This is a genomic window from Pseudomonas sp. MTM4 (assembly GCF_019355055.1).
Taxonomy (GTDB): domain Bacteria; phylum Pseudomonadota; class Gammaproteobacteria; order Pseudomonadales; family Pseudomonadaceae; genus Stutzerimonas.
The window spans coordinates 3,911,295-3,967,176 of the sequence record NZ_CP048411.1 but is presented as its reverse complement, the minus strand read 5'-3'; the positions used below and the strand labels follow the sequence as shown (position 1 = coordinate 3,967,176).

General features: G+C 59.8%; 60 protein-coding genes, 1 other RNA gene and 2 pseudogenes (2 of these 63 only partly in view). 24 read left to right on the top strand and 39 right to left on the bottom strand.

The window, feature by feature from the left end:
• The 13 genes from murC to rsmI form a co-directional block, all read right to left on the bottom strand.
• Positions 1-1,069, bottom strand: the 5' portion of a protein-coding gene (gene murC, locus GYM54_RS18270; RefSeq protein WP_131649955.1) for a UDP-N-acetylmuramate--L-alanine ligase. 386 nt of this gene lie to the left of the window's left edge; only the first 1,069 of its 1,455 coding nucleotides appear in the window; its start codon is at positions 1,067-1,069; the stop codon falls past the left edge of the window.
• Positions 1,062-2,132, bottom strand: a complete 1,071-nt coding sequence (gene murG, locus GYM54_RS18265; protein WP_197445801.1) for an undecaprenyldiphospho-muramoylpentapeptide beta-N-acetylglucosaminyltransferase — start codon at positions 2,130-2,132, stop codon at positions 1,062-1,064. The genes murC and murG overlap by 8 nt, the downstream gene beginning before the upstream one ends.
• On the bottom strand, positions 2,122-3,354 hold the full coding sequence (gene ftsW, locus GYM54_RS18260; protein WP_131649953.1) for a putative lipid II flippase FtsW: 1,233 nt from the start codon (positions 3,352-3,354) through the stop codon (positions 2,122-2,124). Before ftsW ends, murG begins: the two co-directional genes overlap by 11 nt.
• Positions 3,354-4,697 (bottom strand): UDP-N-acetylmuramoyl-L-alanine--D-glutamate ligase, encoded by a 1,344-nt coding sequence (gene murD / locus GYM54_RS18255; protein ID WP_131649952.1) that lies wholly within the window; start codon positions 4,695-4,697, stop codon positions 3,354-3,356. Before murD ends, ftsW begins: the two co-directional genes overlap by 1 nt.
• Before the next feature lie 6 nt (positions 4,698-4,703).
• Positions 4,704-5,786 carry a phospho-N-acetylmuramoyl-pentapeptide-transferase gene (mraY, locus tag GYM54_RS18250; protein WP_181100147.1) on the bottom strand — a complete coding sequence of 361 codons (1,083 nt, stop codon included), beginning with the start codon at positions 5,784-5,786 and terminating at the stop codon, positions 4,704-4,706.
• Entirely contained in the window at positions 5,786-7,162 is a 1,377-nt protein-coding gene (gene murF / locus GYM54_RS18245; RefSeq protein ID WP_197445800.1) for a UDP-N-acetylmuramoyl-tripeptide--D-alanyl-D-alanine ligase, read from the bottom strand. Before murF ends, mraY begins: the two co-directional genes overlap by 1 nt.
• Positions 7,155-8,618 carry a UDP-N-acetylmuramoyl-L-alanyl-D-glutamate--2,6-diaminopimelate ligase gene (locus tag GYM54_RS18240; protein WP_197445799.1) on the bottom strand — a complete coding sequence of 488 codons (1,464 nt, stop codon included), beginning with the start codon at positions 8,616-8,618 and terminating at the stop codon, positions 7,155-7,157. The genes murF and GYM54_RS18240 overlap by 8 nt, the downstream gene beginning before the upstream one ends.
• Entirely contained in the window at positions 8,618-10,345 is a 1,728-nt protein-coding gene (locus tag GYM54_RS18235) for a penicillin-binding protein 2 (RefSeq protein WP_181100141.1), read from the bottom strand. The genes GYM54_RS18240 and GYM54_RS18235 overlap by 1 nt, the downstream gene beginning before the upstream one ends.
• Entirely contained in the window at positions 10,342-10,611 is a 270-nt protein-coding gene (gene ftsL, locus GYM54_RS18230; protein ID WP_131650049.1) for a cell division protein FtsL, read from the bottom strand. The genes GYM54_RS18235 and ftsL overlap by 4 nt, the downstream gene beginning before the upstream one ends.
• Before the next feature lie 17 nt (positions 10,612-10,628).
• Positions 10,629-11,576 carry a 16S rRNA (cytosine(1402)-N(4))-methyltransferase RsmH gene (gene rsmH, locus GYM54_RS18225; protein ID WP_131649947.1) on the bottom strand — a complete coding sequence of 316 codons (948 nt, stop codon included), beginning with the start codon at positions 11,574-11,576 and terminating at the stop codon, positions 10,629-10,631.
• A complete protein-coding gene (gene mraZ, locus GYM54_RS18220) occupies positions 11,573-12,028 on the bottom strand; it encodes a division/cell wall cluster transcriptional repressor MraZ (protein ID WP_131649946.1) in 456 nt (151 codons plus the stop codon). Before mraZ ends, rsmH begins: the two co-directional genes overlap by 4 nt.
• Positions 12,029-12,322: 294 nt before the next feature.
• Positions 12,323-12,682: RNase P RNA component class A (rnpB, locus tag GYM54_RS18215), an RNA gene on the bottom strand.
• Between the two features lie 99 nt (positions 12,683-12,781).
• Entirely contained in the window at positions 12,782-13,654 is an 873-nt protein-coding gene (gene rsmI / locus GYM54_RS18210) for a 16S rRNA (cytidine(1402)-2'-O)-methyltransferase (protein ID WP_131649945.1), read from the bottom strand.
• A 121-nt stretch (positions 13,655-13,775) separates the two neighbouring features.
• Between rsmI and GYM54_RS18205 the strand changes: the two genes are divergently transcribed.
• From GYM54_RS18205 to GYM54_RS18190, 4 genes are all read left to right on the top strand, one after another.
• Complete coding sequence (locus tag GYM54_RS18205) at positions 13,776-15,536, top strand: penicillin-binding protein activator (protein ID WP_197445798.1); 1,761 nt, start codon at positions 13,776-13,778, stop codon at positions 15,534-15,536.
• A complete protein-coding gene (locus tag GYM54_RS18200) occupies positions 15,533-15,904 on the top strand; it encodes a YraN family protein (protein WP_131649944.1) in 372 nt (123 codons plus the stop codon). The genes GYM54_RS18205 and GYM54_RS18200 overlap by 4 nt, the downstream gene beginning before the upstream one ends.
• 98 nt (positions 15,905-16,002) lie before the next feature.
• Positions 16,003-16,596, top strand: a complete 594-nt coding sequence (locus tag GYM54_RS18195) for a phosphoheptose isomerase (protein WP_181100137.1) — start codon at positions 16,003-16,005, stop codon at positions 16,594-16,596.
• A complete protein-coding gene (locus GYM54_RS18190; RefSeq protein WP_131649942.1) occupies positions 16,593-17,171 on the top strand; it encodes a BON domain-containing protein in 579 nt (192 codons plus the stop codon). Before GYM54_RS18195 ends, GYM54_RS18190 begins: the two co-directional genes overlap by 4 nt.
• A 96-nt stretch (positions 17,172-17,267) precedes the next feature.
• Here GYM54_RS18190 and GYM54_RS18185 read toward each other — a convergent pair whose 3' ends face one another.
• From GYM54_RS18185 to rplM, 7 genes are all read right to left on the bottom strand, one after another.
• The gene (locus GYM54_RS18185; protein ID WP_131649941.1) at positions 17,268-17,681 is read right to left on the bottom strand and encodes a ClpXP protease specificity-enhancing factor; all 414 of its coding nucleotides are present in this window, start codon (positions 17,679-17,681) and stop codon (positions 17,268-17,270) included.
• A gap of 12 nt (positions 17,682-17,693) precedes the next feature.
• A complete protein-coding gene (locus tag GYM54_RS18180; RefSeq protein WP_181100135.1) occupies positions 17,694-18,311 on the bottom strand; it encodes a glutathione S-transferase N-terminal domain-containing protein in 618 nt (205 codons plus the stop codon).
• 89 nt (positions 18,312-18,400) lie between these two features.
• Positions 18,401-19,210 (bottom strand): cytochrome c1, encoded by an 810-nt coding sequence (locus tag GYM54_RS18175; RefSeq protein ID WP_131649939.1) that lies wholly within the window; start codon positions 19,208-19,210, stop codon positions 18,401-18,403.
• Positions 19,210-20,421, bottom strand: coding sequence for a cytochrome bc complex cytochrome b subunit (locus GYM54_RS18170; protein WP_131649938.1), 1,212 nt, complete (start codon positions 20,419-20,421; stop codon positions 19,210-19,212). The genes GYM54_RS18175 and GYM54_RS18170 overlap by 1 nt, the downstream gene beginning before the upstream one ends.
• The gene (gene petA / locus GYM54_RS18165) at positions 20,421-21,014 is read right to left on the bottom strand and encodes a ubiquinol-cytochrome c reductase iron-sulfur subunit (protein ID WP_131649937.1); all 594 of its coding nucleotides are present in this window, start codon (positions 21,012-21,014) and stop codon (positions 20,421-20,423) included. The genes GYM54_RS18170 and petA overlap by 1 nt, the downstream gene beginning before the upstream one ends.
• A 262-nt stretch (positions 21,015-21,276) precedes the next feature.
• The gene (rpsI, locus tag GYM54_RS18160; protein WP_131649936.1) at positions 21,277-21,669 is read right to left on the bottom strand and encodes a 30S ribosomal protein S9; all 393 of its coding nucleotides are present in this window, start codon (positions 21,667-21,669) and stop codon (positions 21,277-21,279) included.
• A 14-nt stretch (positions 21,670-21,683) separates the two neighbouring features.
• Entirely contained in the window at positions 21,684-22,112 is a 429-nt protein-coding gene (gene rplM, locus GYM54_RS18155; protein WP_019342644.1) for a 50S ribosomal protein L13, read from the bottom strand.
• Positions 22,113-22,506: 394 nt separating this feature from the next.
• Between rplM and GYM54_RS18150 the strand changes: the two genes are divergently transcribed.
• On the top strand, positions 22,507-23,544 hold the full coding sequence (locus GYM54_RS18150) for an NADP(H)-dependent aldo-keto reductase (protein ID WP_131649935.1): 1,038 nt from the start codon (positions 22,507-22,509) through the stop codon (positions 23,542-23,544).
• Between the two features lie 78 nt (positions 23,545-23,622).
• Complete coding sequence (locus GYM54_RS18145) at positions 23,623-24,315, top strand: energy-coupling factor ABC transporter permease (protein ID WP_131649934.1); 693 nt, start codon at positions 23,623-23,625, stop codon at positions 24,313-24,315.
• Between the two features lie 9 nt (positions 24,316-24,324).
• On the opposite strand, the gene yacG is transcribed toward GYM54_RS18145, so the two are convergent.
• From yacG to pilB, 5 genes are all read right to left on the bottom strand, one after another.
• On the bottom strand, positions 24,325-24,519 hold the full coding sequence (gene yacG, locus GYM54_RS18140) for a DNA gyrase inhibitor YacG (RefSeq protein WP_181100133.1): 195 nt from the start codon (positions 24,517-24,519) through the stop codon (positions 24,325-24,327).
• Positions 24,516-25,124 carry a dephospho-CoA kinase gene (gene coaE / locus GYM54_RS18135; RefSeq protein WP_181100131.1) on the bottom strand — a complete coding sequence of 203 codons (609 nt, stop codon included), beginning with the start codon at positions 25,122-25,124 and terminating at the stop codon, positions 24,516-24,518. Before coaE ends, yacG begins: the two co-directional genes overlap by 4 nt.
• A gap of 314 nt (positions 25,125-25,438) precedes the next feature.
• Positions 25,439-26,302: an A24 family peptidase gene (locus GYM54_RS18130; RefSeq protein ID WP_181100129.1), complete on the bottom strand. Its 864-nt coding sequence runs from the start codon at positions 26,300-26,302 to the stop codon at positions 25,439-25,441.
• A gap of 4 nt (positions 26,303-26,306) precedes the next feature.
• A complete protein-coding gene (locus tag GYM54_RS18125) occupies positions 26,307-27,530 on the bottom strand; it encodes a type II secretion system F family protein (RefSeq protein WP_181100126.1) in 1,224 nt (407 codons plus the stop codon).
• Positions 27,531-27,532: 2 nt separating this feature from the next.
• Positions 27,533-29,236 (bottom strand): type IV-A pilus assembly ATPase PilB, encoded by a 1,704-nt coding sequence (pilB, locus tag GYM54_RS18120; protein WP_181100124.1) that lies wholly within the window; start codon positions 29,234-29,236, stop codon positions 27,533-27,535.
• 511 nt (positions 29,237-29,747) lie between these two features.
• On the opposite strand from pilB, the gene GYM54_RS21890 reads away from it, so the two are divergent.
• The 9 genes and pseudogenes from GYM54_RS21890 to GYM54_RS18075 all read left to right on the top strand — a co-directional run bounded on the left by GYM54_RS21890 (position 29,748) and on the right by GYM54_RS18075 (position 35,630).
• On the top strand, positions 29,748-29,924 hold the full coding sequence (locus GYM54_RS21890) for a type IV pilin protein (protein WP_181100122.1): 177 nt from the start codon (positions 29,748-29,750) through the stop codon (positions 29,922-29,924).
• Positions 29,925-29,943: 19 nt separating this feature from the next.
• Positions 29,944-30,396: a hypothetical protein gene (locus GYM54_RS18110; protein WP_181100120.1), complete on the top strand. Its 453-nt coding sequence runs from the start codon at positions 29,944-29,946 to the stop codon at positions 30,394-30,396.
• Positions 30,397-30,454: 58 nt separating this feature from the next.
• Positions 30,455-31,255: a hypothetical protein gene (locus GYM54_RS18105; RefSeq protein ID WP_181100118.1), complete on the top strand. Its 801-nt coding sequence runs from the start codon at positions 30,455-30,457 to the stop codon at positions 31,253-31,255.
• Positions 31,252-32,085 carry a hypothetical protein gene (locus GYM54_RS18100; RefSeq protein ID WP_181100116.1) on the top strand — a complete coding sequence of 278 codons (834 nt, stop codon included), beginning with the start codon at positions 31,252-31,254 and terminating at the stop codon, positions 32,083-32,085. Before GYM54_RS18105 ends, GYM54_RS18100 begins: the two co-directional genes overlap by 4 nt.
• Positions 32,082-32,969: an ABC transporter ATP-binding protein gene (locus GYM54_RS18095; RefSeq protein ID WP_181100114.1), complete on the top strand. Its 888-nt coding sequence runs from the start codon at positions 32,082-32,084 to the stop codon at positions 32,967-32,969. The genes GYM54_RS18100 and GYM54_RS18095 overlap by 4 nt, the downstream gene beginning before the upstream one ends.
• 20 nt (positions 32,970-32,989) lie before the next feature.
• Positions 32,990-34,027, top strand: a complete 1,038-nt coding sequence (locus GYM54_RS18090) for an acyltransferase (protein WP_181100112.1) — start codon at positions 32,990-32,992, stop codon at positions 34,025-34,027.
• Between the two features lie 171 nt (positions 34,028-34,198).
• A pseudogene (locus tag GYM54_RS18085) lies at positions 34,199-34,593 on the top strand (nucleotidyltransferase domain-containing protein).
• Positions 34,583-35,006, top strand: a pseudogene (locus tag GYM54_RS18080) (DUF86 domain-containing protein). The pseudogenes GYM54_RS18085 and GYM54_RS18080 overlap by 11 nt, the downstream one beginning before the upstream one ends.
• A gap of 183 nt (positions 35,007-35,189) precedes the next feature.
• Positions 35,190-35,630 carry a YtoQ family protein gene (locus GYM54_RS18075; protein WP_181100110.1) on the top strand — a complete coding sequence of 147 codons (441 nt, stop codon included), beginning with the start codon at positions 35,190-35,192 and terminating at the stop codon, positions 35,628-35,630.
• Between the two features lie 324 nt (positions 35,631-35,954).
• Here GYM54_RS18075 and cysN read toward each other — a convergent pair whose 3' ends face one another.
• The 3 genes from cysN to GYM54_RS18060 form a co-directional block, all read right to left on the bottom strand.
• Positions 35,955-37,853 carry a sulfate adenylyltransferase subunit CysN gene (gene cysN / locus GYM54_RS18070; RefSeq protein WP_181100108.1) on the bottom strand — a complete coding sequence of 633 codons (1,899 nt, stop codon included), beginning with the start codon at positions 37,851-37,853 and terminating at the stop codon, positions 35,955-35,957.
• A gap of 12 nt (positions 37,854-37,865) precedes the next feature.
• Complete coding sequence (gene cysD, locus GYM54_RS18065) at positions 37,866-38,783, bottom strand: sulfate adenylyltransferase subunit CysD (protein WP_131649923.1); 918 nt, start codon at positions 38,781-38,783, stop codon at positions 37,866-37,868.
• A gap of 316 nt (positions 38,784-39,099) precedes the next feature.
• Positions 39,100-39,858, bottom strand: a complete 759-nt coding sequence (locus GYM54_RS18060) for a Nif3-like dinuclear metal center hexameric protein (RefSeq protein ID WP_181100106.1) — start codon at positions 39,856-39,858, stop codon at positions 39,100-39,102.
• A gap of 215 nt (positions 39,859-40,073) precedes the next feature.
• On the opposite strand from GYM54_RS18060, the gene algW reads away from it, so the two are divergent.
• Complete coding sequence (algW, locus tag GYM54_RS18055) at positions 40,074-41,231, top strand: Do family serine endopeptidase AlgW (protein WP_131649921.1); 1,158 nt, start codon at positions 40,074-40,076, stop codon at positions 41,229-41,231.
• A 168-nt stretch (positions 41,232-41,399) separates the two neighbouring features.
• On the opposite strand, the gene hisC is transcribed toward algW, so the two are convergent.
• The 11 genes from hisC to GYM54_RS18000 all read right to left on the bottom strand — a co-directional run bounded on the left by hisC (position 41,400) and on the right by GYM54_RS18000 (position 49,952).
• Entirely contained in the window at positions 41,400-42,443 is a 1,044-nt protein-coding gene (gene hisC / locus GYM54_RS18050) for a histidinol-phosphate transaminase (protein ID WP_181100096.1), read from the bottom strand.
• 90 nt (positions 42,444-42,533) lie between these two features.
• The gene (hisD, locus tag GYM54_RS18045) at positions 42,534-43,844 is read right to left on the bottom strand and encodes a histidinol dehydrogenase (protein WP_131649919.1); all 1,311 of its coding nucleotides are present in this window, start codon (positions 43,842-43,844) and stop codon (positions 42,534-42,536) included.
• Positions 43,845-43,975: 131 nt separating this feature from the next.
• Positions 43,976-44,605 carry an ATP phosphoribosyltransferase gene (gene hisG, locus GYM54_RS18040; protein ID WP_131649918.1) on the bottom strand — a complete coding sequence of 210 codons (630 nt, stop codon included), beginning with the start codon at positions 44,603-44,605 and terminating at the stop codon, positions 43,976-43,978.
• A gap of 119 nt (positions 44,606-44,724) precedes the next feature.
• Positions 44,725-45,990: a UDP-N-acetylglucosamine 1-carboxyvinyltransferase gene (gene murA, locus GYM54_RS18035; RefSeq protein WP_131649917.1), complete on the bottom strand. Its 1,266-nt coding sequence runs from the start codon at positions 45,988-45,990 to the stop codon at positions 44,725-44,727.
• 97 nt (positions 45,991-46,087) lie between these two features.
• Positions 46,088-46,327, bottom strand: a complete 240-nt coding sequence (locus GYM54_RS18030) for a BolA family protein (protein WP_131649916.1) — start codon at positions 46,325-46,327, stop codon at positions 46,088-46,090.
• 98 nt (positions 46,328-46,425) lie between these two features.
• Positions 46,426-46,908 (bottom strand): phosphate-starvation-inducible protein PsiE, encoded by a 483-nt coding sequence (locus tag GYM54_RS18025; RefSeq protein ID WP_131649915.1) that lies wholly within the window; start codon positions 46,906-46,908, stop codon positions 46,426-46,428.
• Positions 46,908-47,234, bottom strand: a complete 327-nt coding sequence (locus GYM54_RS18020; protein WP_181100094.1) for a lipid asymmetry maintenance protein MlaB — start codon at positions 47,232-47,234, stop codon at positions 46,908-46,910. The genes GYM54_RS18025 and GYM54_RS18020 overlap by 1 nt, the downstream gene beginning before the upstream one ends.
• Complete coding sequence (locus GYM54_RS18015; RefSeq protein WP_131649913.1) at positions 47,227-47,877, bottom strand: phospholipid-binding protein MlaC; 651 nt, start codon at positions 47,875-47,877, stop codon at positions 47,227-47,229. Before GYM54_RS18015 ends, GYM54_RS18020 begins: the two co-directional genes overlap by 8 nt.
• 11 nt (positions 47,878-47,888) lie before the next feature.
• Complete coding sequence (gene mlaD / locus GYM54_RS18010; protein ID WP_131649912.1) at positions 47,889-48,347, bottom strand: outer membrane lipid asymmetry maintenance protein MlaD; 459 nt, start codon at positions 48,345-48,347, stop codon at positions 47,889-47,891.
• A complete protein-coding gene (gene mlaE, locus GYM54_RS18005; RefSeq protein ID WP_131649911.1) occupies positions 48,347-49,144 on the bottom strand; it encodes a lipid asymmetry maintenance ABC transporter permease subunit MlaE in 798 nt (265 codons plus the stop codon). Before mlaE ends, mlaD begins: the two co-directional genes overlap by 1 nt.
• Positions 49,137-49,952, bottom strand: a complete 816-nt coding sequence (locus GYM54_RS18000) for an ABC transporter ATP-binding protein (RefSeq protein ID WP_131649910.1) — start codon at positions 49,950-49,952, stop codon at positions 49,137-49,139. The genes mlaE and GYM54_RS18000 overlap by 8 nt, the downstream gene beginning before the upstream one ends.
• 260 nt (positions 49,953-50,212) lie before the next feature.
• On the opposite strand from GYM54_RS18000, the gene GYM54_RS17995 reads away from it, so the two are divergent.
• The 8 genes from GYM54_RS17995 to ptsN all read left to right on the top strand — a co-directional run.
• Positions 50,213-51,187, top strand: coding sequence for a KpsF/GutQ family sugar-phosphate isomerase (locus tag GYM54_RS17995; RefSeq protein WP_181100092.1), 975 nt, complete (start codon positions 50,213-50,215; stop codon positions 51,185-51,187).
• The gene (locus GYM54_RS17990; RefSeq protein WP_181100090.1) at positions 51,188-51,709 is read left to right on the top strand and encodes an HAD family hydrolase; all 522 of its coding nucleotides are present in this window, start codon (positions 51,188-51,190) and stop codon (positions 51,707-51,709) included.
• A gap of 8 nt (positions 51,710-51,717) precedes the next feature.
• Positions 51,718-52,290, top strand: coding sequence for an LPS export ABC transporter periplasmic protein LptC (gene lptC / locus GYM54_RS17985; RefSeq protein ID WP_181100088.1), 573 nt, complete (start codon positions 51,718-51,720; stop codon positions 52,288-52,290).
• Complete coding sequence (gene lptA, locus GYM54_RS17980) at positions 52,277-52,825, top strand: lipopolysaccharide transport periplasmic protein LptA (protein ID WP_131649906.1); 549 nt, start codon at positions 52,277-52,279, stop codon at positions 52,823-52,825. The genes lptC and lptA overlap by 14 nt, the downstream gene beginning before the upstream one ends.
• The gene (gene lptB / locus GYM54_RS17975) at positions 52,825-53,550 is read left to right on the top strand and encodes an LPS export ABC transporter ATP-binding protein (protein WP_181100086.1); all 726 of its coding nucleotides are present in this window, start codon (positions 52,825-52,827) and stop codon (positions 53,548-53,550) included. Before lptA ends, lptB begins: the two co-directional genes overlap by 1 nt.
• 149 nt (positions 53,551-53,699) lie before the next feature.
• Positions 53,700-55,208 (top strand): RNA polymerase factor sigma-54, encoded by a 1,509-nt coding sequence (locus tag GYM54_RS17970; protein ID WP_219232595.1) that lies wholly within the window; start codon positions 53,700-53,702, stop codon positions 55,206-55,208.
• Positions 55,209-55,276: 68 nt separating this feature from the next.
• Complete coding sequence (hpf, locus tag GYM54_RS17965; RefSeq protein WP_131649903.1) at positions 55,277-55,585, top strand: ribosome hibernation-promoting factor, HPF/YfiA family; 309 nt, start codon at positions 55,277-55,279, stop codon at positions 55,583-55,585.
• 6 nt (positions 55,586-55,591) lie between these two features.
• Positions 55,592-55,882, top strand: partial view of a PTS IIA-like nitrogen regulatory protein PtsN gene (gene ptsN, locus GYM54_RS17960; protein ID WP_131649902.1) — the 5' portion only. It continues 174 nt past the right edge of the window; 291 of the gene's 465 nt are visible here — the first part of the coding sequence; its start codon is at positions 55,592-55,594; the stop codon falls past the right edge of the window.

Here is a 55,882-nt window from a genome sequence, read left to right as displayed (position 1 = left end):
TCACCGCGGCGACTTCACGTGGGTGATGACCGTAATCGTCGACCAGCATCACACTGCCGCCATCCACCGGCAGCTCGCCATAGACCTGGAAGCGTCGGCCGACACCTCCAAACTCCGACAAACCCTGGACGATGGCGCCATCATCGATGCCCTCGTCAGTCGCGATGGCGATCGTTGCCAGCGCATTGAGGACGTTGTGCTTGCCCGGCATGTTGACCGAAACATCGAGCGCATCGCAGCCATCGCGCAGCACCGTGAAGTAGGTACGCATGCCTTCCTGGCGGATGCTGACGGCCCGCACATCGGCATCTTCGCTGAGGCCATAGGTGGTGATCGGGCGGCCAATCTGGGGGATGATCTCGCGCACCACCGGATCATCTACGCAGAGCACCGCAAGCCCGTAGAACGGCAGGTTGTGCAGGAACTCCACGAAGGTGCGCTTGAGCTTGCCGAAGTCACCGCCATAGGTGCTCATGTGGTCGGCATCGATGTTGGTGACCACGGCGACCATCGGCTGCAGGTGCAGGAAGCTGGCGTCGCTCTCGTCGGCTTCGGCAATCAGATAGCGACTGCTACCCAGCTGCGCATTGGTTCCGGCCGCCGTCAGGCGCCCGCCGATGACGAAGGTCGGATCGAGTCCGCCCGCAGCAAACACCGATGCCAGCAGGCTGGTCGTGGTGGTCTTGCCGTGGGTGCCGGCAACCGCGATCCCGTGGCGATAGCGCATCAGCTCGGCAAGCATCTCGGCACGCGGCACCACCGGGATCCGCTGTTCAAGCGCAAATGCGACCTCGGGGTTGGAGGCATTCACCGCACTGGAAACCACCAGCACATCGGCCCCGGCCACATTGCCGGCCTGATGTCCGATATAGATCTGCGCACCGAAATTCTGCAGACGCTCGGTGCTAGCCGATTCTTTCAGATCCGAGCCGGAGACGTCGTAGCCGAGATTCAGCAGGACTTCTGCGATGCCGCACATGCCGACGCCGCCAATACCGACAAAATGAATCCTGCGGATGCGGCGCATGCGACGTACTTCGGCCTTAACCGCTGCGGGAGACTTAGCCATGCGCCACCTCCAGGCAGATATCAACGACGGTACGGGTGGCGTCCGGCCGAGCCAGGCGGCGTGCCGTGGCCCCCATGGTCTTGAGTTTTTCCGGCTGCATCATTACCTCGGTCAGCTGCGCGGCCAGCGCGGCAGCATCGGTCTTTGCTTGTAGGAGAAGAACGGCTGCGCCCTCCTTCGCCAGATATTCGGCGTTGCGGGTCTGGTGATCGTCGATCGCATGGGGCAAAGGCACCAGGAACGATGGCAACCCGGCCGCGGCCAGCTCACAGACGGTTAGCGCACCCGCGCGGCAGATCACCAGGTCGGCCCAGGCGTAGGCACGGGCCATGTCTTTAATGAAGGGAGCGACTTCGGCCTCGACACCCGCGGCGGTATAGCGCTCCCGGGTGATGTCGGCGTGCTGCTTGCCCGCCTGATGGAACACCTCGGGACGCAGTTCCTGCGCCAATTGGCCGAGGGCTTCGGGCAACAGTTTGTTCAATGGCTCGGCGCCCAGACTGCCACCCAGCACCAGCAGACGAGGACGACGCCCTAGCAGCGTTTGCCGGGGCGTTTCGAGAAACAGTTCATGGCGCACCGGATTACCGGTCGTGCGGCGCTTCGCGCTGTTGGCGAAGGTATTCGGAAAGGCCTCGCAGACCCGCTGCGCGAACGGCACCAGACCACGATTGGCGGTCCCAGCGACGGCATTCTGCTCATGGATCACCAACGGCACACCGGCCAGCTTCGCGGCCAAACCGCCTGGACCCGTCACATAGCCACCGAGCCCCAGCACGCAGACCGGCTTGAGCTCCCGCATGATCCGACGGGCTTGCCCGAGTGAACGCAGCAGCTGGAAAGGAGCCTTGAGTAACGACGCCACGCCTTTGCCCCGCAGCCCGCTCACTTGGATCAGATGCAGCGGCAGACCGGCGGCCGGCACCACTTCGTTCTCGATCCCGCGAGGCGTGCCCAGCCAATGCACGCTGTAGCCGCGGCTCTGGAATTCATGCGCACAGGCCAGCGCCGGGAAAACGTGCCCGCCGGTGCCGCCGGCCATGATCAGTACGTTAGCGGCCATGGGCGACCCCCTTGACCTTGGATTCCGGCACTTCGGCGAAGTCTTCTTCGCTGAACTCGGCGTCTTCGCTACCCAATACGGTGCGGCTCTCCCACTCGATACGCAGCAACAAAGCCATGCTGGCGCAGGTCACCACCAGCGAACTGCCGCCATAGCTCAGGAATGGCAAGGTCAGCCCCTTCGTCGGTAGAAGACCAACGTTCACACCGACGTTGATCAGAAACTGTCCGAGCCACAAAAACGCCACGCCCCAGGCGATGTAAGCGGCGAAGAACTGGCGTGCGCGCTCGGCTGCCAGCCCGATATACAGAGCGCGTACGCCGACGAAGGCGAACAGCAAAATCGTTAGCAACGCACCGACCATGCCGAGTTCTTCCGCCAGCACAGAAAACACGAAATCGGTATGCGCTTCAGGCAGGTAGAACTGCTTCTGCACGCTGTTACCCAGACCGACACCGAGCCATTCGCCCCGCCCGAACGCAATCAACGCCTGGGTCAATTGGTAGCCGGCACCATACTGATCAGCCCAGGGGTCGGTGAAGGTGATCAACCGCTGCAGGCGATACTCCTGAGTCTGCACCAGGATGAACACCGCGCCGACCGCCAGCAGCACCAGCAGGCTGAAGCGGATCAAGCCGACACCACCGAGGAACAGCATCGCCACCGCCGCGCCCATCATGACGACGGTCGCACCGAAGTCGGGCTCGAGCAGCAACAGCATCGCCATCGGCAGCAGCACCAAGAATGGCTTGAGAAAGCCCCAGAGGCTTTCGCGTACTTCTTGCTGACGGCGCACGAGATAACCGGCGAGATAGACCACGACGAAGAGCTTGGCCAACTCCGACGGCTGCACGTTGAAGGCGCCGAAGCCGATCCAGCGCATGGAGCCGTTGACCTCGCGACCGATGCCCGGAATCAGTACCAGGATCAGTAACGCAAACGCGGCTAACAGCAGCATCCAGTCCGACCGCTGCCATACGGACAAGGGCACCAACAACACGGCCGCCGCGGCCCCCAGACCGAGCAGCACGTACACCAGATGGCGAACCATGTGGTACAGCGAATTGCCGGCATTCACCGCAGCGACCTCCGAGGACGCTGAGGTAATCATCACGAGCCCCAGGCCCAGCAGCGCCAGACAACCCGCGAGCATCGGGAAATCGAGATCCAGGCCACGGCGGCTGAATAGCGGAGAGGGCGCACTGCGCAGGAACGCGAGCATCAGTTGAGCGCCCCCACCGCAGCGGCGAACTGACGTCCGCGATCTTCGAAATTGACGAACATGTCGAGGCTGGCGCAGGCCGGCGACAGCAATACCGCATCGCCAGACTGCGCCAGCTCGGCCGCCTGCTGCACGGCCTCCTGCAGGGTCTGGACACGGTGAATCGGCGCGGCACCATCGAGCGCAGCCGCGAGCAGCTCGGCATCACGCCCCAGCAGAACGACGTGGCGGCAGTGATGCGAAACCGGGCTACGCAGCCCCGAGAAATCGGCACCCTTGCCATCGCCGCCGGCAATCAACACCAGCTTGCCGTCGATATCGCTGCCCAGACCATCGATGGCGGCCAGCGCAGCGCCCACGTTGGTCGCCTTGGAGTCGTCGTAATAATGAACGCCCTTGCGCTCACCCACCCACTGGCAGCGATGGGCAAGACCGGCGAAGCGGCGCAACGTAGCGAGCATCGGTTCGAACGGCAGCCCCGCCGCATGCCCTAGGGCCAGAGCGGCCAGAGCGTTGGATTGGTTGTGCGCACCGCGAATCTTCAACTGATTAGCAGGCATCAGAGCATCGAACTGGAAGGCCAGATACTTTTCCCCGTTCTCCTCGAACAGCCCAAAGCCCTTGAAGTCAGGTTTGCCAAGGCCGAACGACCATGCCGGCACGTCATCACCGATCAACGGACGGCTCAGACGATCGTCACGATTGATCACGACTTGCCGTGCGCCGCGGAAAATCCGGTGCTTGGCCTGGTGATACGCCGGCAGCCCTTCGTAGCGATCCATGTGGTCTTCGCTAATGTTCAGGCAGGTCGCAACCTGTGCGTTCAGCTGATCGGTGGTTTCCAACTGGAAGCTGGAGAGTTCCAGCACATAGAGCTCGACGTCGTCGTCAAGCAAATCCAGTGCGGGGGTTCCGAGATTTCCGCCCACCGCGACCTTGCGACCGGCTGCGGCGGCCATCTCGCCGACCAACGTGGTTACGGTGCTTTTCGCATTGGAGCCGGTAATCGCGATGATCGGCGCCTTGGCTTCGCGAGCGAACAGCTCGATGTCGCCTGACAGCTTCACGCCTCTGGACGCGGCAACTTGAAGCGCCGGTGTGCTGAGCGGCAGGCCGGGGCTGACCAGCAGTTCGCTGGCGCGGCAGAGAAACTCGGCATCAAGCTCGCCACAACGGACTTCGACGTCCGGATACTGTGCTCGCAGAGTGGCCAGTTCCGGCGGATTCGCGCGCGTATCGGCCACGGCAAACGGCACGCCACGGCTCGCCAGATGGCGAACTAGGGACATGCCGCTCTTGCCGAGACCGACGACGATGCGGAACTGATCGGAAGCGATGAGCACTCTTTATTACCTCAGTTTCAGGGTGGCGAGACCGACCAGCACCAGAATCACCGTAATGATCCAGAAGCGCACGATGACCCGAGGCTCGGGCCAGCCCTTGAGTTCGAAATGGTGGTGAATCGGTGCCATGCGGAAGACCCGCTTGCCGGTCAGCTTGAACGAGGCGACCTGGATCATCACCGACAGGGTCTCCATCACGAACACGCCACCCATGATGAACAGCACGACTTCTTGGCGAACGATCACGGCGATGGTGCCCAGCGCCGCGCCGAGGGCCAGGGCACCGACGTCACCCATGAAGACTTGCGCTGGGTAGGTGTTGAACCAAAGAAAGCCGAGCCCGGCACCGATCAGCGCACCGCAGAACACGATCAGTTCGCCTGCGCCGGGGATGTAGGGAATCAAAAGGTACTGGGCAAAGTTCACGTTACCCGAGAGGTAGCAGAAGATGCCCAGCGCGCCGCCGACCATCACGGTCGGCATGATCGCCAGACCATCCAGGCCGTCGGTGAGGTTGACCGCGTTGCTCGAGCCGACGATGACGAAATAGGTCAGCACCACAAAGCCGATCCCGAGCGGAATCTCGATGTTTTTCAGCAGCGGCAGGATCAGCGTGGTTTCGACCGGCGTCTGCGCGGTCATATAAAGGAAGATCGCCGCGCCGAGTCCGAACACCGATTGCCAGAAGTACTTCCAACGGCTCGGCAGGCCCCGCGAGTTCTTCTCGATCACTTTGCGATAGTCGTCGACCCAACCCACCGCCCCGAACAACAACGTGACGGCCAGCACCACCCAGACGTAGCGGTTGGATAGGTCCGCCCAGAGCAGCGTACTGATGGCGATGGCGCTGAGAATCAAGGCGCCTCCCATGGTCGGGGTACCGGATTTAGACAGGTGCGTCTGCGGCCCATCAGTCCGTACGGACTGGCCGATCTGGCGCAGCTGCAGGGTGCGGATCAGCCAGGGCCCCATCCACAGCGAAAGCACCAGCGCGGTAAGCACGCCGAGGATTCCGCGCAGAGACAGGTACTGGAAGACCGCGAAGCCCGTGTGGAAGCGTTGCAGATACTCGGCGAGTAGCAGCAGCATCAATGTTTCTCCATGCCGGACGCAGAAAGCGCAGCGACGACCTTATCCATCGCGGCGCTCCGTGATCCCTTGATCAATATTGTTGTGGCGTTGCCCTGCTCCAGGCGCAACGCATCGATCAGGCTCTGCTGATCGGCGAAATGACGACCGCCGGCTCCGAAGGCATCGACCGCATGCTTCATCAGCGGTCCGACCGCGAACAGGGCATCCACTTTGCCGGCGGCGTAACTGCCCACCTCGCGATGGCCTTGTTCGGCCCAATCGCCTAACTCGCCCATGTCGCCCAGCGTCAGCACGGTACGCCCGGCGAAGCCGGCCAGCACGTCGGTGGCTGCGCAGATGGAGGCTGGGTTCGCGTTGTAGGTATCGTCGATCAGACGAACACCATTGCCGAGCATTTGCGCAACACCCCGCCCCTTGACCGGCTGCAGGCTTTCAAGGCCCTCGACGATATGTTCGCACGCGACACCCAGCGCGTGCGCGGCGGCCGCGGCGGCGAGCGCATTGGCCACGCTGTGTCGACCGAGCAGATTGAGCTGGACACGAGCGGACCCGGACGGGCCGTTCAAGACGAAGTTCGGGCAACCGCGTTGGTCATAAGCGATCGATGAGGGATGAAAGTCCGCCAGAGGGCTTTGTATTGCGAAGCTGAGCACCGATTTTCCGGCCACCCGCTGCTGCCACGTGGCATAGGCGCGGTCGTCGCGATTGAGCACAGCGATGCCATTCACGCCGAGCCCGTCGAGAATCTCGCCTTTGGCTACGACAATTTTCTCAGGCCCGCCAAACTCGCCGACATGGGCGGTTCCGGCATTGGTAATAAGACTGACATCCGGCTGCGTCAGGCTGACGGTGTAGGCAATTTCTCCGAGACGTGAAGCGCCCAGTTCGATCACCGCAGCCTTATGCTGAGGGGACAACTCCAACAGCGTGAGCGGAGCGCCAAGATCGTTGTTGAGATTGCCGCGCGTGGCCAGTACCGCATCGGCGCCAAAGGCGGCGCGCAGGATGCTGGCGAGCAGCTCCTTTACGCTGGTTTTGCCACTGGAGCCGGTAATTGCCGCGACCGGCCCGGTAAAGGCGGCACGGTTCAGCGCACCCAGCTGACCCAGCGCGATGCGGCTGTCGGCCACCACCAATTGCGGCAGCGAAACATCTTCCACGTGCCGCTCGACCAGGGCGGCAACGGCTCCCTTGGCAGCGACCTCGGTCAGATAGGCGTGACCGTCGAAGCGGGGACCGGTGAGCGCCACGAACAACTGTCCTGGCTCAATGGCACGACTGTCGGTGCTGACCGAACTGATCGCCACATCGGCATTCACCAGCCTGGCGGACAGCGACTCGACGAGATCACTCAGGCGAATGGCTTCAAGCATCGGAACCCCTCCAGGCAGCCAGGGCGATCGATGCCTGGTCGAGATCGGAGAACGGCAAGCGCTCTCCTTTGATCTCCTGATAATCTTCATGACCCTTGCCGGCCAGCAGCACTACGTCATCGACATGGCTATCGGCGATGCAGCGGGCGATGGCGTCGGCACGACCCGGAACGAAGGCGGCCCGCTCGGGCGCGCCGAAGCCGGCGCGAATCTCATCGAGAATCTGCAGCGGATCTTCATTTCGTGGATTGTCATCGGTCACCACGACGCTGTCCGCCAGGCGCTCAGCGACCTGCGCCATCAGTGCACGCTTGCCGCGGTCGCGATCGCCACCGCAGCCGAACAGGCACAACAACCTCCCACGAGTATGCGGACGCAGTGCGCTTAGAACCTTTTCCAGGGCGTCAGGCGTATGGGCGTAATCAACTACGACCAGCGGACGCTCACCACCACCCAGACGCTGCATACGCCCGGCAGGACCGTCGATCTCCGGCAGTACGGCGAGGATTTCATCCAGCGGATAGTTCATCCCCAGCAGCGCGCCGATCGCCGCGAGCACATTGCTGACGTTGAAACGGCCAAGCAAGGGGCTGCGCAGCGAGCGTTCACCCTGCGGGGTGATGAGGCGCGCATGTATTCCGTTGTCGTCCAGCCGCGCCTCTGGGCAGTAGAGGTATGCGGAGGCATCGTCCAGGCTGTAGGTGATCAGCCGCGATTCATTTTTTTCAGCAGCAAGAACGCGCCCGAACGCATCATCCAGATTGATCACGCGGCAGCTGAGCTCTGGCATCTTGAACAGCCGAGCCTTGACCTCACCGTAGGCTTCCATGGAGCCGTGGTAGTCCAGATGATCGCGCGAAAGATTGGTGAACACCGCCACATCGAACGCCAGCGCGGCAACCCGTCCCTGATCCAGTCCATGAGACGACACTTCCATCGCAACGGCCCGCGCGCCCTGCTTGCGAAGATTTGCCAGGTTGGCTTGCACACCAATGGCATCGGGCGTCGTGTGCTGGCCGAGTATCAGCTCGCCATGGAAACCGGTGCCCAAGGTGCCGATGATGCCGCAACGCTCGCCCAGGCGATCCAGGGCCTGAGCGACCAAATAAGTGACGCTGGTTTTGCCGTTGGTTCCGGTAACCCCGACTAGGTGCAGACTGCGGCTCGGCTCCCCGTAGAACCGTCCGGCTATCGCCGACAATTGCTCCGCCAGATGACGCACGGGAACCAGCACGGCACTTGCGGCGGTCATTTCCACCGCGCCTTCGGCTTCGTAGGCCACCGCCGCCGCGCCGCGGGAAACGGCATCGGCAATATGCACGCGACCGTCCTGCTGGTAACCAGGCACAGCCAGAAACAGGTCGCCCGGTCGCACCTTGCGGCTGTCGAGGGTCAGCTCACGAATCAAGGTGGCGCTGTCGGCCTGAGGCAGCAACTGATTCAACGGCATCGGCATCAGATCCGTCCTCCCTTGACCTTGGCCGCCTCGGCGGTTTGAACATCTGCGGGTGGCGGTAGGTTGTCTGGCGCAACGTTCATCAATCGCAACGCACGAGCCGCTACTTTGCCGAACACCGGTGCGGCGACCAGCCCGCCGTAATAACCGCCCTCGCTGGGCTCGTCGACCACGACCACGACCGCAATACGCGGATTGGAAACCGGTGCCACTCCGGCGAAGAATGAACGATAGGCGTCCTTGGTATAGCCGCCGGTTCCGGATACTTTTTTCGCCGTGCCGCTCTTGCCAGCCACGTGGTAACCCGGGACCTTGGCGCGGGTGCCACCGCCGCCCTCTTCCTCGACCACGGACTGCAACATCCGCAACACTGTGGTGGAAATCGTCTTGTCGATGACTTGCACGCCTTCCTGCGGCTGGTCCAGACGCAGCAACGACATGGGTACGTTGTTGCCTTCGTTACCGAGTACGGCGTAGGCATGAGCGAGCTGCGCCGCCGTCACCGACAAGCCGTAGCCGTACGCGAGCGAAGCAGTCTCCGCATCTCGCCATTTGCGGTGATTGGGAAGATTGCCGACGCGCTCGCCTGGAAAACCGAGACCGGTGGCCTGACCGAACCCTGCCTGCTGCATGATGGTGTGCACTGGCTCCGGACCGATATCTAACGCGATCTTGCTGATTCCGACGTTGCTGGACTTCATCAGAATGCCGGTCAGGTTGAGCATGCCCCCGCGGGAAACGTCGCGGATGGTGTATCGGCCGATACGCATCCAGCCCGGCAAGGTGTTGACTACCGACTCCGGCTGGTACTTACCTGTGCCGAGCGCTGCGGCAATACTGAAGGGCTTGACCGTCGAACCAGGCTCGAACACGTCGATCAACGCACGATTGCGCATTGCCGATGGCTGCAGATTGCGGCGATTGTTGGGGTTGTAGGTAGGCTGGTTGGCCATGGCGAGGACTTCGCCGGTTTGCACATCGACCATCACCAGACTGGCAGCTTTGGCACCGTGCTCCTGCACCACTTTGCGCAGCTCGCTATGAGCCAGATATTGCAAGCGTAGATCGATGGACAACGCCAGCGCCTTGCCGGGCTTGGCGTTCTTGACTACCTGCACATCCTTGATCAACCGGCCACGGCGGTCCTTGAGAACCTGACGCTTGCCGGGAACGCCGGCCAGCCACTCGTCATATGCCAGCTCCAGGCCTTCCCGGCCACGATCGTCAATATCCGTGAAGCCAACCACATGCGCGGCAACCTCGCCGGCGGGATAGAAGCGACGGAACTCCTCCTGGGCATACACGCCCGGAATGCCGAGATCCAGTACACGCTGGCCCTGTTCGGGTGTCAGCCCACGCACTAGGTAGATGAATTCGCGCTCGGCTTGCTCCTTGAGGCGCTGCTGAAGCGCGACCGGTTCTTGGCCTAGCGCTTGCGCCAGCTCTGGCCAACGCGTTTGCGCAGCCTGAAGCTCACGCGGATTACCCCAAAGCGTCGTGACCGGCGTGCTGACTGCCAAAGGTTCGCCGTGGCGATCTGTAATCAAGCCGCGATGCGCCGGGATAGGAATGTGCCGCACACTGCGAGCGTCACCTTGGTTCTGCAGAAAGCTCTGATCGATCACTTGCAGATCGACGATACGCCACGCAAGGGCACCGACCATCAGCGCCAGCAACGCCAGGACGATACGAAAGCGCCACGGATACAGCGCGCCTTGGAGCTTCATTGAGCCACCAGCCTGACATCAGCCGCTTCCGGGATGAGCATCTTCAACTGCTCGGTCGCCAGCGTCTCGATACGGCTATGCGCCGTCCAGGTGCTCTGTTCCAGAATCAAGCGACCCCACTCGGCCTGCGCCTTGTCGCGCACGCTGAGTTCGCCATACAGCTCGTTGAGAAGTTGGCGGTTCCAGTGCGCGCTATAGGCAACCGCGATCGCCGACAAGAGCACGGTAATGAACAGCACCAGCATCATCAGGCTGCCGTTGGGCATGGCGCGTCGTAGCGTATTCACCGCAGCTTCTCCGCAACGCGCATCACGGCACTGCGTGACCGGGGGTTGGCTTTGACCTCTTCGGCGGATGCGTACTGCGGCTTGCCCAACAGTTTCAGGCGTGGCACGAACTTCTCAGGAATGATCGGCAGGTCGCGGGGCAGGTTGTCGGCTTCGCCCTTGGCGTGGCGGCGCATGAATTGTTTGACGATGCGGTCTTCAAGCGAATGAAAGCTGATCACCACCAGCCGGCCACCGACATCGAGCGCCTCGAGAGCAGCCTCGAGCCCGACCTCCAGATCACCGAGCTCATTGTTGATAAAGATGCGCAGCCCCTGAAAGGCGCGAGTCGCCGGATTCTTGCCTTTTTCCCAGGCGGGGTTGGCAACGGTCAGCACCTGAGCGAGATCGGCCGTACGCTCGAACGGGCGCTCGGCTCGCCGTTGCACGACGGCGCGCGCCATGCGTTTGGCAAAACGTTCTTCGCCGTACTCCTTGAGTACCCGAGCGATATCTTCTTCGCTGGCCGTGGCGATCCAATCCGCAGCACTGACTCCGCGACTGGGATCCATGCGCATGTCGAGAGGGCCATCGTTGAGGAAACTGAAGCCGCGCTCCGGATCGTCCAGCTGTGGCGAGGACACCCCGAGGTCCAGCAGCACGCCGCTCAACGTACCGGTCCAGCCGCGCTGCGCGACTTCGGCCCCGAGCTCGGCGAAACTTCTCTGCACAACGACAAAGCGGCCATCCTCGGCCGCCAATGCTTGCCCCGTAGCGATTGCTAGCGGGTCTTTGTCGAATCCTAGCAAACAACCCTCAGGCCCAAGCTGCCGCAAAAGAAGGCGGCTATGGCCTCCGCGCCCAAAGGTGCCGTCCAGATAGCGGCCATCCGGGCGCACAGCGAGCGCCGCAACGGCCTCGTCGAGCAACACGGTGACATGGTTATAGCAGCTGGTCTGGGTCACAGGATTAGATCACGCAATGCTTCCGGCAACGCGCCGGGTTGTTTAATGGCCGCCAGATCCGCATCTGCTTGCGCGTTCCAGTCGTCCTCGTTCCATAGGCTGAACTTGTTGAGCTGACCGACCAGCATGGCCCGCTTGTCTAGGCCGGCGTATTCACGCAGGCGTGGCGGCACCAACACACGCCCGCTGCCGTCCATCTCCAGATCTACCGCGTTGCCAATGAGCAGACGCTGCAACCGCCGGCTCTCCTCATTCAGCGATGGCAATTCACGAAGCTTGGCTTCGATTTGCTCCCACTCGGGAAGTGGATAAATGCAGAGGCAGCGGTCTACGGCGTCGATGGTGATGATCAACTGGCCTTCACAACGCGAAACGAGCTCGTCGCGATACCGGCTGGGCATAGCTAGCCGCCCTTTGGCATCGAGACTGATGGCGTTTGCTCCGCGAAACACGGCTGCGCTTCCTCTGAATTTAGCTATCCGTATCCATAATTACCCACTTCACTCCACTTTTTACCACTCGTGCGCACTATAGAAATGCAGCAGCCCCACCGTCAAGGTGAGCCTGAGCGGAAAAAGCCTTACGGAACGGCAATTTAGCGAACGAGAGGGGAATGAACGGTCAAGCGACAAACTTGCAAGACGATCTTTTACAGGTAAACCAAAAGCCTGCCCCACAAAGTTAAAGTACTTTGTTAAGAGCAATAATATTTTGGACTAACAGAAGGGGTATTACGGGGGAAGAAGTCGGAGAGTCGATCTGTAAGCCGGGTTCTGTCGAGGACAGTCATTCCTCTACGACAGCCATCGCTGACTGCCTCTAGCAACCTACCCGGATCCAGCGCGGGCCACGCCAATGGATCCCTATTTGGTCTTGCTCCAAGTGGGGTTTACCTAGCCACGGACTGTTGCCAGCCGCGCGGTGCGCTCTTACCGCACCTTTTCACCCTTACCGGCGCCGAAGCGCTTAGGCGGTTATTTTCTGTGGCACTTTCCGTAGGCTCACGCCTCCCAGGCGTTACCTGGCACTTCGCCCTATGGAGCCCGGACTTTCCTCCCTCCCTTTTTGCCGGAACAAAAAGAGACAGCGACTGTCTGATCGACTCTCCGGGCGCTAGGGTACTGTGCACGTCCCCAGCCTGCAAGCTGAAGCCTGCAAGCTGACAAATCTCGCCGACCGAGACGCCTGCGAGCATGAAGGCGGTTCTATTCCGAACTCTTTTCTTGCAACGCAAGCTGGTAAAGCACGTTCTTTCTGGCACCGGTTATTTCGGCGGCCACGGCTGCCGCACGCTTCACAGGCAACTCCGCCAACAACAAACGCAGCACACGAAGCGCATTCGCATCGATCGCCCCTTCGCCTTGTGGCGCCTGCCAGCCGCCCACCACCAGCACGCATTCGCCACGTTGTTGATTGCTATCGGACGCCACCCAGACGCGCAATTCAGCCAACGGCAATCCTTTCAGCGTCTCGAATGTCTTGGTCAGCTCACGCCCCAAAACAGCAGGCCGCTCTGGACCGAACACTTCCTCCATGTCGGTCAGGGAATCGAGAATACGATGTGGCGCCTCATAGAAGATCAGCGTCCGCGGCTCCTCTCTCAGAAGCTCAAGACGAGTACGACGCGCGACCTGCTTTGCCGGCAGAAAACCTTCGAAGATGAAACGGTCGGATGGCAAACCCGCAGCGGAAAGCGCTGCAACAAGTGCACAAGCGCCGGGCAGCGGAACAACTCTTATACCGACCGCACGCGCCTGTCTGACGAGGTGATAGCCGGGATCGGAGATCAACGGCGTGCCGGCATCGGAAATCAGCGCCACATTTTCACCAGCCAGAAGCCGCTTGATGAAGCGACCACCTTCGTCCCGTTCGTTATGCTCATGACACGCTGCCAATGGAGTGGAGATACCGAAGTGCTGCAACAGACGAGCCGAGTGACGTGTGTCTTCTGCCGCGATCAGGGCCACCTCGTTCAGCACGCGTAACGCCCGAGCACTGATATCTTCAAGATTCCCGATAGGCGTGGCGACGACATAGAGCGTGCCTGCAGCGGAATTCACATCATCTGGCGCAGTCACAGGGCGTACCTCAGTCACGGAAAAACGCGCATTGTAGCCCGTTTAGCGGTCACGACATCGCAGCCCCTGCAACCCTTGGGTACAATCCGCCGACACTCGCAGCGCCTCCAGGAATGATCACATGATGGCTCGCTTTCGCCCGTTTCTCTTCTTATGCATTGCCGCCGTGCTTTCGGCCTGCGCCAGCTCGCCGTCCTCTACCCTGGGCGAGCTGCCGCGCACTCCGCAGGCGTCGACACAACAATTGCTGAAGGAAGCCGATGCCAGCGACCCGGCCGAAGCTGCACTGTTGCGTTTATCGGCTGCCGACCAGAGCATCCAGCAAGGCAACCAGGCGCAGGCTCGGCAGATACTCGAACAAATCGATATCGAGCAGTTGATGCCGGCTCAGCAGATGTTTGCCAAAACCCTGGAGGCGGAGCTGGCAATAGCGGACGGAGAGCCACAGCGCGCCCTTCAAGCCTTGCAACATCCCGCATTCCGACGCCTCGCGGAGCTGCCGGTAGATCAGCAGCTGCGCACCCAACTGGCGCGCGCGCAAGCATTTGAAGCCAACGATCAGCCCCTCGACGCGGCGCGCGAGCGCACTTTCATCGCACCACTCCTAAGCGGCGAAGCAGCGGAGCGGAATCATGAAGCGATCTGGTCGCTGGTATCGAGCCTGCCGGCAGACCAGCTGCAACCGACCGCAGACGTGGATCTTTCCGGCTGGTTAGCGCTTGCCGCGACGGTAAAACAGGCCGGAACCATAAGTCAGCAGCAGCGGGCGATCGACGCCTGGGTGCAGCAGAACCCCAACCATCCCGCCGCACGACGCCTGCCCGAGTCGCTGGTAAAACTCCGAGAGCTGGCAGACAAACCGCTGACCCACGTAGCGTTACTGCTCCCCATGGATGGCCCGCTGGCTAGCGTAGCGCGTGCACTGCGTGACGGTTTTCTCGCCGCGCATCTGGAAGCACAGCAAGATCTGAAAATCGAGCTGTTCGACAGCTCCCACCTATCTTCGCTCGATGACTTCTACCGACAGGCAGAGGCGTCGGGGGTCCAGCTGGTCATTGGCCCGCTGGACAAGAAGATGGTGCACCAGCTGGCCGACCGCGAGCAGCTGCCGATAACCACCCTTGCTCTCAATTACAGCGACGCGAACCAGAAGGCGCCGCCTCAGCTGTTTCAGTTCGGCCTCGCTGCAGAGGACGAAGCGCGCGAGGTTGCGCGCCGCGCCTGGGCCGATGGGCATCGCCGTGCAATAGCTTTGACGCCGCGGGGCGACTGGGGCAATCGCGTCTATGACGCGTTTCGCCAGGAGTGGCAGGAACAAGGTGGAACCGTAGTTGCTGCCGCGCCGCTGGCCGAACCCGTCGAACTGGCCAATCAAATTGCCGACCTGCTGCAGGTACGCAGCAGCGGCGCTGCATCACAGCCATCGCGCCGCCAGGATGTCGACTTCCTGTTCCTTGCAGCGACACCGCAGCAGGCGCAGCAGGTCAAGCCCACCCTGATATTCCAATATGCCGGAGATCTGCCCGTATACGCGACCTCTCATCTGCACGCCGCAACCGATAATCGCACCCAATACCTCGATCTCGAAGGTATCCGGTTCACCGAAACACCCTGGCTGCTGAATCCCCAGCTGCCCCTTCGCCAGGAAATCGAACGCAAATGGCCACAAGCGCGGGGAAGCCTGGGCAGGCTATACGCCATGGGTGCCGACGCCTATCTGCTCGCACCGCGCCTGAACCAACTGCTAGCGTTGCCGGAAACACAGCTCGACGGCCTGTCCGGCACGCTCAGCATCACCCCCGAGCAGCGAATCGAGCGACGCCTACCGTGGGCCGAATTCCACGATGGTGAAGTCCAACCGCTCGCGGACACTCCCTATTGAGCGCAACCAGCAAACAGATCAGCGGACAGCTCGCCGAAGAATTCGCACAGCGCCACCTGCAACTTCACGGACTGCGCCTGCTTTGTCGAAACTGGACATGCCGCAGCGGCGAGCTTGATCTGGTCATGCTCGATGGCGATACAGTAGTATTCGTCGAGGTTCGCTACAGACGCCACGCCGCATGGGGTGGTGCTCTCGAAAGCGTCGACTTGCGTAAACAGCAGAAGCTGATCAAGGCAGCCCAGCTGTTCCTGCAGAAGGAGTCCCGCTGGGCGAGGCACCCATGCCGCTTTGACGTGGTCGCCATAGGGGCGACAGCGGACGCCTCGGAAAAGCCCAACTGGATCCGAAATGCGTTCGACAGTTGATCAGAGCGCTCCGCCGCGTACCGCCAAAACCGCATCTGACCAATTTCCTTACGGCGCGGCCCAAGCAGCCCAGCCCGTCACCTGAAGGTTAAACTCCGATGGACATGCAATCCCGTATACGTCAGCTCTTCCACGCCAGCATCGAAACCAAGCAGAACGCCATGGAGGTGCTCGCCCCTAGTATCGAGCAGGCCGGACAGGTAATGGTCAACACGCTGCTCAGTGAAGGCAAGATCCTGACTTGCGGCAACGGTGGATCGGCGGGCGATGCACAGCATTTCTCATCAGAGCTGCTGAACCGCTTCGAGCGGGAGCGCCCCAGCCTGCCTGCGATAGCCCTGACGACCGACAGCTCAACGCTGACCTCCATCGCCAATGACTACAGCTATAACGAAGTTTTCTCGAAGCAGATCCGCGCACTGGGTCAGCCGGGCGACGTGCTGCTGGCGATCTCCACCAGCGGCAACTCCGCGAACGTCATCCAGGCGATCCAGGCTGCGCACGATCGCGAAATGGTTGTCGTCGCGCTCACCGGACGCGACGGCGGAGGAATGGCGTCGCTGCTGCTGCCAGAGGACGTCGAGATTCGCGTTCCGGCGAAAGTGACCGCGCGCATCCAGGAAGTTCACCTGCTCGCTATCCACTGTCTGTGCGATCTGATCGACAACCAACTGTTCGGGAGCGAAGAATGAAATCGGTTCGACTGCCTGTATTCACGCTTGCACTGACCTTGGCCGTAACCGGCTGCAGCTCAGTTCTCACCGCCACGCGCGACGATCCCATCAACGACAACCGTGGAACCCGCACGATCGGCAGCAAGATCGATGATTCCCTAATCGAAACAAAAGCAGCCGTGAATATCGCTAAGGCTCATGCCGATCTGGACAAAGCGTCGCATATCGTCGTTGCCAGCTACAACGGAGTGGTGCTGCTGGCCGGCCAGACGCCACGGGAAGAGCTGAAGCAAATGGCCGAACAGGCCGCCAGTTCGGTACAGCGCGTCAAACGAGTACACAACGAGCTTCAGGTACTGCAGCCCTCATCGGCACTGGCCCGCAGCAATGACTCTTGGTTGACGACCAAGATCAAGGCGCAAATGCTCACGGACGAGAACGTTCCCGGCTCGCGCATAAAAGTCATCACCGAGAACGGCATTGTCTATCTGCTGGGGCTCGTCACTCGTCAGGAAGGCAACCGTGCCACAAACGTGGTGCAGGGCGTCTCCGGCGTACAACGCATCGTCAAACTGTTCGAATATATCGACTGAAGGCAGCTCCAAGCCAGCATGAGCGGCGCCATAGCTCCGCCAGCTGAGTGCTCTTTCGCTCTTGCTTCAGGCTTGCCGCTTGGAGCTTGCAGCTGCTTACTTAACGACCTTCAAACTAGGACGGCCCGCAGAGGCCGGGCGTGATGGTGCGCCTGCTCCAACCGAGGCATCATCGGTGGGCGCATCGTCATCCGGCGGCGTCGGCTCAATCTCGAATACCATTCCCTGCCCGTTTTCCCGCGCATAGATCGCCATGACCGCCGCGGAAGGGACATGCAGACTATGCGGAACGCCACCAAATCGGCCTTCGAACGTAATCGTCTGGTTGCTCATCTGCAGGCCACGAACCGCACTGGGTGCAACATTCAGCACGATCTGGCCATCGCTGGCAAAGCCATCAGGCACCTGAACACCCGGATAGTCGGAATTGACCAGCAGATGTGGAGTGCAATCGTTATCCACGATCCACTCATACAACGCCCGAACCAGATAGGGACGACTTGAAGTCATATGCAGCCTCTCTTAGCGCATGCCGCGCTCAACGGCGGATAGACTGACCTGGAAGGCCTCGCGAGCGAAATTGGTTTCCATGTAATCGAGCAGCGGCTTTGCAGCCCGGGGCAACTCGATACCGAGTTTGGGCAAACGCCACAGGATAGGCAACAGACAGCAATCCACCAGACTGAACTCTTCACTCATGAAATAGGGCTTTTCGGCGAATACGGGCGATACGCCTGTAAGGCTCTCGCGCAGCTCCTTACGAGCCTGCACCCGAACCGCCTCTGTGGTTCGGCGATCGAGGATTCGGTCCACCAGAGCACACCAGTCCCTTTGAACTCTATGCGCCAGCAGCCGGGTATTGGCCCTTGCAACGGGATACACCGGAAGCAACGGCGGATGCGGATAGCGCTCCTCCAAGTACTCCGTGATTACGCCTGGCTCATACAAAGCCAGATCACGATCCACCAACGTAGGCACGCTGGCGTATGGATTCACTTCTGTCAGCCTGACAGGACAACGCACCGGATCGACGTCGATTATCTCGGCGTCGACACCTTTTTCGGCAAGCACATAGCGCACCCGATGCGAATAATGATCGGCGGGATCGGAATAGCAGGCCAACCGGTTGGTCACGGCCATAGGGTCCCTCCTCATTGAAATTTATGGCGCAGCAGAAAAAAACGCGCGCCCAAAAGGGCGCGCGCAGGGTACCGCATAACAGCGACGGATCAGTGGACGTCTTTCCAGTATTCCCGCTTGAGCAGATAGGCGAATACGAAGAAGACCGCCAGGAACAGCAGCACGTACGTACCGATGCGCTGGCTTTCCAGCTTGACCGGGTTGGCCGAGTAGGCCAGGAAGGTCACCAGATTCTTGATCTTCTCGTCGTACTCCGCTTCGGTCAGCTCACCGGTGCCCGGCACAACCGTCATTGCGTTGCAGTCTTCATGCGTGATCGGCGTACCCGTCAGCGGATCAAACTGCTTGCGGCCATCCTCGACAACCTGGACCTGCTTGCAGGCAACCGACTCCCCTTCCGGCAACTTGCTCGGCAGGACCTGACGGCCTTGCAGCGGCGCCAGGACGTGCGGCATGCCCACGTTAGGGAAGACCGTATTGTTGACGCCATACGGGCGCGCCGGGTCTTCGTAGAAACTGCGCATGTACGAGTACAACCAGTCATTGCCACGCACTCGTGCCACCAGCGTCAGATCCGGCGGAGCCGCGCCGAACCAGCCCTTGGCATCATCCGGCTTCATACCGATTTTCATGTGATCGCCAATCTTGGCGTCAGTGAAGACGATATTGTCGAGCATGACTTCTTCTGGAATACCCAGATCTGTCGCAACACGCTCATAGCGCTGGTACTGCGCGCTATGACAACCCATGCAGTAGTTGGTAAAGGTTTTCAGGCCGTCCTGCAGCGCTACCTTGTCAGTCAGATCGATATCGACTTCATCGAGGTGAACGCCGCCACCAGCGGCGAAACCAAATGCCGGCACCAGTGCAAGAATCAATGCAGCAAATTGCTTTTTCATCAGCCAGCCACCCTTTGCGGAACTACTTTGGTCTTCTCGAGCTTGGTGTAGAACGGCATCAGGATGAAGTAACCGAAGTAGATAGCAGTACAGATCCGAGATACCAATGTGCGCTCAGGAGTAGGAGACAGCACGCCAAGCACGCCGAGGATGACGAAGGAAATACAGAACAGCACGAGAGCTACCTTGCTCATCCAGCCCTTGTAGCGCATGGACTTGACTGGGCTACGATCCAGCCATGGCAGCACGAACAGCACAGCGATCGCGGCACCCATGGCGATTACGCCCAGCAGCTTGTCCGGAACGGCGCGCAGGATCGCGTAGTAAGGCGTGAAGTACCAGACAGGCGCGATGTGCTCGGGCGTCTTGAAGGCGTTCGCCACTTCGAAGTTCGGCTTCTCGATGAAATAGCCACCCATTTCAGGGAAGAAGAACACGATGGCGCAGAACACGAACAGGAACACCACCACACCGACAATATCCTTGACCGTGTAGTAAGGATGGAACGGAATGCCATCGAGCGGCACGCCAGCCTCGTCCTTGGTCTTCTTGATATCCACACCCATCGGGTTGTTCGAACCCACTTCGTGCAGTGCCAGGATGTGCAGAACCACCAGGCCAAGGATCACGATCGGCAGCGCGATGACGTGCAGCGCGAAGAAGCGGTTCAACGTGATGCCGGAGATCAGGTAGTCACCGCGAATCCACTGGGTCAGGTCAGCACCGATGACAGGAATCGCACCGAACAGCGAAATGATTACCTGGGCGCCCCAGTAGGACATTTGGCCCCAAGGCAGCAGGTAGCCCATGAAAGCCTCGGCCATCAGCGCCAGATAAATCATCATGCCGAAGATCCACACCAGCTCGCGCGGCTTCTGGTAGGAGCCGTAGAGGATGCCGCGGAACATGTGCAGATAGACGACGACGAAGAACGCCGATGCGCCAGTGGAGTGGAGGTACCGGATGATCCAGCCGTATTCCACGTCCCGCATGATGTATTCGACGGATGCGAATGCACCTTCGGCGGACGGCTCGAAGCTCATCGTCAGCCAGATGCCGGTGAGAATCTGGTTGACCAGAACCAGCAACGCCAAGGAACCGAAGAAGTACAGAACGTTGAAGTTCTTCGGTGCGTAGTACTTGCTCAGGTGGTCTTCCCACATCTTGGTCGCGGGGAAGCGCGCATCGACCCATTCCATGAACTTGCTCATCACGCGCTCTCCTGATCCACGCCGATGACGACCAAAGAGTCCGTCTCGTAAGTGTGAGGGGGAACCGGCAGGTTCAAGGGCGCAGGCTGGCCCTTGTAGACGCGGCCAGCCATGTCATATTTCGAACCATGGCACGGGCAGAAATAGCCACCGAGCCAATCGGCACCCAGATCAGGCGCCGCAACTTCCGGACGGAAGGACGGGGAGCAACCGAGGTGAGTGCATAGTCCGACCACAATCAGTACTTCCGGCTTGATTGAGCGAACCGCAGGATCAACATAGGTCGGCTGTTCGGAAGCTTCGGAATTCGGATCGGCGACCGTATCGGTGAGTTTGCCCAGATTGGCCAACGCCTCCTCGGTACGACGCACGATGAACACCGGCTGACCGCGCCACTCGGCAACCATCTGCTGACCTGGCTCGATCTTGCTGATATTTACCTTAACCGGTGCACCGGCTGCCTTGGCTTTGGCACTCGGGAACCACGATCCCACGAACGGGACCGCGGCACCCACCGCTCCTGCAGCACCTACTACCGAAGTAGCGGCTACGAGGAAGCGACGCCGGCCAGCATTCACGCCGTCATTGCTCATTCAGTCGTCTCCCATCAGTTTCTTATGGCCTACCGAAAGCAGGCGTCTACTACGTGCGTCTACCGTAAAACTAGGCCGCGAAAAAATTCGCCAAATGGTAAAGAAAAGCCCCTTGCATGACAAGGTAATAACCGGACACAACTAGGCGCCAGGCCCCGAAAGTCGGGACTTCTTAAACGCGACACGCTGTCGCATGGGTGAAAATCAGCCCATAAAAAAACGCCCAGCTTCGTATGAAGCTGGGCGTTTTTTGTGAAGCGGATTAGCGCTTCGAGTATTGCGGACGCTTACGCGCTTTACGCAGACCGACTTTCTTACGTTCAACTTCGCGAGCATCGCGAGTAACGAAGCCAGCTTTGCGCAGAGCAGGACGCAGTGTTTCGTCGTAATCCATCAGCGCACGAGTAATGCCGTGACGGATGGCGCCAGCTTGACCACTTACGCCACCACCAAGAACGGTAACGTAGATATCGAACTTCTCGACGGTTTCGGTCAGCTCCAGCGGCTGACGAACCACCATGCGAGCGGTTTCGCGCCCGAAGAAGTTGTCCAGCTCACGGTTGTTGATGGAAATCTTGCCAGTGCCCGGGCGCAGGAACACGCGCGCGGTTGCAGTCTTGCGACGGCCAGTGCCGTAATTTTGAGTCGCCGACATAATGAACTATTCCGTTAAATCTTCAGTTCTTGGGGCTGCTGAGCGGTGTGCGGATGATTGGCACCCTTGTACACCTTCAGCTTACGATACATGTCGCGACCCAGCGGGTTCTTAGGCAGCATGCCTTTGACCGCGGTCTCGATCACACGCTCTGGCGCCTTGGCGATCAGCTTCTCGAAGTTGATCGATTTGATGCCACCCGGGAAGCCGGAGTGAGAGTAGTACATCTTGTCGGTGGTTTTCGCACCGGTAACACGCACTTGCTCAGCATTGATAACAACGATGTAGTCACCGGTATCGACGTGAGGGGTGTATTCCGCCTTGTGCTTGCCACGCAGGCGGCTAGCGATTTCGGTTGCCAGACGACCCAGGGTCTGGCCGGCAGCGTCGACGACGAACCAGTCGCGCTTGACGGTTTCCGGTTTAGCAGTAAAAGTCTTCATTCGTTATAGCCTCAGGGGCCGCCCTGAAAATAAGACGGCGAATCTTACTGAATGGTGCTCGCCCTGGCAAGGCCAGGACAGCCGGAAACAGACGCTATCGGGGGCTCGGGTCAGCGCGTCCGCTACGGCAGTGTTCGGCAGGCTAGGCATCCCCTACCTTGGTTTTTGCGTCAGCGGGCTAGGCATCCCCGGCGACAGGCTGCGGAATTATCCGGATTACGCGAAAAATAGCAAGCATGTTAGTAGGCGAATCATCACCCGCCGTGCCCGCCCCGTCACTCACCGAGGCATAATCGCGCATCAGCACGAACCGACTCGGCTCGTGGCTCAGAACGAAACTTATCGGCCGACCCCATAATCCGATTCACGAACCTAACAGACCAAAGGACTCCGCATGGAACTGCGCCAACTTGGCCGCACCGAATTGAATGTCAGCGCGCTGTGCCTGGGCAGCATGACCTGGGGCGAACAGAACGATCAGGATCAAGCGTTCGCTCAGCTGGATCGCGCCAGAGCCGCAGGCATCAACTTCCTCGATACCGCCGAAATGTATCCAGTGCCGCCGCGAGCGGAAACCTATGCCACCACAGAGCGCTACATCGGCAACTATTTCAAGGCCCGCGGGAATCGTGCCGACTGGATCCTGGCCAGCAAGATCGCCGGACCCGGCAATGGAATCAGTCACATCCGTGACGGCCAGCTGAAGATGAACAGGCAGCACATCGTTGCGGCCCTCGATGCAAGCCTTCAGCGCCTGCAGACGGACTGGATCGATCTGTACCAACTGCATTGGCCAGAACGCAGCACCAATTTCTTCGGCCAACTCGGTTACCGCCATCAGGAGCAGGATTTCACGCCCATCGAGGAAACGCTCGAAGCCATGGACGAGCAGGTAAAGGCCGGAAAGATCCGCCACATCGGTCTGTCGAACGAAACCCCCTGGGGCACAATGAAGTTCCTGCAGCTCGCCGAAGCCAGAGGCTGGCCGCGCGCCGTTTCGATCCAGAACCCCTACAACCTGCTCAATCGCACCTTCGAGGTCGGCTTGGCCGAAATAGCCATTCGCGAACAGTGCGGGCTGCTGGCCTATTCGCCCCTGGCTTTTGGCATGCTCAGCGGCAAATACGAACAAGGCGCTCGACCGGCCGGAGCACGAATCACGATGTTCAGCCGTTTTTTGCGCTATACCAATCCACAGTCGCAAGCCGCCTGCTCTCGATATGTGGCACTTGCTCGCGAACATGGCCTGGACCCGGCCCAGATGGCGCTGGCCTATATCACGCAACAGCCTTTCGTCACTAGCAATATCATCGGTGCCACGTCACTCGACCAGCTGGAAACCAATCTCGCCAGCGCCGAATTGCGACTGTCCGCCGAGGTGCTTGAAGGCATAGAGGCGATTCACACCGAACAACCCAATCCCGCACCCTGAGGAATACACAAAAAAGAGCCAGAATATTGGTATCGCCACGATCGCCAAACCCAGCCCGCACAAGCGAAGAGCCCGAACATGATTGCCGCCGAACTGCTCGCACCATTCAGCCTTTTTCTGGGCTGGCTGCTTTATACCGCCGGGCTGCTCTGGGCCTGCGCGCGAGCGCCCTGGGTGGAACTGTTCAGCGATACCCGGCGCCAGCATCTAGTGTTCGGCGCCGTTCTGGCGATATTTCTGCTGTGGCTGGTTCGTCGAGACTTCGACTCTGGGTTGTCCTTCCACTTCATCGGACTGACAGCCGTAACACTCTTACTGGACTGGCCACTGGCAATCCTTGCCGCCTTCATTGCCCAGCTTGGGCTGACCGTGACGGGCCATCAACAGCTGGTAGCGCTCGGCCTGAATGGCGTGCTGTTAGTACTGATACCGGTTACGGTAACGGAGCTCTGCGCCTTTGCCGTGGAACGCACCCAGCCGCGAAATCTTTTCGTCTACATTTTCTTTTCCGGCTTCTTTGCCGCCGGCCTAGCAGCGCTTTTGTGCATTCTGGCCGGACTGGGAATCCTGCTGATCGATGGTCGCTATCCAATGCCTCCCTGGCTGGAAGACTTTGCCGGCTATATCTGGCTGGTGATGTTTCCCGAGGCATTCATCAACGGAACCGTCGTCAGCGCTCTGGTCGTCTTCTATCCAGACTGGATGGAAACCTTCAACCGCAGCCGCTATTTGCAAGCCCCCTGGAAAGATGACGGCAACAAGCAGGCTTGAGCCGCAGACTCAATGCTGACGAGGCGGCACGTCACCGGAAAAAAGATCATCCTCGACCTCATTACCCGGAATCGCATGCTCTTCCGACGCCCAGGCACCCAGATCGATCAGCTTGCAACGCTCGGAACAGAACGGCCGATTCGGACTCTTCACGCTCCACTCGACTGGCGCGCCACAGGTAGGGCATTCAACCATAGTGCTCATTCCTGACCTCCTCGCAACGTCAGATAGAAATTGTGCAACCGTTCCACCCCAGCTTTCAGCCAAGCTAGATCACGATCGTTGACCAGCACATCGTCGGCATGACGCAGACGCTCCTCGCGGCTGGCCTGGGCCTTGATGATGGCTTGGATCTGCGCTTCGCTAGACTGATCTCGCCGGGCAGCACGCTCGATCTGCATAGCTTCAGGCACATCGACAACCAGCACGCGGTCGACCTGACGATACTGGCCGGACTCCACCAGCAGCGGCGACACCATGATGGCGTAGGGAGAGGTTGCCCGGGCGAGGTGCCCAGCGACTTCCTGGCGAATCAGCGGGTGGAGTAACTCCTCGAGCCATTTGCGCTGAGCCGGGTCCTGGAATATCCGCTCACGCAGCACTGCACGATCCAGAGTGCCATCAGATGCAAGAACCGCCTCGCCGAAGCGCTCTGCGATCAACCTCAACGCCGGCTTGCCAGGCTCCACCACCCAGCGCGCGGCATGATCGGCGTCCACCCAGTGCACCCCGAGCTGCCCGAACGCTTCCACCACAGCGCTTTTTCCGCTGCCAATACCGCCAGTCAAACCAAGCACCCATGGCTTCATCACGCACCGCCCAGACCGGAAAACGACGCGCAGTAGTAACGTCTGATCAGCGTGGATGCAAGTTGATGGTGCCCATGGATGGCAAAATTTGCGATCAACGCGGTCAATCCCTGGAGTGACAACGATGGGCTTCGAGCCGGCAGCAAGCTTTCTCCGCCGCGGGCCCGTTGCCCACCGAAGATGTGCGCCGTTTTTTGTAGGAGGCCCGCCCTCGGGGCGAAGCTTCTGCATGCGATCTTACCCACGCCCCGCGTGGGCACGAAGGCTAGGCTGCTCCGCGTCCGCCCTTCTTGACAAGCACAACGCTCCGTTCGTCAGAACCCCGCGAACTGCAGATAACTCGACGTGATTTGATCACCCCAAAGCAGGGCGACCCAGCCAGCGATCGCCAGATAGGGCCCAAAAGGAATGGCCGTGCCGCTATCGGCCTTCTGCACACGCAGCATGATCGTACCCAGCACCGCCCCAACGACCGACGACAACAGAATGGTCAACGGCAAGACCTGCCACCCACCCCAGGCACCAAGCATCGCCAGCAGCTTAAAGTCGCCATAGCCCATGCCCTCCTTGCCGGTCACCAGCTTGAACAACCAGTACACCGACCACAGGCTGAGATAGCCGGCAACCGCACCCCATACCGCATCCGGCAGCGTAGCGAACAGGCCGAACAGATTGACGAGCAATCCCAGCCAAAGCAGCGGCAACACGAGGGAGTCCGGCAGCAGCTTATGATCGACATCGATCATGCTCATCGCCAGCAGCCCCCAGGTCAGCAGCAACATCGCACCGGCCTGCCAGGTGAAGCCGAAATGCCAGGCGACGTAGCCCGAGAGCAATCCGCACGCCAGCTCAACTAAAGGGTAGCGTTTGCTGATCGGCGCCTTGCATGACGAACACTTGCCCCGCAGCGCCAGCCAACTCACCAACGGGATGTTCTCCCACGGCCGAATTTCGTGATCGCAGTGCGGGCAGTGGGAGTGAGGGAGGATCAGATTGAACGTCGTGGCAGGCTCGCCAGGCAGCTCGAGAAACTCACGAGCCTGAGCGCGCCAATCGCGCTGCATCATGATGGGCAGGCGGTGTATCACGACGTTGAGAAAACTGCCGACCAGCAGACCAAGCACAAACACGCAGAAAACAAAGGCCAGCAGGTTGCTGGCCAGCAACTGAAGAATCATTGAGTTAACCGATCACGCTGCCAAGCTGGAAGATAGGCAGGTACATCGCGATGATCAGCCCCCCCACCAGCACCCCCAGCACCGCCATGATCATGGGTTCCATCAGAGTCGTCAGGTTATCGACCATATTGTCCACTTCGTCCTCGTAGAAACCCGCAACTTTATCCAGCATTTCGTCCAGCGAGCCTGACTCCTCACCAATGGCCGTCATCTGAACCGCCATTGAGGGGAACACCGCGGTAGTACGCATCGAGAAATTAAGCTGCACACCGGAGGACACATCGTTACGAATTTTAGCGACCGCGTTGCGGAACACTACGTTACCAGTGGCACCCCCTACCGAATCCAGCGCATCGACAAGTGGTACGCCGGCAGCGAAGGTAGTCGAAAGAGTTCGCGCGTAACGCGCCACAACGGCCTTGTAAAGAATGTTGCCTACAATCGGCAACCTGAGGAGCCCTCTATCCAGCACATCGCGAAATTTTTCCGAGCGCTTATAGCTATGCTTGAATAGAAATGCCGCCGCAAACATCCCAACGATAACCAGATACCACCAGTCCTGCAGCCAGCGCGAGAGCCCAATCACCATCATGGTGAAAGCAGGCAGTTCCGCACCGAAACCGTGAAATACATTCTCAAACTGTGGCACCACCTTGATCAGCAGGATCGCGGAAACTATGACCGCCACCACAATAACTGCTATCGGATAAGTCATTGCCTTTCTAATCTTAGCCTTGAGCTGCTCGGTCTTTTCCTTGTAGGTTGCGACCCTATCCAGCAAGGTTTCCAGCGCGCCGGACTGCTCACCGGATTCCACCAGGTTGCAATAAAGGTCATCGAAATATTGCGGCTTCTTGCGCAACGAACCGGCGAAGCTGTTACCAGCGGCCACCTCTTGCTTCACGTCATCCACCAGCTTGCGCATGTTCGAATTGTCGAAGCCCTCACCGATGATGTCGAACGACTGCAACAACGGCACACCGGCCTTCATCATGGTCGCCATCTGCCGGGTGAACAGCGCGATGTCCATCGGCTTGATCTTCTTGCCCGCGCTGAACAGCGAGACCGCTTTCTTGCGCACCTTAAGCGGATTAATGCCCTGCTTGCGCAGTTGCGCCTTGATCAGCGCCGGGCTCTGGCCAGACAGCTCTCCCTTGATCCTGCTGCCCTTGCGGTCAGTGCCTTCCCAGGTGAACACACTGGTTTTCAACGCTTTCTGCTGCGCCATGGTTAATCCTTGGTCACGCGGTTGACTTCCTCCAGGCTGGTGATGCCGTGCATGGCTTTGACCAGACCCGAAAGACGCAAATCATTGAAGCCATCTCTGCGCGCTTGAATAGCGATATCGATGGAGTTTCCTTCCTCCATGATAAGCCGCTGTAGAGCAGGCGTGATTTTAACCACTTCATAAATACCGACACGGCCCTTGTAACCGCCATTGCAATTGTCACAACCCACCGGCCCATAAAGCTGGAACGTGCCGATCTTGTCTTCTGGAAAGCCTTCCTTCAGCAAGGCGTCGCGCGGCACCTCGACCGGCTTCTTGCAACCGGGACACAACTTGCGCGCCAAACGCTGGGCGATGATCAAGTTGACCGAAGTCGCGATATTGAATGCCGGCACCCCCATATTGCGCAGGCGGGTCAAGGTTTCAGCGGCACTGTTGGTATGCAGCGTTGACATCACCATATGGCCTGTCTGCGCCGCCTTGATGGCGATCTCGGCGGTTTCCAGATCGCGGATTTCGCCGACCATGATGATGTCCGGGTCCTGACGCAAAAAGGCGCGTAACGCCTGGGCAAAGTCCATGCCCTGACGCGGATTGACGTTGACCTGATTGATGCCTTCGAGGTTGATCTCCACCGGGTCTTCAGCAGTAGAAATATTCACATCGATGGTATTGAGAATATTCAGGCCGGTGTACAGCGAAACCGTCTTGCCCGATCCCGTTGGGCCGGTGACCAAAATCATCCCCTGCGGCTGCTTCAGCGCAGCCATGTACAGCGCTTTTTGCTCTTCCTCATAGCCCAGCGCATCGATGCCCATCTTGGCGCTGGATGAGTCGAGGATCCGCATCACGATCTTCTCGCCCCATAGCGTCGGCAGGCTGTTGACACGGAAGTCGATGGACTTGCTCTTAGAGACCTTCATCTTGATCCGGCCGTCCTGCGGCTTGCGCCGCTCGGCAATATCCAGCGCCGCCATGACCTTGAGGCGCGCGGAAATTCGACTGACCAACTGCACTGGCGGCCTCGCTACCTCATGCAGCACACCGTCGGTACGGAAGCGCACCCGATAGGATTTCTCGTAGGGTTCGAAGTGCAGGTCCGACGAGCCGCGCTTGATTGCGTCTAGCAGCATCTTGTTGACGAAGCGCACAACCGGCGCATCATCGGCCTCGTTGTGCCCTCCATCCTCTTCATTGGCGCCACCACTAATCTCGACATCCAACTCGTCGAGATCAGAATCAGTAAGCCCATCCATCGCAGCGTCGGCAGACTCGAACAGTTTTTCAATCGCTTCGCCAAGCTTGTCATCTTCAACCAGCACCGATTCGACAGAAAGCCCGGTGTTGAACTGGATATCGCTGATGGCCTGATGATTAGTTGGATCGGAAATCGCGACATACAATTTGTTACCGCGACGCTGCAGTGGAAGCAGACGGTGCTGGCGTACCAGCTTTTCGCTAATCAGGTCCGTAGGCTGGGTTTCCCTGTCCAGAGCACTCAGATCGAAATACGGAACGCCAAACTGCTCACCAGCGACATCCACCACCGTCCGACTTTTTATCAGTTTGTTCTGCACCAACCAGGAAACCAGCGACACCTGATTACGCTGGGCCTGTTGCTGGGCCTGCTGCGCGACCTTTTCATCAAGCTGACCAACCAATACCAACTGGCGAGCTAAACCACCGAGAGGAGCGTTTTCGTTCATTAAATTGCCTATAAAGGCTGAATAAATATCGCGCCCTTATAACGCAGTTCCTAGGGAGAGCCAAACGCGCAGAAACAAAGTGGCAATTTTTGTCACTTGCTGACTGTAAGGGGTGCTTTGACGATAGGGGTGACGGCTATCGCCAACCAAATCGCGCCTTTATCGTTGCAGGAGGCGCACCCTCGCGACGATGACGCAGCCGACTACCTTTATATAAAGGAAAGGCGCTCACCGAGACTGACCCACCAACACAACTCCCACCCCAAAGGCACCGCGAACCCAAGTCCAGCATAGCTCCAGGCACAACCTGCTCTTTTGTAAGGCGCGCCCTGCGGCTAAAACCCGCATTCGACACCTCTAATCCCGCGCCAAAACACCGCACTGGCAAAGCCACAGAAAAGTGAGCTACCGCACAACCCCAAACTTCCAACCAGCTACCCCGCTTCGCCTGGCACAGAAGCTGCTCCTGTATTTACAGGTCCAACGACCTCACCAACACAGGAGCTTTCCAATGAAGAAGCAAAAAGGCTTTACCCTGATTGAGCTGATGATCGTGGTCGCGATCATCGGAATCCTGGCTGCAGTCGCCATTCCGCAATTCCAGGATTACCAAGCCAAGGGCTACGACAAGTCGGCGCAATCCGACGCTCGTAATATCCTGACCGGCGGCATCGCCAACTCCAACTAAGTCAAAAGGAATTTTTGCGATGAAAAAGATTATTGCCGCAGCTCTCTTCGCTAGTGCTTTCGTCTCCGTTGGTGCTCATGCTACTGGTGGTGGCGGTGGTAGTACTACTACCACCATCCCGCTCGTGACTGGCTATAATGCGATCGGCAACGTGACCACTAACATCAACCTGGCGCGCCAATATGCTTTCACGGCAATCGCATCCCGCGCTGGCTTCATTAAGAACGACTTTGAAGGCACCCTGTCGGCCAACGTAATTGCCGGCTTGAACGATGATGCAGCCAATAACCGGATGGGCGTGGTCGCCGGTTCTAACAAGGGTTATACCGTATTCACCGGTTCCTCCGTAGGCGGCAGTGTTTCTCAATGCGGCAAGCCCACAGCCAAATCCGATACAAACCTCAGCGCGGGGTTGGTTGTAACGGGGACCCTTGACCTCAGTAAAGCCAACGGTTGCAACCGTGAGATCTGATCGCGGTTAGTGTTCAAACAAGCCCCCGTTAGGGGGCTTGTTTGTTATGGAGGCAAGCATGTTTGAACTCACAAGGCTTGGTGTGCGCATGGGCTTGCGTGGCCTCGGCTTTCGCATCCTACTGCTGGCTACCTTGGCACTACTGGGCATGGCCTTTCTGGCCGGCAACTTTTCCGGCCGCCAGCAACTGACAGTGACCCTCGATGTGGCTTTCAGCGGTATGCGCATTGTCCTGCTGCTGATGGTTTTGGTCTGGATGCAGGACTTGCTGGCCCGCGATATCGAACGCAAGTCGGTATATTTCATGCTGGCCTACCCGGTGGCCCGCTGGCAGTTCCTATTGTCGAGATTTTTCGCCGTTGCCGCGCTGGGCGGCATGAGCGTACTGTTTATCGGCGCGGCCTTCTGGGTATTGCTGTATCTCTTCGGCTCCGAATACGCACAGATGCGCCCGCCAGCGTTGGGCTGGAGCTATGCCCTGGTTCTGCTGGGCCTGTGGCTGGACCTGCTGGTGGTCGCAGCTTTTGCGCTGCTGCTAGCAACCCTTTCGACCACACCTTTTCTGCCGTTTCTGCTCGGCCTGGCCTTTGCCTTGGCGGCACGCGGCATGGGGCCGACCATCGATTACCTGCGCGGCGAGCGTTCCGACCCGCTGCATGAGCAAGTGTTCAGCCCGCTCCTGGAGCATGCCTACGTCTGGCTGCCCGACCTGTCGCGCCTGGACTGGCGCGTGCTATCGCTCTATGACCTGCCCGCCGAGCCGCTGGCCATGACACTGGCGGCGCTCAATGCACTGGCCTATATCGGCGCCTTACTGGCGCTGGCCGTGTTGATCTTCCAGCGGCGCAATTTCACATGAGAACGCTGTTTGTCCTGACGATCATGCTGTTCGCCTGGGCGGGCTTTGCCGTCACCGGCCAGCTGTTACGCGACCATGCCCGCCCGGAGGCCCGCGCCGAGGTGCTGCGGGTGCGCATGCCCATCCCGGTGCAGCTGACCTATGCGGCAGGAGATCCCTTCCTAGCTGCCAACCTCAACGTGTTTCGTAGCCTGATGGTGGCGGCTTCCATCACCGAGCAGGAGACCTACCGCATTCAGGGGCAGTTGCAGGCTGACGCAGCGTTCTTTAATTCTCGCCACGAGGATAACTACTATGTTGGCGCAGCCATCTTGCCGTGGAACGGCCAGGTGGCTGCGGCGCAGGATGTGCTGCTCAAGGCGGCACAGAGTCGAGACTGGGATATGTGGCCCGCGTTCTATTACGCATTCAACGCTATGTACTTCGAGCGCGACATGAACAAGGCCGGCCACTGGGCCGAAGTGGCTGCCCAACGCCATCCTGGCAATGCAGCAGCTCTGCGCGATATGGCGGCCAAGTGGTACGAGCGAGACGACGACCCTGAAATCGCCCTGAGCATCCTTATCGCCATGTATGACCAGAGCAAGGACGAGAATTTTCGCGCCCTGCTCGCCGCGCGCATTGTGCGTCTACAAGGCTTGCAGGCGCTGCGCACAGCGGCCGACGAATATCACCAACAACACGGGCGTGCACCGTCGCAGCTTGAGGAGCTGATCGGCCATGCCGGGCTTGAAGCTTTGCCTGAAGACCCGCTGCAGCTGGGTTATCTATTGTCCGCCGAGGGTCAGCCGCTGCTGGCCGATCATGTGAAGCAACAGGATTCGCAATGACACCAATCGAAGTGCGAGGGCTATACAAGTCCTTCAAGAGCAAGGGCAAGGCCATCAAGGCGCTGGACGATGTGGGCTTTACCGTCAAGAGCGGCCAGTCGGTCGGGTTTATTGGGCAGAACGGTGCCGGCAAGAGCACTAGCATCAAGATACTATTCGGCGCATTGCGCGCCGATGCCGGCCAGGCGCTGCTGATGGGGCGCGCCGCGGATGATCCGCTTTCACGTCAGGGCGTCGGCTATGTGCCGGAAAACCCCTATCTCTACGATCAATTGACGCCGCGCGAGGTGGTGAGCAGCGGCCTGCGTCTGCACGGCATCAAGGGCCCCGAAAACCATCGCCGTACCGAACACTGGCTGGAGCGCCTGGGTATCGCCTATGCGGCAGACAAGCGCATCCGCAACCTGTCCAAGGGTATGACCCAGCGCACCGCACTGGCCCATGCCTTCGCCATCGAGCCACAACTGCTGGTATTGGATGAGCCGATGTCGGGTCTTGATCCGGTGGGCCGTCGCCAGGTCGCCGACCTGATGCAGGAGTATCGCCAGGGCGGCGGCACGCTGTTTTTCTCTACCCATATCCTTCATGACGTCGAGCGCCTGGCCGACCGTTTCCTGATGATCCATAAGGGCCGCATCCGTGCCCAGCAGAGCATCGCTGATATGCTGGCCAGCCAGAACACGCTCGTGGTGCGCTACTACGGCACCAAGGCCCTCCCGGGCTTTGTCGAGGATGCCGGAATGATCTGGAAAGGCAGTTGTGAACGCGCTCAGATGCCGACAACCCTAGCCTCCATTGCCGATGCCGGCGGCACCTTGCTCAATGCTCATCCGCAGAATTCCCTAGAGGAGCTGTTCGACGACATTGTCAGCGAGACTGTCTGAGGACAGACAAGGAGCGGCACATGCCTTATTCCCCCGCCCTCGACGGCCTGCGCGCTGTCGCCATATTACTGGTATTGCTTTTCCATGGGCGCATGCCGGGGTTGCCGGGAGCCAATGTCGGCGTGGACATTTTCTTCGTCCTCAGCGGCTATCTGATCACCCGTATCCTGCTGGCGGAGCATCAGGCCAGTGGCGCCGTTGATCTACGACGTTTCTATCGCCAGCGGCTCTGGCGCTTGACCCCACCGCTACTTCTGCTGTTGCTACTCTATGCCCTGTTCGCACCCCTGTTGTGGCCGGATTATTACTTCCATATCCGTGACTGGATCGTGGTGCTGATCTATCAGGCCGATCTGGCACTTGTATTCGGCATGGGGCCGCAAATGATGCTGCATGCCTGGTCGCTGGGTATCGAAGAGCGGTTCTATCTGCTCTGGCCACCGGCCCTGCTCGGCCTGATGGCTTTGAGAAACCTACGTGTTGCCTTGACGTTACTGCTTGCCGGTATTGCCCTGCTGGGGCTGTGGCGTATGACAGCCCTACAAATAGGGGGGGTTGGCAGTGTTGAAGCTTATTATCGCTTCGACATGCGTATCAGCGGCCTGCTGCTCGGTGCCTGCCTAGGTATGTGGATCGGTAACAAACTGCCAGTGCCAGAGCAGCTGTTGCGCAGGCACTGGCTGGTATTGGCCTGGCTGGTATTGCTGGCGGTGATGCTGTACCCAACCGATGACAAGGGGCGGCTGAGCTTTGGCCTGCCATTGGTTGAAGTAACGGTGCTATATATCCTGCTCTGGCTGCACTGCCGACCGCATGGATTGCTGGGCAAGATGCTGGCCTGGCGCGCTCTGGTGTATGTCGGCCAGCTGTCCTATGGGCTGTACCTGTTTCATTACCCTGCCATGGAATACCTGAAACTCCAGCATCTATGGTGGTTGACCCTATTGGCTGGTACAGCCGTAGCGTTTGTTCTGGCCATGTTCAGCCATCACCTGATCGAACAACCGATTCGTCGCTGGCGCAAGAGGCCAACGAGTACCCCGGTTAGCTTGCCCTAATACATACAACGTTCTGGCTAAATCTGCTTCTTACCCGGTCCGGCACTGCGGCACCTTAACCACCTCCTCGAATATAGTCGCCACCCTTCACTTGGTGTAGCCAATCAAAGCCATCGCCAGCCTCACAGTGTCTTTGAAATACACTCCTGGAGTCTTGCTGGGAGCTTTTCCATGAACAAACGGGCCTTGACTGAATTGATACGTTCATGTGTCGATGGCTCGCTTGCCGTCTATGCCTTTGGCAGTCGAGTGCAAGGGACGACGGGGCGCAGAGCGACCTGGATCTGGCTGTGCTGGTGCAGGTCTATGCCGATCCGCTGGTGCTGTGGCAGCTCGCCGGGGAGGCTGCCGATATCGCCGGCTGCCCGGTTGACCTGCTGGATCTGCGCAACGCTTCGACGGTGATGCAGCAACAGATTCTGTTGGGCGGCGAGCGCTGGTGGGCTGGCGGAGAGCAGGCAGGCCTGGTCGAATGCGCCATGCTCAGCGAGAAACTGGAGCTAGATCGGCGCCGGGCGGCTTTGTTGCAGGATATCGAGCGGGAGGGGCGAGTGTATGGCCGATGATGTGCTGCTGAACAAGGCAGCGAGCGATGTGTCAAGCGTGCGCGCGAGGAGTACGAGCGCGACCCGGCGACCTTCGCCGATGATTTTACTCGCCAGGATGCAGCGATCCTGAATATTCAGCGTGCCTGCGAAGCGGCGCTGGACATCGGCAGCATCTGATCAGGCGTGAACGCCTGAGTATCCCGCAAAGCGCTCGCGACGTATTCGCGCTGCTTGTCGCAGGAGGCTGGATTGAAAATGATCTGGCTGACGCCCTGAAGCGAATGGTGGGCTATCGCAATATCGCGGTGCATGGATATCAGGCGTTAAAGTTGCCGATAGCCGTTGCGGTGATTACCCGACACTTGGGTGGATTTCTCGCCTACTCGAAAGCGGTTTTGCTCGGCGATACGAGCCACGAACAGAAACGATAGCGGTATCGCGACCTGGCGGCTCGCGCCTACGAACGTCGGATTACGTCTCCGGCTAATGCAACGCCGGTTGCAACAACTTACGAATCAGTCAACTTCTGGCCCTCACACATGCTGCTGGGCTAGCATCGGTCCTCTTTTATCTGTGAGGCATATCGCAAGCGATACCTACGTTCAGGAGAAAACATGAGCTTTACCGTTTATTTGTCCGGCGAAATCCATACCAATTGGCGCGATGAGATCGAGCGAGGCGCGAAAGCCGCCGGGCTGGATGTGGTGTTCACCTCCGCCGTAACCGACCATGACGCCAGCGACGCGGCCGGCGACTGTCTCGGCGCCGAGACCAATGCCTTCTGGCGCGACCACAAGTCGTCCAAGGTGAACGCGATCCGCACCAAGACGCTGATCCAGCAGGCCGACCTGGTCGTAGTGCGCTTCGGCGACAAGTACAAGCAATGGAACGCCGCCTTCGATGCCGGCTATTGCGCTGCGTTAGATAAGCCCTACATCACCCTGCACGCGGAGGATATCGTTCACCCACTGAAGGAAGTCGATGCAGCGGCGATGGCCTGGGCAACGACCACCGAACAGGTAGTGGAGATTCTTAAATACGTGCTGCGCGACTGAAAAAAGGCTCAGCTCCGCCGACGGATTTACAGTTTATTCGCCGCGAGAGCGCAGCTCCCACAGGGTGTGGTGGCTTTGGCTTTGTGGGAGCGCGACCCGGCGCGAAGTTTTATAGTTTGCTGGCAGGCTCTCGCCTGCAATCGCCGCGGGGGCGCGGCCCCCACAGGGTTTGGTGGGCTTTTGCTTCGTGGGAGCGCCGCCCCCGGCGCGAAGCTTGAACTCACGCGCACGGCTTGCATCTAGCTTTCAACTCCGACTGAGCAGCGGAGCGAACCCAGAAAGCAAAACGCCCTGCATCTGCAGGGCGTTTTTGTCACCTCGGAACTAGATCGCACCGCGCTTGCGCAACAGATCTATCACCTGCCTGACGCCCTCTTCCACCGTCAGCGATTCGGTATCGAGTACCAGATCGGCATTGCCGGGCACATCGTAGGGGAAGGATTCGCCGGGAATGTTGTCGCCACCCGCCGCATACAGACCTTGCGGGTCACGCTGCTGGCAGGTTTGCGGTGAGGCCTGAACGTATACGGTAATCGCCCGATCCGAACCAATCAGCGCCTTGGCCTGTTCGCGGCCTTCGGCATCCGGCGCGACGAAGGCCGCAAGGGTCAGCAGACCCGCCTCGTTGAATTGGCGCGCCACATGGGCGGCGCGGCGCCAGTTCTCGGTACGACCGGCACGGTCCTGCGGCAGGCCTTTGTTCAGATCGTGGCGCAAGTTCTGGCCATCCAGCACGTATACTGCACGCCCCATGTCGAACAGCTTGCGCTCCACGGCGTAGGCCAGCGTGCTCTTGCCCGCGCCCGAAAGGCCAGTGAACAACACGGTGGCCGGCTGCTGACCGAAGCGCGCCGCGCGCTCTTCGGTGGACACATGAGCCAGCGCACCGTGATGCCCAGTAGAACCATGAGCAAGCGGGTCAGCGATGATCATGCCGGCACCAACGGTGCCGTTGGTGAGCCTATCGATGACGATGAATGCGCCAGTCGTGCGGTTCTGCGCGTAGCCATCCAGGGCAATCGGCGCATCCAGGCTGACCTTGACGCGACCGATTTCGTTGAGCTGCAGGCTGCTCGCCGCGCCATGCTCCAGAGTATTGACGTCGACGCTATGGGTGATGCTGGCAATCGAGCCCGGCACATAGCTGGTGGCGCGCTTGATGTCGTATTTCTTGCCCGGCAGCATCGGCTCTTCGCCCATCCATACGAGCATGGCCTCGAAGCCGTCGGCGATGCGTGGCTGGTTGTCGGCGTGAACCAGCATGTCGCCACGGGACACGTCGATTTCGTCCTCCAGCGTCAGGGTGATCGCCTCGCCCGGCGTGGCCTGTTCCAGCTCGCCATCGAAGGTGACGATGGATTTGACCTTGCTGCGCTTGCCGGACGGCAGCACTGTGATCTCATCGCCCTTGCGCACGATGCCGCTGGCGAGGGTGCCGGCGAAGCCGCGGAAGTTGAGGTTGGGACGATTGACATACTGCACCGGGAAGCGCAGGTCGTCGAAATTGCGGTCGCCGGCAATCTCGACGCTTTCGAGGATCTCCATCAGCGACTGGCCTTCATACCAGGGTGCGCGCTCGCTGCGGTTAACCACGTTGTCGCCCTTGAGCGCCGACATGGGCACGAAGTGCAGCGAAGTCGGTTGCAGATCGATACGCTCGGCAAAGTTTAGATAATCCGCCTTGATGCGCTCGAAAACGGACTGGTCGAAGTCCATCAGGTCCATCTTATTAACTGCGACGACGATGTGCTTGATGCCCAACAGCGAGGTGATGAAGCTGTGGCGCTTGGTCTGGGTCTGCACGCCGTAGCGGGCATCGACGAGGATGATCGCCAGATCACAGGTCGAGGCCCCGGTGGCCATGTTGCGGGTGTACTGCTCATGACCGGGCGTGTCGGCGATGATGAACTTGCGCTTGGCAGTAGAGAAGTAGCGGTAGGCGACATCGATCGTGATGCCCTGCTCGCGCTCGGCCTGCAGGCCGTCGACCAGCAGTGCCAAGTCCACGTCATCGCCGGTGGTGCCAGACTTTTTCGAGTCACGGGTAATCGCTTCGAGGTGATCTTCATAGATCATCTTCGAGTCATGCAGCAGGCGCCCAATCAGGGTGCTCTTGCCATCGTCGACGTTGCCGCAAGTGAGAAAGCGCAACAGCTCCTTGCGCTCGTGCTGGGCCAGATACGCGAGGATGTCCTCGCTGATCAAATCAGACTGATGAGACATGGTGCGGAATCCTTAGAAGTAGCCCTGACGTTTCTTTTCTTCCATCGACCCGGCGCCGTCGTGGTCGATGACCCGACCCTGACGTTCGGACGTGCGGGTCAGGAGCATTTCCTGGATGATTTCGGGCAGGGTCGAGGCCGTGGATTCCACTGCGCCGGTCAGCGGGTAGCAGCCGAGGGTACGGAAGCGGACCATGCGTTTTTCGATCCGCGCCTTTTCCTCGTCAGTGAGGTGCTCGAGGATGCGCTCGTCGTCGATCATGATCAGGGTGCCGTTCTTCTCGATGACTTCGCGCTCGGCGGCGAAATACAGCGGCACGATCGGAATCTGTTCCAGATAGATGTATTGCCAGATGTCCAGCTCGGTCCAGTTCGACAGCGGGAAGACGCGGATGGATTCGCCCTTCTTGACGTTGCCGTTGTAGACATTCCACAGCTCGGGACGCTGGTTCTTCGGGTCCCAGCGGTGCTTGCTATCGCGAAAGGAGTACACGCGCTCCTTGGCACGGGACTTCTCTTCATCACGACGCGCGCCACCAAAAGCAGCGTCGAAGCCATGCTTGTCCAGCGCCTGTTTGAGACCCTCGGTCTTCATGATGTCGGTGTGCTTGGCGCTACCGTGGGTAAACGGGTTGATGTTCTGAGCGACACCATCCGGATTGACGTGGGTGATCAGGTCCAGGTCCATTTCCGTGACCATTTGCTCGCGGAAGCGGTACATCTCCTGGAACTTCCAGCGCGTGTCGACGTGCATCACCGGGAACGGCAGACGACCGGGAAAGAACGCCTTGCGTGCCAGATGCAGCATTACGGCGGAATCTTTGCCGATGGAATAGAGCATCACCGGGTTATCGAATTCGGCGGCCACTTCACGAATGATGTGGATGCTTTCCGCCTCCAGCTGTTTCAGATGCGTCAGTTTGTCGACCATGGCTACTCACGAATTTGGCAGATGGACGGCCGGCAGGCCGGAGCGAGGGCGCAACTCTAACACGGCGCAAACTTCTAATCAGGCCGCTGCTTAGAACGAAATTGACTAAATTTATGCCTCGGTCATTGGGCAAAAGATGGCGGCTCAGCGGGGTCTTTCAGCTGCGAGGCCAAGCTCATGGCCCAGAAACAAAGCCGTCTGCTTCTACAGCGCCGCCGGTGCGCAGAGCGCATCCTACGTCCAAATCATTTGCCATAGGCGGTGTTCGCTTGTCGTAGGGTGCGCTTTGCGCACCAAGGCAGCGCCTCTAGGCGACCTAGGCCGGATTGGGGCAATCGATGAACCGATGCTCGACGGCAAACCGCTTCGCCAGATAGTCACCGAGCGCCTGAACGCCGTAACGCTCGGTGGCATGGTGTCCGGCGGCGAAGAAGCTCAAGCCATTTTCACGCGCGATATGCACCGTGGGCTCCGAAACCTCCCCGGTTAGATACGCGTCAACACCCGCGGCCACGGCCTGATCGATATAGCCCTGGGCGCCGCCCGTGCACCAAGCGATGCGTCTGATCGGCCGCGGACCTTCGACCATCAGCGGCTCACGTCCTAGCGCGGCCGTCACCCGTCGCATGAAATCAGCAGGCGCGAGCGGTACATCGAGCGAGCCGACAAGGCCAACCGAGCGGGGATTGTCGGGTTCCAGAGGCCCTTCAACGGTGAGGCCGAGCAGCCGTGCCAACTGCACGTTGTTGCCCACTTCCGGATGCACGTCGAGCGGCAGGTGATAGGCAAGCAGGCTGATGTCGTTGCTGAGCAGCGTCTTCAACCGCCGCAGCTTGATGCCTACGACGCGCGGGTCTTCGTTCTTCCAGAAATAGCCGTGATGGACCAACACCACGTCGGCCTGCGCTTCGACTGCGGCATCGAGCAGTGCCTGGCTGGCAGTCACACCGCTAACGATGCGGGTCACCTGCCGCCGTCCTTCTACCTGTAAGCCGTTGGGGCAATAGTCAGAGATCTTGGTGGTGTTCAGGTAGCGATCGGCTTCTTCGACCAGCGTGCTCAGCTCAACGGCCATGCATACATCCTCTTGGCAAATACGGGTATCTCGCGGCCGCCGCGGAGGCTGAAAGCTGCGCGATGGACGGATTGAAACGACATGGCTGAAACCACCTCACCGGCCCGGCACAGAATCGCCATCGGCAAGGCTGCAATTCGCAGCCAGCTTCGTATAATGCCGCCACCTTAAGGGGCGCAATCGCCCTCCGCAACCTGTCCGGATTTCGAATCGCGATGATCAATGCCCTGCGTTTTCTTGGCTGGCCGTTGCTGGTAGGCCTGCTGGTGGCCCTGCTAATCATTCAGCGTTATCCGCATCTGGTAGGCCTGAGTACCGAGCCGGAATACACCCTGCGTCAGGCACCGCTGGTGGGGATACCGCAACAAGGCCCCTATTCCTATGCCAATGCGGTCAGCGGCGCGGCGCCAGCTGTGGCCAACCTCTACACCACCAAGGTGATCGACCGCTCCAGCCAGCCGCCGATGATCAAGGACGATCCTCTGTTTCAGCGATTCTTCGGTGACAACCTGCCGCGCCAGCGCCGCATGGAATCAAGCCTGGGCTCCGCGGTAATCATGAGCCCCGAAGGCTATCTGCTGACCAACAACCACGTCACCGCCAATGCCGAGCAGATCGTGGTGGCCTTGCGCGATGGCCGGGAAACGCTCGCGCGGGTCATTGGCAGCGACCCGGAAACCGATCTTGCGGTGCTGAAGATTGATCTGGCGGAGCTACCCGCGATCACCATCGGCCGTTCGGACAGCATCCGCATTGGCGACGTGACACTGGCGATCGGCAACCCGTTCGGCGTCGGCCAGACCGTGACCATGGGCATCATCAGCGCCACCGGGCGCAACCAGCTCGGTCTCAATACCTATGAAGATTTCATTCAGACCGACGCGGCGATCAACCGTGGAAACTCCGGCGGCGCGCTGGTCGACACCGCCGGACATCTGATTGGCATAAACACGGCGATCATCTCTGAATCCGGCGGCTCGCAAGGCATCGGGTTCGCGATTCCAGTGAAGCTCGCCATGGAAGTAATGAAATCCATCGTGGAACACGGCCAGGTGATTCGCGGCTGGCTCGGCGTGGAGGTGCAATCGCTGACCCAGGAACTGGCGGAATCCTTCGGCCAGGCAGGTCGGCCGGGAATCGTGGTTGCCGGCGTCTATCGGGATGGACCGGCTGAACGCGCCGGTCTGCGGCCAGGTGATCTGATCCTAAGCATCGATGGACAGCAGTCCAGTGACGGACGCACCTCGATGAACCAGGTCGCGCGCGTGCGGCCGGGCGATGAGATCGATATCGATATTCTGCGCAACGGGAAACCGCTGACACTTACCGCCGAGGTCGGCATGCGGCCTCCGGTAGAGAAGAGTCCGCAGTAAGCTGCAAGCTGCAAGCTGCAAGCTGCAAGCTGCAAGCTGCAAGCTGCAAGCTGCAAGCTGCAAGCTGCAAGCTGCAAGCTGCAAGCGAATCAGCATGCGGGCCGACGCTGAAAACGACAACGATGCTTTTGCTTACTCGAAGCTTGTGGCTTGAGCTTGTAGCCGCTCCTATAGCGCCTGTAACAGCGCCTGATTCTGCTCCGGCGTGCCGATGGTGATCCGCAAGTACTGGTCGATTCGCGGATGCTTGAAATGCCGCACGATGACGCCCTGCTCCCGAAGCCCTGCGGCGAGCTCGGCAGCGTCGCGTTGCGGATGACGGGCAAAAATGAAGTTCGCCGCCGACGGCAACACCTCGAAGCCCAGCGCCTGCATCGAGGTCACCACCGCTTCGCGACTGGCGATCACCTGCTGACAGGTCTGCTCGAAATAATCGCGATCTTCGAACGCGGCCGCCGCCCCGGCGATGGCGATTCGGTCCAGCGGATAGGAATTGAAGCTGTTCTTGATGCGCTCCAGTGCCTCGATCAGATCCGGATGCCCGACAGCCAGACCAACGCGCAGTCCCGCCAGTGAACGGGACTTCGACAGGGTCTGAGTGACCAGCAGGTTCGGATAGCGATCCACCAGCGCAATGGCCGATGTGCCGCCGAAATCGATATAGGCCTCATCCACCAGGACCACCGAATCGGGGTTTGCCTGCAACAACCGCTCGATCGCTTCCAGCGCCAGCAGGCACCCGGTGGGCGCGTTGGGATTGGGGAAGATAATGCCGCCGTTCGGCCGATTGTAGTCAGCCACGTCGAGCTGGAACTGCGCGTTCAGCGCGATGGTTTCGTAGTCGATTCCATAGAGCCCGCAATAGACCGGATAGAAGCTGTAGGTCACATCGGGAAACAGCAGCGGCTTGCCGTGCTGGAACAGGCCGTGAAAGGCGTGCGCCAGCACCTCGTCCGACCCATTGCCGACGAAGACCTGGCCCGGCTGCACACCGTAATAGTCAGCCACCGCCTGCTTGAGGCGCTCGCCGTTCGGATCGGGATACAGGCGCAGGCTGTCGCCGATTTCCGCCTGCATCGCAGCAATGGCCTTGGGCGACGGGCCGTAGGGATTTTCGTTGGTATTGAGTTTGACCAGCTTGCTCAGCTTCGGCTGCTCACCCGGTACGTAGGGCACCAGGGTTTTGACGAAGGGGCTCCAGAAACGGCTCACAAACAGTTCCTCGATTGGTAGGGGGAAAGCTGGAAGCTAGAAGCCTGAAGCTGGAAGAAAGCATCAGTGCAGGGTCTAGTTTCTAGCGATCTATCTTTTAATCCGATATTCCGCGCTGCGCGCATGCGCGGTCAGCGACTCGCCGCGAGCCAGCACCGAGGCGATCTTGCCCAGTTCAGACGCACCTTCCGCCGAGCAATTGATGATCGACGAGCGTTTCTGGAAATCGTAAACACCCAGCGGCGATGAGAAGCGCGCGGTGCCGGAGGTCGGCAATACGTGGTTGGGGCCGGCACAGTAGTCGCCCAGCGCTTCGGCCGTGTATCTGCCCATGAAGATCGCGCCGGCGTGGCGGATCTGCTCCAGATACTGCTCGGGATTTTCCACCGACAGTTCCAAGTGTTCCGGCGCAATGCGGTTGGCCACCTCGATGGCCTGCTGCATGTCGGCGACCCGAATCAGCGCACCACGGCCCTGCAATGATGCATGGGCGATCTCGCTACGCTCCAGAGTCGGCAGCAGCCGGGCAATGCTCTCGGCAACCTTGTCGAGGAATGCTGCATCCGGGCTGACCAGAATCGACTGGGCATCTTCGTCGTGCTCGGCCTGGGAGAACAGGTCCATGGCGATCCAGTCGGGATCGGTCTGGCCGTCGCATACCACCAGAATTTCGGAGGGTCCGGCGATCATGTCGATTCCGACCTTGCCGAAGACGTGGCGCTTGGCCGTGGCGACGTAGATGTTGCCGGGGCCGACGATCTTGTCCACCGGCGGTACGCTCTCGGTACCGTAGGCCAGCGCGGCGACCGCCTGGGCGCCACCGATGGTGAACACGCGGTCGACACCGGCGATGCAGGCCGCAGCCAGCACAAGTTCGTTGATTTCACCGCGCGGTGTGGGCACGACCATGACGACTTCCGGCACACCGGCAACCTTCGCCGGAATGGCGTTCATCAGCACCGACGAGGGGTAAGACGCCTTGCCGCCTGGCACGTAAAGCCCAGCACGATCGAGCGGCGTGACCTTCTGACCCAGCACCGTGCCGTCGACTTCGGTGTAGGTCCAGGAGTCCTGTTTCTGCTTTTCGTGATAGCGACGAACCCGCTCGGCGGCTGATTCCAGTGCATGACGCTGCGCCGAGCTGATGCGTTCGAGCGCCAACTCGAGACGCTCACGCGGCAGGATCAGATCTGCCATCGAGGCCACTTCCAATCCATCGAAACGCTGCGTCAACTCGACCAGTGCCGCATCGCCGCGCTCGCGCACCGCCTTAATGATCTCCAGCACGCGCTGGTTAACGCCGTCATCGGACACGCTTTCCCAGCTCAGCAAATGATCCAGGTGTCGCGAAAACTCGGGATCGGCAGCGTTGAGTCGGCGGATGTCGATGGGAGCGGTCATAACGGGCCTCATAAGGAGTGCGGCGAAGCGGTTTGCAGGCGCCCGTAGATTAACAAGCCAACCGTGCGGGCACCTGAGAATTAAGGCTATGACACGAATAGGCGAGCCGGCTGTAGCAGCCCGGCGGAAGATCAGTTCTGCTGTTCGATCGCGTTCTGCAACGCATCGATCAGCGTCTGGATACGCGCATGCTGCATCTTCATCGAGGCCTTATTGACCACTAGGCGCGAGCTGATCATGGCGATCAGCTCCTGCGGCTCCAGCCCGTTGGCACGCAGCGTATTACCGGTGTCGACCACGTCGATGATCTTGTCCGCCAATCCCACCAGCGGCGCCAGCTCCATCGAGCCATAGAGCTTGATGATGTCGACCTGACGGCCTTGCTCGGCGTAGTAGCGTTTGGCGACATTGACGAACTTGGTCGCAACGCGTAGCCGCCCTTTGGGCTCCGGCGCACCGACCTTGCCGGCCGTCATCAGCTTGCAGTTGGCGATTTTCAAATCCAGCGGCTCGTACAACCCCTGGCCACCGTACTCCAACAGCACGTCCTTGCCAGCCACGCCAAGATCCGCCGCGCCATGCTCGACGTAGGTCGGCACGTCCGTGGCGCGCACGATCAGCAGACGCACGTCATCCTGCGTGGTCGGGATGATCAGCTTGCGGCTTTTATCTGGATTCTCGGTGGGCACGATACCTGCCGCCGCCAGCAGCGGCAGCGTGTCGTCGAGAATGCGGCCTTTGGAAAGGGCAATGGTGAGCATGGACGGTTATTCCTTGAAGCCTGTTAATGGCGACCTTGGCGCAGGCAGCGGCGAACGAGCGCCAGTCTCAGCCAAAGCCGCCGACTCCGAGAGTGACGGCTTCGACCCATTGCCGATAGCTAGCCCGGTACGCGGCGAATCTTGGCGCCCAGCAATTGCAGCTTCTCTTCGATGCATTCATAACCACGATCGATGTGGTAGATGCGATCGATCAGCGTGTCGCCTTCGGCCACTAGGCCGGCGATCACCAGACTCGCCGAGGCACGCAGATCGGTCGCCATGACGGGCGCGCCCTTGAGCTTCGGCACGCCGGTCACGATGGCAGTGTTGCCCTCGACGAGAATCTGCGAGCCCATGCGGTTCATTTCGTATACATGCATGAAGCGGTTCTCGAACACCGTCTCGATCACCGTACCAGTGCCTTCGGCAACGGCGTTCAGCGCAATGAACTGCGCCTGCATATCGGTGGGGAATGCAGGATACGGCGCAGTACGGATGTTCACCGCTTTCGGCCGATTGCCCTTCATGTCCAGCTCGATCCAGTTGCTACCGGTATCGATATAGGCACCGGCTTCTTCGAGCTTGTGCAATACCGCCTCGAGGAGGGTGGCGTCGGTGTCCTTGAGCTTCACGCGACCGCCGGTTGCCGCAGCGGCGACCAGATAAGTGCCCGTCTCGATGCGGTCCGGCATCACGCTGTAACGACCGCCACCCAGACGTTTGACGCCGTCGATGACGATGGTGTCGGTGCCGGCGCCGGAAATCTGCGCGCCCATGGCATTGAGGAAGTTCGCTAGATCGACCACTTCCGGCTCGCGCGCGGCGTTTTCCAGCACGCTGCGGCCGTTGGCCAGCGCCGCGGCCATCATGATGTTCTCAGTGCCGGTCACGCTGACGATATCGAAGAAGAAGTGCGCGCCGCGTAGACCGCCAGCTGGCGCCCGCGCCTTGATGTAGCCACCTTCGACGTCGATCTGCGCGCCCATCGCTTCCAGGCCGCGGATGTGCAGGTCGACCGGGCGCGAGCCAATGGCGCAACCGCCTGGCAGCGCGACTTCCGCTTCGCCGAAACGCGCAACCATGGGTCCGAGCACCAGGATCGATGCACGCATCGTCTTGACCAGCTCGTAAGGCGCGACCAGCGTCTGGATGCTGCTGGCGTCGACTTCGACGCTGAGCTTTTCGTCGATGACCGGTTGCACGCCCATGCGGCCGAACAGCTCGATCATCGTCGTGATGTCGTGTAGGTGCGGCAGGTTGCAAACGGTTACCGGAGTATCGGCAAGCAAGGTGGCCGCCAGGATTGGCAGGGCCGAGTTTTTGGCACCGGAGATGCGAATCTCGCCATCGAGGCGGGCACCGCCAGTAATGATCAATTTATCCATGATATTCCTGTAACCCGCATGCTCGAAGCGCTTGCGAAGAGGGGCCGCGCCCAGTCAGTGCAGCGCGCGGCTCGAATATGTCTGTCGTGACCGGTGATCAGCTACGCGCCAGCCAGTCGGCACGGCTGAAGAATTTCATCGTGACGGCATGAATGCTGCCGTCGGCTATCCACGGGTTCAGCTGCGCATAAATCTGCTGCTGGCGCTTGACCGGACTCAATCCGGCCAACTCGTCGCTGATCACGTTGAGCTGGAAATTGCAGCCTTCGCCTTCGACTTCCACCTGTGCGTCCGGAAGCTTCTCTTCCAGAAAATTCTTAACTTCTAAGGCCTGCATGTTCAACCTCTATCGGCGCCGGACGCGCGCGGCCGGCCATCATACAAAAAAGCCCGAAGACTGCGAACCCCGAAGCCCGTCGAGCTAACGCAGCCTCGCTAATCGAGCGCCTCTGCCTCGCTGCTGCGCGGACGCCTGTGATGCGTGCCCGCCTCTACTGCGGGAAACCTTGAAGACGCAAAGCGTACGACGAGAATCGCCACCGCAAGCAGCAGAATGGCTCCGGAAATATAGACGACCCCCATGTCCGGACGGTGATGATGCGAAACATCCGAAATCAGCAAGCGAGTCAGGGCAGTGATTGCCACGTAGATAAGGAAGCGCACCGGCATGTGATTGGTTTTGAAGTAAATACCAACCATCGCACCGAGTTCGAGGTAAATGAACAGCAACAGGATGTCATCGACACTGATGCTTCCCTTTTCGATCATGCCCAGAAAGGCCACCAACCCGGCCCAGGCGGTGACCGCACCGATGCCGAACAGGGCCAGGTAATGAAAGGTCTCGACCAGTAGATTACCCAGCGACTCGGCAACGGCATGCACCTTGCCGCGCGCCGTTTCTGCCCAGCGTAGCGTCATCAAACCGTTCCTCGCACTTCGTCCGCTAGCGAAAGGACGTCCAGCAAGCCGGACACCCTGGCGATTTCACGCATGTCGCCGGGCATGCCGGCGATGGTCACTTCGCGTCCTAACGAGATTGCGTCCCGGGTATAGGCCAGCAGCAGCGACAGCCCGACGCTGCTGGATTTTTCCACCGACGAGCAATCGATCAGCAGCGGCTGCCCTTTAACACCACGGATCAAGGCCTGACCGGCCCGGCGCAAGGCCGGCCCGGATTGGTAATCGAGCACGCCGGAAAGCCGCAACTCGCCGCTGGCGCCGCTTTCGACACGCCCCTCACTCATCGCCTGTCGCCTGCTGGCCAGCCTCGGTGTCCTTGGCGCGTGCGACAACTTCGCCCCAGCCAGCGATGGTCTTGTCCAGATCACCACCATTTTTTTGCATGGTGTCGGCGAACTGGTCACGGAACAGTTTGCCGATATTGATGCCGTTGATGATCACGTTGCGCACCCGCCATTCGCCTCCCTGATTGACCATGGTGTACGACACCGGATAGATCTCACCCTGGCGACCGGTTACTTCCATACCAACGCTGGTACGCTCGGCATCCTGCTTGCCACTGGCCGGCAGCACTCGAATCTGCTGATTGTTGTATTCCAGCAGCGCGTTGCCATAAAACTGCATGAGACTGCGCTTGAAGTTTTCCTGGAAGCGGGTCATCTGCTCCGGGCTGGCGCTGCGCGAATACTTCACGGTCATGATGCTGCGCGAAATCCCCTCGGCATCGACCACCGGACCGAGGATGTCGTTGAGCGACTCGTAGAAGGCGTTCGGGTCCTGCCGGTACTGATCCTTATTGGCCTTGAGGTCGGCGAGCAGCTCGTCGGTGGTCTTCTGAATCACTTCGTGAGCGCTCGGGGCCGCCAGAGCCAGCATGGGCAGGGCGGTCAGCAATACCAGCAAACTGCGACGCAGGGCATTCATCATGGGGATGTTCCTCACTCTTTATTGACCGAATTGAGCAAAAATTTGCCGATCAAATCTTCCAGTACCAAGGACGACTGGGTGTCGCGAATCGTATCGCCGTCACCCAGTGTTTCCTCTTCGCCGCCGACGCTGATGCCAATGTATTTTTCGCCCAGCAGGCCGGCGGTCAGAATCGACGCGGTGGAATCGATCGGCAGGATATCGACGTCCTGCTGAACCTCCAGCGTGACACGCCCGGTATAGCTCTCGCGATCCAGGTCGATCGCCGTCACCTTGCCAATCGTCACGCCGGCCATGGTTACCTTGGATCTGACACTCAGACCGGCAATATTGTCGAAATAGGCGTACAGCCGATACGTGTCAGCGCTATCGACGCTCAGCCCGCTGACCCGTAGCGACAGCAGCATCAGGGCCAGGACGCCCGCCAAGAGGAACAGGCCAACACCAATTTCCAGGGTGCGGATACGCATCAAAAATCTCCAAACATCAACGCGGTCAGAATAAAGTCGAGGCCGAGCACGGCCAGCGAGGCGTAAACCACCGTTCGGGTGGTGGCACGACTGATACCTTCGGAGGTGGGCTCGCAGTCATAGCCCTGGAACACCGCAATCCAGGTCACCACGACAGCGAACACCATGCTCTTGATAACGCCGTTGAGCACATCCGAAGTGAAGACAACACTGTTCTGCATATTGGCCCAGAACGAGCCTTCGTAGACGCCGAGCCAGTCCACGGCAACCATCGCACCACCCCAGATACCGACCACGTTGAAAATGACGGTCAGCAACGGCAGGGAAATGAAGCCGGCCCACAACCGTGGCGCGACGATGTATTTCAGCGGATCGACACCGATCATTTCCAGGCTGGACAGCTGCTCGGTGGATTTCATGTTGCCGATCTCGGCAGCCAACGCAGACCCGGCACGGCCAGCGAACAGCAGCGCGGTGACCACCGGCCCCAGCTCACGCAGCAGTGTCAGGGCGACCATCTGCCCCACCGCCTGCTCGGAACCGTAATTGCTAAGAATGCTGTAGCCCTGCAGCGCCAGCACCATGCCGATGAAGATGCCGGAAACCACCACGATCGCCAGTGACAATACGCCAACCGAATAGAGCTGCCGGACCAGCAAAGAGAAACGGTTGTCCAGCCCGCTGGGACCGAACAATGCGTGGAACAGGAACAGCGTGGCGCGCCCCTGCGCGGCAACCACATTCAATCCGGCCTCACCGAAAAGCCGGATTCGCTCGATCAGGGAACGCTTACGCATCGGAGCCTCGCAACAAGTCCTCGGCATAGGCCGGCGCCGGAAAATGGAAAGGCACTGGACCATCCGCCGCGCCTCGCATGAATTGCTGGATACGCGGGTTCGTGGATTCGCGCAGCTCGGCCGGCGTGCCCTGCCCCAGCACCTGCCCATCGCCGACCACATAAATGTAATCGGCAATACTGGAGGTTTCGGCCAGGTCATGGGAAACCACGATACTGGTAATGCCCAGTGCATCGTTGAGCAGACGAATCAGCTGCACCAGCACGCCCATGGCAATCGGGTCCTGGCCGGCGAAAGGTTCGTCGTACATGAGGATCTGCGGATCGAGCGCGATCGCCCGCGCCAACGCCACGCGACGCTTCATACCGCCGGACAACTCATCGGGCATCAGCTCCACCGCACCACGCAAACCCACCGCCTGCAGCTTCATCAGAACGATGTCGCGAATCATCTCTTCCGGCAGTTTGGTATGCACCCGCAGCGGGAAGGCGACGTTTTCGAAGACATCGAGATCGGTGAACAGTGCACCGCTTTGGAACAGCACGCCCATCTGCTTGCGCATGTCGAACAGTTCGCGACGCGACAGCGTGGGCAGGTTGGTCCCGGCCACCCAGACTTCGCCGCTGGTCGGCTTGAGCTGGGCGGCGATCAGACGCAGCAGCGTGGTCTTACCGCAGCCGGACGGCCCCATGATGGCCGTCACCTTGCCTCGCGGTATGACGATATCGACATTATTGAAAATGCTCCGCTCGCCGCGCATGAAGGTAACCCCCTTCAGCTCGACGGCGTTAGCGTTGGCGGCGCTCATCGGATCTCCTCGGATACGGTCTGCGAATCTGACGCCCTCCGATGTTTCGGAGATACTTCGCAGAGCCGTTTTGGCGGCGCGAACTATAGCACCGCGCCGGGAGCCTCCCAAGCCAGCGTCTGTATCGCCGCATGAGCGAGCGCACATTCGTTCAGCTTGAGTTCAGCTTCAGACGCGACGATCCGCTTGAAAGCTTTTCGGTGAGCCGCGATGGGTTTGCCGCTATAATCCCGCGCTTTCATTCAGGCGATGAAACAGACATGAGTCAGAGCAGCCAGCTGATCGAGACTGCCCAGCGGACCATTCGCATGGAAATTGAAGCGGTCGAGCAACTCAAGGCCCGCATCGATGAACAGTTCGTCAAGGCATGCGAGCTCATCCTGCAATGCAAAGGCCGCGTCGTCGTGGTCGGTATGGGCAAGTCCGGACATATCGGCAACAAAATCGCTGCCACGCTCGCCAGCACCGGAACCACTGCGTTCTTCGTTCACCCAGCCGAAGCCAGCCATGGCGACATGGGCATGATTACCCGCGACGACGTCGTTCTGGCCCTGTCCAACTCCGGCAGCACTAACGAGATCGTGACATTGCTGCCACTGATCAAACGTCTCGGCATCATCTTAATCAGCATGACTGGCAATCCCGAGTCGGTGCTCGCCAAGGCGGCGGCGGTCAACCTCGACGCGAGCGTAGCCATCGAAGCTTGCCCGCTAAATCTCGCGCCGACCTCCTCGACCACCGTCAGCCTGGTACTCGGTGACGCCCTGGCGATCGCCCTGCTCGAAGCGCGCGGATTCACCGCCGAGGATTTCGCCTTCTCGCACCCGGGCGGTGCACTCGGCAGACGCCTGCTGCTCAAGGTCGAACATGTCATGCACGCAGGCGATCGTCTGCCCCAGGTCAAGCGCGGCACACCATTACGCGAAGCATTGCTGGAAATGACTCAGAAAGGGCTCGGCATGACGGCGGTGGTGGAGGCCGATGGCGGTCTGGCCGGCATATTCACTGACGGCGACCTGCGCCGTACGCTGGACAAAGGCGTCGACGTGCGTCAGGCCAGCATCGATCAGGTCATGACCATCCACGGCAAGACCGCCAGCGCCGACATGCTCGCCGCTGAAGCTCTGAGAATCATGGAAGACAACAAGATCAACGCGCTGGTGGTGGTCGATGACAATGACCGACCGGTCGGCGCGCTGAACATGCATGATCTGTTGCGTGCGGGAGTGATGTAAGTGAACGACCTACTGCGGCGCGCCCGCGACATTCGCCTGGCCATTTTCGACGTCGACGGTGTACTCACGGACGGCAAGCTGTACTTTCTCGTCGACGGCAGCGAATTCAAGACATTCAACACACTCGACGGCCATGGCATCAAGATGCTGATCAATTCAGGGGTGCGAACCGCGATCATCAGCGGTCGCAAGACGCCAGTGGTCGAGCGTCGCGCACAGAACCTCGGCATCCAGCATCTCTACCAAGGACGCGAGGACAAACTGGTGGTCCTCGATGAACTGCTCGCCGAACTCGGACTCGACTACGCTGAAGTGGCCTATCTAGGCGATGACTTGCCGGACCTGCCGGTGATCCGCAGGGTCGGTCTGGGAATGGCCGTCGCCAGCGCCGACGCCTTCGTCCGCGATCATGCCCATGGTGTGACCAGCGCCCGCGGCGGCGAAGGCGCAGCGCGCGAGTTCTGCGAACTGATCATGCGCGCGCAGGGCAGCCTCGAAGCCGCCCAGGCCGCTTATCTCTAGAGGTTCCAATGCTGAGCAGAATCCGCTTCCCTGCCGTCCTGCTGCTGATCGCACTGTTACTGATCGCTGTCGGCTACTGGAACATTCGCCCCGAAAGCTTCATGCAGGAAGCTCCGGTGACACAGGGCGAGACATCGCCGATCGACTTTTACGTCATCAACTCACGAACCGTGCAGTATCAACCGGATGGCAAGCGCAACTACGTGCTGTTCTCCGAGAAGGTCGAGCACGTCAAGGCCAGCGATGTCAGCCTGCTGACCCGCCCCGATCTGCGTTCCTATCGGGGCGCTGAGTTGCCGTGGCATATCACCAGCGAGCGTGGAGAAGTCGGCCCGAAGGGCGAGGAAGTCGAGCTGATCGATAACGTCAGGATCGAACGCAACGACGCCGAGGGACGTCCGACGATAGTCACCACCAGCCGGATGACGGTGCTTCCCGAGAAGGATTATGCCGAGACCCGCCAACCCGTTAGAATCGTCGCCGCGAACGGCGTGACTACCGCCACGGGCATGAAAGCGTATCTGAATGAAGGCAGGATGCTCCTGCTATCCAATGTAAGAGGCCAGCATGAGCTGCGTTAAGACCCTCCCCCTCCTGATCGGCTTGAGCATCTTTCTGCTTGGCACGACTGCACATGCGCTTCCAGAAGACCGCAACCAGCCGATCCGCGTCCAGGCGGATACCGCGGAACTTGATGATCGACAGGGCGTAGCCGTATATCGCGGCGATGTGGTGATCACCCAGGGCACCATGAAGATCACTGGCGATACGGTGACGATCACCCAGGACGAAAATGGCGATGTGGAGGTATTCACATCCATCGGCAAGCCCGCCTACTATGAGCAGAAGCCTGCGGTCGACAAGGAGATCGTCAAGGCTTACGGCCTGACCATCCAGTATTTCGCAGCCAACGAGCGCATCGTCCTGATCGATCAGGCGAAAGTCGTTCAGGAAGGCAATACCTTCGAAGGCGAAAAAATCGTCTATGACACCCAGCGGCAGATCGTCAATGCCGGCCGTGCGACCGATACCGATGTCACCACGCCGCGCCCGCGCGTGGACATGGTGATTCAGCCGCGCAGTAAAGATCAGCCGGCAGCGGAGCAGACCGAGTAATGGCGACCCTCAAGGCCCAGCATCTGGCGAAGAGTTACAAAAGCCGCCAAGTCGTGCGTGATGTAAGTCTGTCCATTGGAAGCGGACAGATCGTTGGTCTGCTGGGGCCGAACGGCGCCGGGAAAACCACTTGTTTCTATATGATCGTCGGGCTGGTGAAGGCCGATCAGGGCCGCGTGCTGATCGACGAACAGGACGTCACGCATCTGCCCATGCATGGTCGCGCGCGCGCAGGCATCGGCTACTTGCCGCAGGAAGCGTCTATCTTCCGCAAACTGTCGGTAACCGACAACATCATGGCGATCCTGGAAACCCGCAAGGACCTCGATCGCAGCGGGCGTCAGCAAGCGCTTGAAGGGCTCTTGCAGGAATTTCATATCCACCACATTCGCGACAGCCTCGGCATGAGCCTCTCGGGTGGCGAGCGGCGGCGCGTCGAAATTGCCCGCGCCCTGGCCACCGCGCCCAAGTTCATTCTTCTAGACGAGCCCTTTGCGGGCGTCGACCCTATTTCGGTCGGCGACATCAAACAGATCATTCACCATCTCAAGGCCAAAGGCATCGGCGTACTCATCACCGACCACAACGTACGCGAAACACTGGACATCTGCGAAACCGCCTACATCGTCAACGATGGCCAACTGATTGCCGAAGGTGGCGCCGAGACGATCTTGGCCAATCAGCTGGTCAAGGAAGTTTACCTCGGGCACGAATTCCGCCTCTGATGTCATTTTTTTCCGCCGAGACGGCCACCCAGGACTAGGCAAAAGCTTCGATGGCAGGCATATAATTTGCTTACATTGGCGCCTGCCAGCGCCAGCGAAATCGGAACAGGCGCGGTTGCGCCGGCAAACAAGGTTCGAAGTCCTCTGCCATGAAACCATCGCTAGTCCTGAAGATGGGCCAGCAGCTGACGATGACACCGCAGCTGCAACAACCCATACGACTGCTCCAGTTATCCACGCTCGATCTCCAGCAGGAGATTCAGGAAGCGTTGGATTCCAATCCCATGCTCGAGCGTGAAGAGGACGGAGAGGATTTCGATCACTCCGATCCGATGGCCGAGTCGATCGAGAAAAAGCCGGAAAGCACGCCGACCGAACAGAGCGAGCCTGACAATCACTACGAGGAACCCATCAACACGGTGGAGAACCTCGAGGAAGGCGATTGGGGTGACCGCATTCCCGATGAGCTTCCGGTGGACACCGCCTGGGAAGACATCTACCAGACGAGCGCCAGCAGCCTGCCCAGCAGCGATGATGACGAATGGGATTTCACCACTCGAACCTCAGCCGGTGAAAGCCTGCAGAGCCACTTGCTCTGGCAGCTCAATCTCGCACCGATGAGCGATACAGACCGCCTTATCGCAGCCACATTGATCGACTGCATCAACCCACAGGGTTACCTCGACGAGACCCTTGAGGAAGTACTCGAGTCGTTCGATCCAGAGCTGGAAATCGAACTCGACGAGATCGAGGTGGTGCTGCGCCGCATTCAGCAATTCGAACCGGCTGGCATCGGGGCACGTGACTTGCGCGAGTGCCTGCTGTTGCAACTGCGTCAACTGCCGGAGCGAACCCTGTGGTTAAGCGAGGCGGTGCGGCTGGTCAGCGACCATCTGGATATCCTCGGCAGCCGTGACTACAGCCTGCTGATGCGCCGCATGAAGCTCAAGGAAGACGAGCTGCGCCAAGTCATCGATCTGATCCAGACGCTCAATCCACGGCCCGGCTCGCAGATCGAAGCGAGCGAGCCGGAGTATGTCGTGCCCGACGTGATCGTGCGCAAGCACAATGGCCGCTGGCTGGTCGAACTGAACCAGGAGGCAATGCCCCGCCTGCGCGTGAACGCTCAGTACGCAGGCTTCGTCAAACGCGCCGATGCCAGTGCCGACAACACCTTCATGCGCAACCAGCTTCAGGAGGCGCGCTGGTTCATCAAGAGCCTGCTCAGCCGCAACGAGACGCTGATGAAGGTCGCCACGCAGATCGTCGAACATCAACGCGGCTTCTTCGAGCACGGCGATGAAGCGATGAAGCCGCTGGTGCTGCACGACATCGCCGAGGCGGTAGGCATGCATGAGTCGACGATCTCACGAGTCACCACGCAGAAGTACATGCACACGCCACGCGGCATCTATGAGCTGAAGTACTTCTTCTCCAGCCATGTCAGCACGGCGGAGGGCGGCGAATGCTCTTCCACCGCCATACGGGCGATACTCAAAAAACTGGTGGCTGCGGAAAACCCGAAAAAGCCATTGAGCGACAGCAAGATCGCTGGTTTACTGGAGGCACAGGGGATTCAAGTTGCACGCCGTACCGTCGCTAAGTACCGCGAATCACTCGGTATCGCACCATCCAGCGAACGTAAGCGGTTGATGTAAATGTCAGGTCGATTTCTTCCGGTGGCGGGTCATCCCGTCAATCGCACGTGGCAAAAAGGAGATGCAGTATGCAAACCAACATCACTGGACTTCATCTGGAAATCACAGAAGCCCTGCGTAACTACGTCGAAGAGAAATTCAGCCGACTGGAACGGCATTTCGATCGCATCATTGCCGTTCAGGTGATCCTCCAAGTCGAAAAGCTCAAGCAAAAAGCCGAAGCCACACTGCACGTCGCCGGACGCGAGGTCGTCGCCAATGCCGAGCATGAAGACATGTACGCGGCAATCGATCTCCTTGCCGACAAGCTCGATCGGCAGCTCATCAAGCACAAAGAAAAACAGCTCGACCATAACCAGGGTGCAATAGCTCGCTAGCCCATCATGATCCGACTAGAAAACATCCTGACCCCCGCACGTTCCCTCGTGAACGTGCCGGGCGGCAGCAAGAAGCGCGTACTGGAACAGATCGCCAAGGTGCTTGGCCGAGACCTTCCAGATCTGGATTCTCAAACCATTTTCGAAAGCTTCGTTGCCCGCGAAAAGCTAGGCTCGACCGGCTTCGGCAACGGGATCGCCATCCCGCACTGCCGCATGCCCGGCTGCACCTCGCCACTCAGCGCGGTGTTGAGGCTGGATGATCCGGTGGACTTCGATGCCATCGACGGCGCTCCG

Bases quoted from the DNA above. Each gene is read 5' to 3' on its own strand.
- murG (WP_197445801.1), bottom strand. From the start codon at position 2,132: ATGGCCGCTAACGTACTGATCATGGCCGGCGGCACCGGCGGGCACGTT.
- ftsW (WP_131649953.1), bottom strand. From the start codon at position 3,354: ATGCTCGCGTTCCTGCGCAGTGCGCCCTCTCCGCTATTCAGCCGCCGT.
- mraY (WP_181100147.1), bottom strand. From the start codon at position 5,786: ATGCTGCTGCTACTCGCCGAGTATCTGCAACGCTTCCACACGGGCTTC.
- murF (WP_197445800.1), bottom strand. From the start codon at position 7,162: ATGCTTGAAGCCATTCGCCTGAGTGATCTCGTCGAGTCGCTGTCCGCC.
- GYM54_RS18240 (WP_197445799.1), bottom strand. From the start codon at position 8,618: ATGCCGATGCCGTTGAATCAGTTGCTGCCTCAGGCCGACAGCGCCACC.
- GYM54_RS18235 (WP_181100141.1), bottom strand. From the start codon at position 10,345: ATGAAGCTCCAAGGCGCGCTGTATCCGTGGCGCTTTCGTATCGTCCTG.
- ftsL (WP_131650049.1), bottom strand. From the start codon at position 10,611: ATGCCCAACGGCAGCCTGATGATGCTGGTGCTGTTCATTACCGTGCTC.
- GYM54_RS18205 (WP_197445798.1), top strand. From the start codon at position 13,776: ATGATGGCTCGCTTTCGCCCGTTTCTCTTCTTATGCATTGCCGCCGTG.
- GYM54_RS18195 (WP_181100137.1), top strand. From the start codon at position 16,003: ATGGACATGCAATCCCGTATACGTCAGCTCTTCCACGCCAGCATCGAA.
- GYM54_RS18190 (WP_131649942.1), top strand. From the start codon at position 16,593: ATGAAATCGGTTCGACTGCCTGTATTCACGCTTGCACTGACCTTGGCC.
- GYM54_RS18185 (WP_131649941.1), bottom strand. From the start codon at position 17,681: ATGACTTCAAGTCGTCCCTATCTGGTTCGGGCGTTGTATGAGTGGATC.
- GYM54_RS18180 (WP_181100135.1), bottom strand. From the start codon at position 18,311: ATGGCCGTGACCAACCGGTTGGCCTGCTATTCCGATCCCGCCGATCAT.
- GYM54_RS18175 (WP_131649939.1), bottom strand. From the start codon at position 19,210: ATGAAAAAGCAATTTGCTGCATTGATTCTTGCACTGGTGCCGGCATTT.
- GYM54_RS18170 (WP_131649938.1), bottom strand. From the start codon at position 20,421: ATGAGCAAGTTCATGGAATGGGTCGATGCGCGCTTCCCCGCGACCAAG.
- petA (WP_131649937.1), bottom strand. From the start codon at position 21,014: ATGAGCAATGACGGCGTGAATGCTGGCCGGCGTCGCTTCCTCGTAGCC.
- rpsI (WP_131649936.1), bottom strand. From the start codon at position 21,669: ATGTCGGCGACTCAAAATTACGGCACTGGCCGTCGCAAGACTGCAACC.
- rplM (WP_019342644.1), bottom strand. From the start codon at position 22,112: ATGAAGACTTTTACTGCTAAACCGGAAACCGTCAAGCGCGACTGGTTC.
- GYM54_RS18150 (WP_131649935.1), top strand. From the start codon at position 22,507: ATGGAACTGCGCCAACTTGGCCGCACCGAATTGAATGTCAGCGCGCTG.
- GYM54_RS18145 (WP_131649934.1), top strand. From the start codon at position 23,623: ATGATTGCCGCCGAACTGCTCGCACCATTCAGCCTTTTTCTGGGCTGG.
- yacG (WP_181100133.1), bottom strand. From the start codon at position 24,519: ATGAGCACTATGGTTGAATGCCCTACCTGTGGCGCGCCAGTCGAGTGG.
- coaE (WP_181100131.1), bottom strand. From the start codon at position 25,124: ATGAAGCCATGGGTGCTTGGTTTGACTGGCGGTATTGGCAGCGGAAAA.
- GYM54_RS18130 (WP_181100129.1), bottom strand. From the start codon at position 26,302: ATGATTCTTCAGTTGCTGGCCAGCAACCTGCTGGCCTTTGTTTTCTGC.
- GYM54_RS18125 (WP_181100126.1), bottom strand. From the start codon at position 27,530: ATGGCGCAGCAGAAAGCGTTGAAAACCAGTGTGTTCACCTGGGAAGGC.
- pilB (WP_181100124.1), bottom strand. From the start codon at position 29,236: ATGAACGAAAACGCTCCTCTCGGTGGTTTAGCTCGCCAGTTGGTATTG.
- GYM54_RS21890 (WP_181100122.1), top strand. From the start codon at position 29,748: ATGAAGAAGCAAAAAGGCTTTACCCTGATTGAGCTGATGATCGTGGTC.
- GYM54_RS18110 (WP_181100120.1), top strand. From the start codon at position 29,944: ATGAAAAAGATTATTGCCGCAGCTCTCTTCGCTAGTGCTTTCGTCTCC.
- GYM54_RS18105 (WP_181100118.1), top strand. From the start codon at position 30,455: ATGTTTGAACTCACAAGGCTTGGTGTGCGCATGGGCTTGCGTGGCCTC.
- GYM54_RS18100 (WP_181100116.1), top strand. From the start codon at position 31,252: ATGAGAACGCTGTTTGTCCTGACGATCATGCTGTTCGCCTGGGCGGGC.
- GYM54_RS18095 (WP_181100114.1), top strand. From the start codon at position 32,082: ATGACACCAATCGAAGTGCGAGGGCTATACAAGTCCTTCAAGAGCAAG.
- GYM54_RS18090 (WP_181100112.1), top strand. From the start codon at position 32,990: ATGCCTTATTCCCCCGCCCTCGACGGCCTGCGCGCTGTCGCCATATTA.
- GYM54_RS18075 (WP_181100110.1), top strand. From the start codon at position 35,190: ATGAGCTTTACCGTTTATTTGTCCGGCGAAATCCATACCAATTGGCGC.
- cysN (WP_181100108.1), bottom strand. From the start codon at position 37,853: ATGTCTCATCAGTCTGATTTGATCAGCGAGGACATCCTCGCGTATCTG.
- cysD (WP_131649923.1), bottom strand. From the start codon at position 38,783: ATGGTCGACAAACTGACGCATCTGAAACAGCTGGAGGCGGAAAGCATC.
- GYM54_RS18060 (WP_181100106.1), bottom strand. From the start codon at position 39,858: ATGGCCGTTGAGCTGAGCACGCTGGTCGAAGAAGCCGATCGCTACCTG.
- algW (WP_131649921.1), top strand. From the start codon at position 40,074: ATGATCAATGCCCTGCGTTTTCTTGGCTGGCCGTTGCTGGTAGGCCTG.
- hisD (WP_131649919.1), bottom strand. From the start codon at position 43,844: ATGACCGCTCCCATCGACATCCGCCGACTCAACGCTGCCGATCCCGAG.
- hisG (WP_131649918.1), bottom strand. From the start codon at position 44,605: ATGCTCACCATTGCCCTTTCCAAAGGCCGCATTCTCGACGACACGCTG.
- murA (WP_131649917.1), bottom strand. From the start codon at position 45,990: ATGGATAAATTGATCATTACTGGCGGTGCCCGCCTCGATGGCGAGATT.
- GYM54_RS18030 (WP_131649916.1), bottom strand. From the start codon at position 46,327: ATGCAGGCCTTAGAAGTTAAGAATTTTCTGGAAGAGAAGCTTCCGGAC.
- GYM54_RS18025 (WP_131649915.1), bottom strand. From the start codon at position 46,908: ATGACGCTACGCTGGGCAGAAACGGCGCGCGGCAAGGTGCATGCCGTT.
- GYM54_RS18020 (WP_181100094.1), bottom strand. From the start codon at position 47,234: ATGAGTGAGGGGCGTGTCGAAAGCGGCGCCAGCGGCGAGTTGCGGCTT.
- GYM54_RS18015 (WP_131649913.1), bottom strand. From the start codon at position 47,877: ATGATGAATGCCCTGCGTCGCAGTTTGCTGGTATTGCTGACCGCCCTG.
- mlaD (WP_131649912.1), bottom strand. From the start codon at position 48,347: ATGCGTATCCGCACCCTGGAAATTGGTGTTGGCCTGTTCCTCTTGGCG.
- mlaE (WP_131649911.1), bottom strand. From the start codon at position 49,144: ATGCGTAAGCGTTCCCTGATCGAGCGAATCCGGCTTTTCGGTGAGGCC.
- GYM54_RS18000 (WP_131649910.1), bottom strand. From the start codon at position 49,952: ATGAGCGCCGCCAACGCTAACGCCGTCGAGCTGAAGGGGGTTACCTTC.
- GYM54_RS17995 (WP_181100092.1), top strand. From the start codon at position 50,213: ATGAGTCAGAGCAGCCAGCTGATCGAGACTGCCCAGCGGACCATTCGC.
- lptC (WP_181100088.1), top strand. From the start codon at position 51,718: ATGCTGAGCAGAATCCGCTTCCCTGCCGTCCTGCTGCTGATCGCACTG.
- lptA (WP_131649906.1), top strand. From the start codon at position 52,277: ATGAGCTGCGTTAAGACCCTCCCCCTCCTGATCGGCTTGAGCATCTTT.
- lptB (WP_181100086.1), top strand. From the start codon at position 52,825: ATGGCGACCCTCAAGGCCCAGCATCTGGCGAAGAGTTACAAAAGCCGC.
- GYM54_RS17970 (WP_219232595.1), top strand. From the start codon at position 53,700: ATGAAACCATCGCTAGTCCTGAAGATGGGCCAGCAGCTGACGATGACA.
- hpf (WP_131649903.1), top strand. From the start codon at position 55,277: ATGCAAACCAACATCACTGGACTTCATCTGGAAATCACAGAAGCCCTG.